General features: G+C 71.8%; 49 protein-coding genes and 1 pseudogene (1 of these 50 only partly in view). 30 read left to right on the forward strand and 20 right to left on the reverse strand.

Features of this window, described 5'->3' with window-relative positions:
• The 9 genes from pafA to VHW64_RS13150 form a co-directional block, all read left to right on the forward strand.
• Positions 1-868: the 3' portion of a Pup--protein ligase gene (gene pafA, locus VHW64_RS13110; protein ID WP_329651007.1), read on the forward strand. The gene continues 494 nt to the left of window position 1, outside the view; the window shows 868 of its 1,362 coding nt (coding positions 495-1,362); its start codon lies off the left edge, out of view; its stop codon occupies positions 866-868.
• A gap of 124 nt (positions 869-992) precedes the next feature.
• On the forward strand, positions 993-2,012 hold the full coding sequence (locus tag VHW64_RS13115; protein WP_329651008.1) for an FKBP-type peptidyl-prolyl cis-trans isomerase: 1,020 nt from the start codon (positions 993-995) through the stop codon (positions 2,010-2,012).
• Positions 2,013-2,055: 43 nt separating this feature from the next.
• Positions 2,056-3,018 carry a helix-turn-helix transcriptional regulator gene (locus VHW64_RS13120; RefSeq protein ID WP_329651009.1) on the forward strand — a complete coding sequence of 321 codons (963 nt, stop codon included), beginning with the start codon at positions 2,056-2,058 and terminating at the stop codon, positions 3,016-3,018.
• Complete coding sequence (locus tag VHW64_RS13125; protein WP_329651010.1) at positions 3,015-3,992, forward strand: WYL domain-containing protein; 978 nt, start codon at positions 3,015-3,017, stop codon at positions 3,990-3,992. Before VHW64_RS13120 ends, VHW64_RS13125 begins: the two co-directional genes overlap by 4 nt.
• A 50-nt stretch (positions 3,993-4,042) precedes the next feature.
• Entirely contained in the window at positions 4,043-4,333 is a 291-nt protein-coding gene (tatA, locus tag VHW64_RS13130; protein ID WP_329651011.1) for a Sec-independent protein translocase subunit TatA, read from the forward strand.
• A gap of 29 nt (positions 4,334-4,362) precedes the next feature.
• Positions 4,363-5,214 carry a twin-arginine translocase subunit TatC gene (tatC, locus tag VHW64_RS13135; protein ID WP_329651012.1) on the forward strand — a complete coding sequence of 284 codons (852 nt, stop codon included), beginning with the start codon at positions 4,363-4,365 and terminating at the stop codon, positions 5,212-5,214.
• 2 nt (positions 5,215-5,216) lie between these two features.
• Entirely contained in the window at positions 5,217-5,621 is a 405-nt protein-coding gene (locus VHW64_RS13140) for a hypothetical protein (protein ID WP_329651013.1), read from the forward strand.
• A gap of 102 nt (positions 5,622-5,723) precedes the next feature.
• Positions 5,724-6,599, forward strand: a complete 876-nt coding sequence (locus VHW64_RS13145) for a diacylglycerol kinase (protein WP_329651014.1) — start codon at positions 5,724-5,726, stop codon at positions 6,597-6,599.
• The gene (locus VHW64_RS13150) at positions 6,596-9,328 is read left to right on the forward strand and encodes a DEAD/DEAH box helicase (protein WP_329651015.1); all 2,733 of its coding nucleotides are present in this window, start codon (positions 6,596-6,598) and stop codon (positions 9,326-9,328) included. Before VHW64_RS13145 ends, VHW64_RS13150 begins: the two co-directional genes overlap by 4 nt.
• Positions 9,329-9,453: 125 nt before the next feature.
• On the opposite strand, the gene VHW64_RS13155 is transcribed toward VHW64_RS13150, so the two are convergent.
• The gene (locus VHW64_RS13155; protein WP_329651016.1) at positions 9,454-10,380 is read right to left on the reverse strand and encodes a 5'-3' exonuclease; all 927 of its coding nucleotides are present in this window, start codon (positions 10,378-10,380) and stop codon (positions 9,454-9,456) included.
• Positions 10,381-10,429: 49 nt separating this feature from the next.
• Here VHW64_RS13155 and VHW64_RS13160 point away from each other — a divergent pair, with 49 nt between their 5' ends.
• The gene (locus VHW64_RS13160) at positions 10,430-10,867 is read left to right on the forward strand and encodes an Lrp/AsnC family transcriptional regulator (RefSeq protein WP_329651017.1); all 438 of its coding nucleotides are present in this window, start codon (positions 10,430-10,432) and stop codon (positions 10,865-10,867) included.
• Positions 10,868-10,877: 10 nt separating this feature from the next.
• Here VHW64_RS13160 and VHW64_RS13165 read toward each other — a convergent pair whose 3' ends face one another.
• The 3 genes from VHW64_RS13165 to VHW64_RS13175 form a co-directional block, all read right to left on the reverse strand.
• Entirely contained in the window at positions 10,878-11,762 is an 885-nt protein-coding gene (locus tag VHW64_RS13165) for a hypothetical protein (protein WP_329651018.1), read from the reverse strand.
• A gap of 104 nt (positions 11,763-11,866) precedes the next feature.
• Positions 11,867-12,808 (reverse strand): type IV toxin-antitoxin system AbiEi family antitoxin domain-containing protein, encoded by a 942-nt coding sequence (locus tag VHW64_RS13170; RefSeq protein WP_329651019.1) that lies wholly within the window; start codon positions 12,806-12,808, stop codon positions 11,867-11,869.
• Between the two features lie 203 nt (positions 12,809-13,011).
• Entirely contained in the window at positions 13,012-14,481 is a 1,470-nt protein-coding gene (locus VHW64_RS13175) for a lysine 2,3-aminomutase (RefSeq protein ID WP_329651020.1), read from the reverse strand.
• Positions 14,482-14,663: 182 nt separating this feature from the next.
• Between VHW64_RS13175 and VHW64_RS13180 the strand changes: the two genes are divergently transcribed.
• The 7 genes from VHW64_RS13180 (at position 14,664) to VHW64_RS13210 (ending at position 21,789) form a co-directional block, all read left to right on the forward strand.
• Positions 14,664-15,731: an L-erythro-3,5-diaminohexanoate dehydrogenase gene (locus VHW64_RS13180; protein WP_329651021.1), complete on the forward strand. Its 1,068-nt coding sequence runs from the start codon at positions 14,664-14,666 to the stop codon at positions 15,729-15,731.
• Positions 15,732-17,306 carry a lysine 5,6-aminomutase subunit alpha gene (locus VHW64_RS13185; RefSeq protein WP_329651022.1) on the forward strand — a complete coding sequence of 525 codons (1,575 nt, stop codon included), beginning with the start codon at positions 15,732-15,734 and terminating at the stop codon, positions 17,304-17,306.
• Positions 17,303-18,082 carry an OAM dimerization domain-containing protein gene (locus VHW64_RS13190; protein ID WP_329651023.1) on the forward strand — a complete coding sequence of 260 codons (780 nt, stop codon included), beginning with the start codon at positions 17,303-17,305 and terminating at the stop codon, positions 18,080-18,082. The genes VHW64_RS13185 and VHW64_RS13190 overlap by 4 nt, the downstream gene beginning before the upstream one ends.
• A gap of 2 nt (positions 18,083-18,084) precedes the next feature.
• Positions 18,085-18,483, forward strand: coding sequence for a hotdog domain-containing protein (locus VHW64_RS13195; RefSeq protein ID WP_329651024.1), 399 nt, complete (start codon positions 18,085-18,087; stop codon positions 18,481-18,483).
• A gap of 437 nt (positions 18,484-18,920) precedes the next feature.
• Positions 18,921-20,528, forward strand: a complete 1,608-nt coding sequence (gene lnt / locus VHW64_RS13200) for an apolipoprotein N-acyltransferase (RefSeq protein ID WP_329651025.1) — start codon at positions 18,921-18,923, stop codon at positions 20,526-20,528.
• The gene (locus VHW64_RS13205; RefSeq protein ID WP_329651026.1) at positions 20,525-21,301 is read left to right on the forward strand and encodes a polyprenol monophosphomannose synthase; all 777 of its coding nucleotides are present in this window, start codon (positions 20,525-20,527) and stop codon (positions 21,299-21,301) included. The genes lnt and VHW64_RS13205 overlap by 4 nt, the downstream gene beginning before the upstream one ends.
• The gene (locus tag VHW64_RS13210; RefSeq protein WP_329651027.1) at positions 21,298-21,789 is read left to right on the forward strand and encodes an FxsA family protein; all 492 of its coding nucleotides are present in this window, start codon (positions 21,298-21,300) and stop codon (positions 21,787-21,789) included. The genes VHW64_RS13205 and VHW64_RS13210 overlap by 4 nt, the downstream gene beginning before the upstream one ends.
• A 12-nt stretch (positions 21,790-21,801) precedes the next feature.
• Here VHW64_RS13210 and VHW64_RS13215 read toward each other — a convergent pair whose 3' ends face one another.
• The 9 genes from VHW64_RS13215 to crcB (VHW64_RS13255) form a co-directional block, all read right to left on the reverse strand.
• Positions 21,802-22,185, reverse strand: coding sequence for an RNA polymerase-binding protein RbpA (locus VHW64_RS13215; protein WP_329651028.1), 384 nt, complete (start codon positions 22,183-22,185; stop codon positions 21,802-21,804).
• Positions 22,186-22,404: 219 nt separating this feature from the next.
• Positions 22,405-23,799, reverse strand: a complete 1,395-nt coding sequence (locus VHW64_RS13220; RefSeq protein WP_329651029.1) for an MFS transporter — start codon at positions 23,797-23,799, stop codon at positions 22,405-22,407.
• A gap of 13 nt (positions 23,800-23,812) precedes the next feature.
• A complete protein-coding gene (locus tag VHW64_RS13225; RefSeq protein WP_329651030.1) occupies positions 23,813-24,634 on the reverse strand; it encodes a glycerophosphodiester phosphodiesterase family protein in 822 nt (273 codons plus the stop codon).
• The gene (locus VHW64_RS13230; RefSeq protein WP_329651031.1) at positions 24,631-25,242 is read right to left on the reverse strand and encodes a hypothetical protein; all 612 of its coding nucleotides are present in this window, start codon (positions 25,240-25,242) and stop codon (positions 24,631-24,633) included. The genes VHW64_RS13225 and VHW64_RS13230 overlap by 4 nt, the downstream gene beginning before the upstream one ends.
• A 21-nt stretch (positions 25,243-25,263) precedes the next feature.
• Positions 25,264-26,790, reverse strand: a complete 1,527-nt coding sequence (locus VHW64_RS13235) for a UDP-N-acetylglucosamine 1-carboxyvinyltransferase (RefSeq protein WP_329651032.1) — start codon at positions 26,788-26,790, stop codon at positions 25,264-25,266.
• 631 nt (positions 26,791-27,421) lie between these two features.
• Positions 27,422-28,654 carry an MFS transporter gene (locus tag VHW64_RS13240; protein WP_329651033.1) on the reverse strand — a complete coding sequence of 411 codons (1,233 nt, stop codon included), beginning with the start codon at positions 28,652-28,654 and terminating at the stop codon, positions 27,422-27,424.
• The gene (locus VHW64_RS13245; protein WP_329651034.1) at positions 28,651-29,295 is read right to left on the reverse strand and encodes an ArsR/SmtB family transcription factor; all 645 of its coding nucleotides are present in this window, start codon (positions 29,293-29,295) and stop codon (positions 28,651-28,653) included. The genes VHW64_RS13240 and VHW64_RS13245 overlap by 4 nt, the downstream gene beginning before the upstream one ends.
• A 129-nt stretch (positions 29,296-29,424) precedes the next feature.
• Positions 29,425-29,778, reverse strand: a complete 354-nt coding sequence (gene crcB / locus VHW64_RS13250) for a fluoride efflux transporter CrcB (RefSeq protein ID WP_329651035.1) — start codon at positions 29,776-29,778, stop codon at positions 29,425-29,427.
• Positions 29,775-30,275 carry a fluoride efflux transporter CrcB gene (gene crcB, locus VHW64_RS13255; protein WP_329651036.1) on the reverse strand — a complete coding sequence of 167 codons (501 nt, stop codon included), beginning with the start codon at positions 30,273-30,275 and terminating at the stop codon, positions 29,775-29,777. Before crcB (VHW64_RS13255) ends, crcB (VHW64_RS13250) begins: the two co-directional genes overlap by 4 nt.
• Positions 30,276-30,450: 175 nt before the next feature.
• Here crcB (VHW64_RS13255) and VHW64_RS13260 point away from each other — a divergent pair, with 175 nt between their 5' ends.
• Positions 30,451-31,125, forward strand: coding sequence for a DUF899 family protein (locus VHW64_RS13260; protein WP_329651037.1), 675 nt, complete (start codon positions 30,451-30,453; stop codon positions 31,123-31,125).
• Positions 31,126-31,155: 30 nt separating this feature from the next.
• Here the strand turns inward: VHW64_RS13260 and VHW64_RS13265 are convergent, their stop codons facing one another.
• Positions 31,156-31,719, reverse strand: coding sequence for a DUF664 domain-containing protein (locus tag VHW64_RS13265; RefSeq protein ID WP_329651038.1), 564 nt, complete (start codon positions 31,717-31,719; stop codon positions 31,156-31,158).
• A gap of 11 nt (positions 31,720-31,730) precedes the next feature.
• On the reverse strand, positions 31,731-32,306 hold the full coding sequence (locus tag VHW64_RS13270) for a DUF664 domain-containing protein (RefSeq protein ID WP_329651039.1): 576 nt from the start codon (positions 32,304-32,306) through the stop codon (positions 31,731-31,733).
• 62 nt (positions 32,307-32,368) lie between these two features.
• Between VHW64_RS13270 and VHW64_RS13275 the strand changes: the two genes are divergently transcribed.
• The 5 genes from VHW64_RS13275 (at position 32,369) to VHW64_RS13295 (ending at position 38,914) form a co-directional block, all read left to right on the forward strand.
• Positions 32,369-33,367, forward strand: coding sequence for a helix-turn-helix transcriptional regulator (locus tag VHW64_RS13275; RefSeq protein WP_329651040.1), 999 nt, complete (start codon positions 32,369-32,371; stop codon positions 33,365-33,367).
• A gap of 176 nt (positions 33,368-33,543) precedes the next feature.
• A complete protein-coding gene (locus tag VHW64_RS13280) occupies positions 33,544-35,466 on the forward strand; it encodes a Vps62-related protein (protein WP_329651041.1) in 1,923 nt (640 codons plus the stop codon).
• 4 nt (positions 35,467-35,470) lie between these two features.
• Entirely contained in the window at positions 35,471-35,938 is a 468-nt protein-coding gene (locus VHW64_RS13285; protein ID WP_329651042.1) for a helix-turn-helix transcriptional regulator, read from the forward strand.
• Between the two features lie 10 nt (positions 35,939-35,948).
• Positions 35,949-36,359 (forward strand): VOC family protein, encoded by a 411-nt coding sequence (locus VHW64_RS13290; RefSeq protein WP_329651043.1) that lies wholly within the window; start codon positions 35,949-35,951, stop codon positions 36,357-36,359.
• Between the two features lie 179 nt (positions 36,360-36,538).
• On the forward strand, positions 36,539-38,914 hold the full coding sequence (locus tag VHW64_RS13295) for an excinuclease ABC subunit UvrA (RefSeq protein ID WP_329651044.1): 2,376 nt from the start codon (positions 36,539-36,541) through the stop codon (positions 38,912-38,914).
• Between the two features lie 24 nt (positions 38,915-38,938).
• On the opposite strand, the gene VHW64_RS13300 is transcribed toward VHW64_RS13295, so the two are convergent.
• The gene (locus VHW64_RS13300) at positions 38,939-39,085 is read right to left on the reverse strand and encodes a hypothetical protein (RefSeq protein ID WP_329651045.1); all 147 of its coding nucleotides are present in this window, start codon (positions 39,083-39,085) and stop codon (positions 38,939-38,941) included.
• A gap of 296 nt (positions 39,086-39,381) precedes the next feature.
• Here VHW64_RS13300 and VHW64_RS13305 point away from each other — a divergent pair, with 296 nt between their 5' ends.
• A complete protein-coding gene (locus VHW64_RS13305; RefSeq protein ID WP_329651046.1) occupies positions 39,382-39,798 on the forward strand; it encodes a hypothetical protein in 417 nt (138 codons plus the stop codon).
• A gap of 4 nt (positions 39,799-39,802) precedes the next feature.
• On the opposite strand, the gene VHW64_RS13310 is transcribed toward VHW64_RS13305, so the two are convergent.
• Positions 39,803-40,132 (reverse strand): PGPGW domain-containing protein, encoded by a 330-nt coding sequence (locus tag VHW64_RS13310; protein ID WP_329651047.1) that lies wholly within the window; start codon positions 40,130-40,132, stop codon positions 39,803-39,805.
• Between the two features lie 63 nt (positions 40,133-40,195).
• On the opposite strand from VHW64_RS13310, the gene VHW64_RS13315 reads away from it, so the two are divergent.
• The 6 genes from VHW64_RS13315 to VHW64_RS13340 all read left to right on the forward strand — a co-directional run bounded on the left by VHW64_RS13315 (position 40,196) and on the right by VHW64_RS13340 (position 48,995).
• Entirely contained in the window at positions 40,196-40,969 is a 774-nt protein-coding gene (locus tag VHW64_RS13315) for a peptidylprolyl isomerase (protein WP_329651048.1), read from the forward strand.
• A gap of 17 nt (positions 40,970-40,986) precedes the next feature.
• Entirely contained in the window at positions 40,987-41,811 is an 825-nt protein-coding gene (locus VHW64_RS13320; RefSeq protein WP_329651049.1) for a formate dehydrogenase accessory sulfurtransferase FdhD, read from the forward strand.
• 56 nt (positions 41,812-41,867) lie between these two features.
• Positions 41,868-43,031, forward strand: a complete 1,164-nt coding sequence (locus tag VHW64_RS13325) for an exonuclease SbcCD subunit D (protein ID WP_329651050.1) — start codon at positions 41,868-41,870, stop codon at positions 43,029-43,031.
• Positions 43,031-46,003, forward strand: coding sequence for an SMC family ATPase (locus VHW64_RS13330; RefSeq protein ID WP_329651051.1), 2,973 nt, complete (start codon positions 43,031-43,033; stop codon positions 46,001-46,003). Before VHW64_RS13325 ends, VHW64_RS13330 begins: the two co-directional genes overlap by 1 nt.
• A 68-nt stretch (positions 46,004-46,071) precedes the next feature.
• Positions 46,072-47,598, forward strand: a complete 1,527-nt coding sequence (locus VHW64_RS13335; protein WP_329651052.1) for a TldD/PmbA family protein — start codon at positions 46,072-46,074, stop codon at positions 47,596-47,598.
• Positions 47,598-48,995, forward strand: coding sequence for a metallopeptidase TldD-related protein (locus tag VHW64_RS13340; protein ID WP_329651053.1), 1,398 nt, complete (start codon positions 47,598-47,600; stop codon positions 48,993-48,995). The genes VHW64_RS13335 and VHW64_RS13340 overlap by 1 nt, the downstream gene beginning before the upstream one ends.
• Positions 48,996-49,061: 66 nt before the next feature.
• On the opposite strand, the gene VHW64_RS13345 is transcribed toward VHW64_RS13340, so the two are convergent.
• The 3 genes and pseudogenes from VHW64_RS13345 to VHW64_RS13355 all read right to left on the reverse strand — a co-directional run.
• Positions 49,062-50,648, reverse strand: a complete 1,587-nt coding sequence (locus VHW64_RS13345; protein WP_329651054.1) for an endonuclease/exonuclease/phosphatase family protein — start codon at positions 50,646-50,648, stop codon at positions 49,062-49,064.
• A gap of 39 nt (positions 50,649-50,687) precedes the next feature.
• Positions 50,688-52,028, reverse strand: a complete 1,341-nt coding sequence (locus VHW64_RS13350) for a serine hydrolase domain-containing protein (protein ID WP_329651055.1) — start codon at positions 52,026-52,028, stop codon at positions 50,688-50,690.
• A gap of 13 nt (positions 52,029-52,041) precedes the next feature.
• Positions 52,042-52,928 (reverse strand): annotated as a pseudogene (locus tag VHW64_RS13355) (glycine dehydrogenase (aminomethyl-transferring)); the annotation flags it as partial.

Consider the following 52,928-nt stretch of genomic DNA (forward strand, 5'->3'; position numbering starts at 1 on the left):
GTACGCCGTCAGCCAGCGCGCCGAGCACATCTGGGAGGGCGTCAGCAGCGCGACCACCCGCTCCCGCCCGATCATCAACACCCGAGACGAGCCGCATGCGGACGCCGAGCGGTTCCGGCGGCTCCACGTCATCGTGGGCGACTCCAACATGAGCGAGACCACGACGATGCTGAAGGTCGCCAGCTGCGACCTCGTGCTGCGGATGATCGAGGAGGGCGTGGTGATGCGCGACCTCACGATGGAGAACCCGATCCGGGCGATCCGGGAGATCAGCCACGACGTCACCGGTCAGCGCAAGGTCCGGCTCGCCAACGGCCGCGAGGCCAGCGCGCTCGACATCCAGCACGAGTACCTCTCCAAGGCGCGCAACTTCGTCGACCGCCGCGAGATCTCCACCCCGGTGATCGAGCGGGCCCTCGACCTGTGGGAGCGCGGTCTGAAGGCCGTGGAGTCCGACGACCTGGGGCTCGTCGACCGGGAGCTCGACTGGGTGATCAAGTGGAAGCTCATCGACCGCTACCGCGCGACGCACGGGCTGCCGCTGGGGCACCCGCGGATCGCGCAGCTCGACCTCGCCTACCACGACATCCGGCGCGACCGCGGGCTCTACTACCTGCTCGAGCGCCGGGGTGCGGTCAGCCGGGTGACCACCGACCTGAAGATCTTCGAGGCCAAGTCCGTCCCTCCCCAGACCACCCGGGCACGCCTGCGGGGCGAGTTCATCCGCAAGGCACAGGAGCGTCGGCGCGACTTCACCGTCGACTGGGTGCACCTCAAGCTCAACGACCAGGCGCAGCGCACGGTCCTGTGCAAAGACCCGTTCCGGGCCTACGACGAACGGGTCCAGCGGCTCATCGACGGAATGTGAGGCGCTCAGCGCCTCGCTGACCGCGATTGCGGCGGTGTCCACGTGCGTCCCCGGATTCCGGTCGGCAACCGGTGGGCGGCTAGGGTGGCCGTTCCCGAGCCGTCGTATCCCGAAGGGCCTTCGCGTGCACACCCGTTCTCAGCTCCGCCTCCTCTCCGCTGCCCTCGTGGCGGCGGCCGTGATGCTCGCCGGCTGCGGCAGCAGCAACAGCAGCACGCCGTCGGCCGACAGCAGCACGGCGAGCGGGAGCCCGAGCGGCAGCCCGACCGCCACCCCGACCGGTGACGGCAGCAAGGCCTTCGACGACGTCAAGGTCAGCGGCGCCGTCGGCACCGGCGCGACCGTGACCTTCACCCAGGGCGTCTCGGGCGTGGCCGACGCGACCAAGGTCCTCGCCGTCGGCAAGGGCGACAAGGTCTCGACCGGCGACTCGCTGATCGTGCAGACCGTGATCGCGGACGCGACGACCAAGACGACCGCGGCCAGCTCGTATGCCGACAAGCAGCCCCAGGTGGTCAGCCTGACCTCCCAGGTGCAGGCGCTCTTCCTCAACGCCCTCAAGGACAAGAGCGTCGGGTCGCGGGTCGGCGTAGTCGCGCCCGCGGCGGAGATCTTCGGCCCCAGCGGCAACGCCAACCTCAAGATCGCGGCGTCCGACACCGTCTTCATCATCTTCGACATCATCGGCAAGCCGCTGGACAAGCCGGACGGCAAGAAGCTCGCCGCACCGTCGTGGTTCCCCGCGATCAAGAGCACCAAGGGCGTGATCTCCGGTCTCGACTTCGCCAAGACCCCCAAGCCGGACGGCAAGCTCAGGTCCGCGGTGGTCTCCGACGGCACCGGCCCGGTGGTGAAGAAGGGCCAGACGATCTTCGCCCGGTACCTCGGTGAGGTCTACCAGGGCACCAAGCCCTTCGACCAGAACTTCAGCGGCACCAACGCCGCCACCCCGGCGTCGTTCCAGATCGGTACCGGGCACGTGATCCCGGGCTGGGACAAGACCCTGGTGGGCAAGCACGTCGGCAGCGAGGTGCTGCTGGCGATCCCGCCGGTCGACGGCTACGGCAAGAAGGGCCAGCCGCAGGCCGGCATCAAGGGCACCGACACGCTGTACTTCGTGGTCGACATCGTCGGGGCCGCCTGAGCAAGATGGGTGGCATGTCCCTCCGGAGCTCCAGGGTGAGTCGGTGAGCGCCTCCAAGACCGAGCGCCTGCTCAACCTGCTGATCATGCTGCTCGTCCAGCGGCACTACGTCTCCAAGGGACGGATCCGGGAGATCCTCTACGCCGACGCGCCGACCACGGAGGCCTTCGAGAAGACCTTCGAGCGCGACAAGGAGGAGCTGCGCAGCCTCGGGGTGCCGATCGAGGTCGGCCAGATGGACGCCTACTTCGACGACGAGCCGGGGTACCGCGTGCGCGCGGACGAGTTCGCCCTGCCCGAGATCAGCCTCGAGCCCGACGAGGCCTCGGTCGTCGCCCTGGCGACTCGGGTGTGGGAGCACGCACGGCTCGCCGAGGCCACGACCGACGCGGTCGGGAAGCTGACGGCCGCCGGCCTCGAGCTCGACCTGGAGGCGCTGGAGATCGCCCAGCCGCGGCTGACCGCGGACGAGCCGTCCTTCGACGTCTTCTGGGAGGCGACGCTCACCCGCCGCCCGGTCACCTTCGACTACCGCAGACCGGGGTACCCCGCACCGCTGACCCGACACCTCGAGCCCTGGGGTGTCGTCCGCTTCTCGGGCCGCTGGTACGTCGTGGGGGAGGACACCGACCGGGGCGAGGAGCGGGTCTTCCGCCTGTCGCGCGTGGTCGGCCCCGCGAAGATGACCGGCCCGGCGGGCGCCTTCGTCGTCCCGCCAGGCACCGACGTGCGCGAGGCCGCCCGACGGCTCGGGCCGGGAGTGCCGGCCGAGGAGGCGGTCGTGCTGGTGCGGCCGGGTGCCGCCGCGGTGCTCCGCCGCACGGCCACCAGCATCGACCCCGACGTGTCCGGCCCCGACGACCAGACGCCCTGGGACCGGCTGCGACTCTCCGGGGCGCAGGCCGACGAGCTCCTGGCCTTCGGTCCGGACCTCTACGTCGAGAGCCCCGTGGGGCTCCGCGACGAGGTGGTCTCGCGACTGCGCACCGCGGCGGGGACACCATGAGCGCCGCGACCGCGGGCGCGGCCAAGGAGCAGGTCGGCCGCCTGCTGCGGCTGGTTCCCTACCTCCACGCCCACGACCAGGTCTCGCTGGAGGAGGCCGCGCGGGTCATCGGCGTACCCCCGGACCAGCTCGACCGCGACCTGCGCGTGCTGTTCCTGTGCGGCCTGCCCGGCGGGTACCCCGACGACCTGATCGACGTCGACCTCGACGCCCTCGAGGGCGAGGGCGTCATCCGGGTCTCCAACGCCGACTACCTCGCCCGGCCCCTGCGGCTGACCCCGACCGAGGCGGGGGCCATCGTGGTCGCCCTGCGTGCCCTGCGCTCCGGGGCCGGGCGTGAGACCCGCCAGGTCGTCGACCGCGCCCTGGACAAGCTGGAGCAGGCCGCGGCCGGCAGCACCCCCCTGGTCGACCCCGGCGACGACGACCCGATACCCCTCGCGCTGCGCACCCAGCTCGAGGACGCGGTGAGCAGGCACCGGCAGGTGCGGCTGACCTACTACGTCCCGGCGCGCGACGAGGAGTCCGAGCGGGTCGTCGACCCGCATGCCATCGTCTTCCACCACGGCGTCGCCTACCTCGACGCGTACTGCCACAGTGCCCGTGCCCCGCGGCTGTTCCGGCTCGACCGGATCCACGAGGCGACGGTCCTCGACTCCGAGACGGTCACCGAGCCGGCCGAGCCCCGTGACCTCTCCGAGGGCGTCTTCGGGGGCGAGGAGGCCACCCGCGTCACGCTCCGGCTGCGACCCGAGGCCCGGTGGGTCGAGGAGTACTACGCCGTGCAGGAGGTCCGCCCCGACTCCGAGGGCGGCTCCGAGGTCGACCTCCTCGTGGGCGACGAGCGGTGGCTCCAGCGGCTCCTGCTGCGCCTCACGCCGTACGCCGAGGTCCTCTCGCCGGCCCATTTCGGCGACGGCGCCGCCGACGCCATCCGGCGGGCTTTGGCCCTCTACGACCACCCCGCGGGCTAGACTGACCGGGCAGTCCCACACCATCGACGCCTCACGTCAGGACCACTCTCATGTCTCCCCTGTTGATCGGTGACCTCGGTACGCCTGAGCTCCTCATCATCTTGGTGATCGTCATCTTGGTGTTCGGCGCGTCCAAGCTCCCCGAGCTCGCCCGCGGCAGCGGCCGGGCCCTGCGCATCTTCAAGGCCGAGACCCAGGGCCTGGGTGACGACGACGCCGACAAGGATGTCAAGACCGAGTCCCAGCGCGAGCTCGAGTCGCGTCAGGCCGCCGAGCGGGCGGCGTTCGAGGCCAAGCAGGCATCCGAGCGCGAGGCGACGCGGCGCGACGACTCGGCCTGACCGGCGCCTGAGCGAGAGCGGCCGGTCCGGTGTCGATCGTCGGTGTCGTCGACGTACTCCGCGGAAAGCCGCGCAACCCGGTCGGTGAGGACGGCCGGATGGCCCTGTCCGACCACTTCCGGGAGCTCCGCGCGCGCCTGATGCGCAGTGCGCTGATGCTGGTCATCGCCTTCTGCGTGGCGATCTTCTTCTACCGCGAGCTCCTCGAGCTCGTCCAGCATCCCTACAACGAGGCCCGCACCGCGCTGGCCCACCACGACCCGCCGATCAAGACCGAGCCGGTGGTCAACGGCACCGGTGGTGGCCTCCTGCTCCAGTTCAAGCTGTGCGGGGTCGTGTCGCTGATCGTGGCCGCGCCGTACTGGCTCTACCAGATCTGGGCGTTCGTGCTGCCCGGTCTGCACGAGAAGGAGCGACGCTACTCCCGGATGTTCGCCGCGGTGGCCGGGCCGCTCTTCCTGGGCGGCGTGGCGCTGGGCTACTACGTGCTCCCCAAGGGTCTGACGGTGCTCGGGACGTTCGTCCCGCAGGGCGTGACCAACCTGGTCGACTTCACCAGCTACTTCTCCTTCGAGATGCGGATGCTGCTGATCTTCGGCATCGCGATGGAGATCCCCTTGTTCGTGGTGCTGCTGAACCTCGCAGGCGTCATCAGCGGGCGTGCGCTGGCCAAGCACAGACCCTGGATCATCATCGGCACCATGGTCTTCGCCGCCGTCGCGACGCCGTCCACGGACCCCTTCTCGATGCTGATGCTCGCGATCCCGATGCTGATCCTCTTCGTCATCTCCGAGATCATCGCCAGGGTCTCCGACAAGGTCCGCGGCCGGGGCGCCCACAGCACCGAGCAGTGGGCCGACGACGAGATCTCGCCCATCTGACCGTGACGCCTCCCACGCTCCCGTCGTACGTCGAGCAGGACCCGTTCGACCTGCCTGAGTGGCTCGGGTCCGCGGAGGTCGCCTGGCGCAGCGAGGGCGCCCTCGGCGCGGGCCACCGTGTCGCCGGCACCCTGACCTCGGCGGGTCACCAGGCCGTGCCGTGCGACCTGCTGGCCGTCGACGACGCCTATCCCGAGCCGGTGGCCGCCGACACCCTGCGGGTCCGGGCGCACCAGGTGTGGCAGCACGGCGAGGTGCTGGTCGTGTCCGCCGGCGGGCGCGTGCTGCTGGCGCTGCCGGGGTCGCGGGTCGGGCTCGACGACGCGGTGGACGCGCTCCGCCGCCTGGCCAAGGCCGTGGGAGCACGGCCGGACGCCTGGTCGGTCCTGCTGCGGGTCGGTCGCTAGGTGACCACATCCCCGCCGATCGACGCGAGACTGCACCGGCGGGCCCGAGACAGTGGTCGATCGGCACCGAACGACACCAGCGTGCACAGGTAGTCTGCGCGCGTGGAGAGCCGCGAGATCGCCCTCCTGACCAACCCGACCGCGGGCAAGGGCAGGGGCGTCAAGGTGCGACGACGCGCCCTCGAGCGGCTCCGCGGGGCCGGCCTGACAGTCCGCGACCTCCAGGGCCGCGATGCGAACGAGGCCCTCGACCTGGCGCGGCAGTGCGTCGCGGGCGGCGTCGACGCGCTCGTCGTCTGCGGTGGCGACGGCATGGTGCACATCGCGGTGCAGGCCGTGGCCGAGAGCGGTACGCCGCTGGGGATCGTGCCGGCGGGCACCGGCAACGACGTCGCCCGGTACTTCGACCTGCCCCGCAAGGACCCCGATGCCGCCGTCGACCGGGTGCTGGCCTGGCAGACCCGCACCGTCGACCTCGCGCGCAGCGGCTCGCAGTACTTCGTCACGGTGCTCGCGGCCGGCTTCGACGCCGTCGTCAACGAGCGCGCCAACCGGATGACCTGGCCCAAGGGGCAGATGCGCTACAACATCGCCACCCTGGCCGAGCTGCGGGTCTTCGAACCGCTGCCCTACACCCTCCAGCTCGACGACTACCGCGTGTCGCTGGAGGCGATGCTCGTCGCGGTGGGCAACGGGCCGTCGTTCGGGGGCGGTCTGCGGATCACCGAGGGAGCGGTGCTCGACGACGGCCTGCTCGACGTGGTCATCATCAAGCCGATCTCCAAGCCCGACCTGATCCGGACCTACCCCAAGCTGTTCAAGGGCACCCACGTGCACCACCCGCAGTACCTGCACCACCGCGTGCGCTCCGTGACGGTGGCGGCCCCCGGGATCGTGTCCTACGCCGACGGGGAGCGCTTCGGGCCGCTGCCCCTGACCGTCGAGTGCGCACCGGGGGCGCTTACGGTTCTGGCATGAGCCAGACACCGGTCCTCGACGCGTTCGCGGGCCTCTACGAGTTCGGCCTGGACGACTTCCAGCGGCGCGCCTGCCGGTTCGTCGAGCAGGGCAAGGGGGTTCTGGTGGCGGCCCCCACGGGCTCGGGCAAGACCGTCGTCGGCGAGTTCGCCGTCCATCTGGCGCTCCGGACGGGGCGCAAGGCGTTCTACACCACGCCCATCAAGGCCCTGTCGAACCAGAAGTACCACGACCTCGTCGCCCGCTACGGCTCCGAGCGGGTCGGGCTGCTCACCGGCGACAACACGGTCAACGGCGAGGCGCCGATCGTCGTGATGACCACCGAGGTGCTGCGCAACATGCTCTACGCCGGCTCCGCCACGCTGACCGGACTGAGCCACGTCGTGATGGACGAGGTGCACTACCTGGCCGACCGCTCCCGCGGCGCTGTGTGGGAAGAGGTGATCATCCACCTGCCTGAGTCGGTCGCGCTGGTCTCGCTCTCCGCGACGGTCTCCAACGCCGAGGAGTTCGGCGAGTGGCTCCAGACCGTCCGGGGTGACACGGTCACGATCGTGGAGGAGCGCCGACCGGTCCCGCTCTACCAGCACGTCCTGGTCGGACGACGGATGCTCGACCTCTTCGCCACCTCGGACGTCGATGCCTCGGCGGGCTTCGTCAAGGAGGGCGCACCGGTGAACGCCGAGCTCCTGCGGATCGCCCGCGACGACTTCGCAAGCACCCGGCTCCGCGACCGTCGTACCCCCAAGGGGCGGCCCCAGCGGGGCGGGCGCCGCCCGGTCGGCAACGGACGTCGCGTGTGGATCCCGAGCCGGGTCGAGGTCCTGGAGCGGCTCGACGGCGCGGGACTGCTGCCCGCGATCGTGTTCGTGTTCAGCCGGGCGGGGTGCGACGCGGCGGTGGAGCAGTGCCTGCGCTCGGGCCTGCGGCTGACCACGCCGGAGGAGCGCGACGAGATCCGCGAGTTCGTCGAGGAGGCGTGCGCCGACCTACCCGACGAGGACCGCGCCGTGCTCGGCTACCTCGACTTCCTCGAGGGGCTGACCCGCGGCATCGCCTCTCACCACGCGGGCATGCTGCCGGCGTTCAAGCAGTGTGTGGAGCAGCTGTTCGTGCGGGGGCTCTGCAAGGCGGTGTTCGCCACCGAGACGCTCGCGCTCGGCATCAACATGCCCGCGCGCACGGTCGTCTTGGAGAAGCTCTCGAAGTGGAACGGCGAGACGCACGCCGACATCACGCCGGGGGAGTACACCCAGCTCACCGGGCGGGCCGGTCGCCGGGGCCTGGACGTGGAGGGGCACGCCGTCGTCCTGTGGCAGCCGGGCAGCAACCCCGCCGAGGTGGCCGGGCTGGCCTCGACCCGAACCTACCCGCTGCGGTCGAGCTTCCGACCGTCGTACAACATGGCGGTCAACCTCGTGCACCAGGTGGGTCGCGAGCGCGCTCGCGAGCTGCTGGAGATGTCCTTCGCGCAGTTCCAGGCCGACAAGGCGGTGGTCGGGCTGGCCCGGCAGCTGACCAAGAGCCAGGACTCGCTCGCGGGCTATGCCGAGGCCGCGGCCTGTGACCGCGGCGACTTCATGGAGTACGCCGCGCTCCGGCAGCGGGTCTCCGAGCTGGAGAAGAACGCCGCGCGGTCGCGACGCGCCGACCGCCGGCAGGAGGTGATCGACTCGCTGGGCGAGCTCCATCGCGGCGACGTGATCGAGATCCCGGGGGGCAGGTTCGCGGGGTACGCCGTGGTCCTTGACCGGGGCACCTCCGCCGACGGACCGCACCCGCAGGTGCTCACGGCCGAGCGCCAGGCCCGCCGGCTCAGCGTGGTCGACTTCCCGACGCCGGTGACCGCGGTGTCGCGGCTGCGGATCCCTCGGCAGTTCAACCCCCGCAACCCCCAGAGCCGCCGCGACCTCGCGTCGTCCCTGCGCACGCTCACCCACGGCCTCGCGCCGCCGCCGCCGGGTCGAGGTGCCCCCGCGGAGCGCCCGTCTCGCGCCGACCGCGAGATCGACGCGCTCCGCGAGCAGCTGCGCGCCCATCCGTGCCATGACTGCCCCGATCGCGAGGACCACGCGCGCTGGGCGGAGCGCTGGATCAAGCTCGACCGCGACGCCGCGACGCTCCAGCGCCGCGTCGAGCAGCGGACCAACACCGTCGCCCGACAGTTCGACCGGGTCTGCGAGGTGCTCGACGCGTTGGGCTACCTCGCCGGCGACGACGTCACCGAGCTGGGCCGGCCGCTGCGGCGCATCTACTCCGACCTCGACCTGGTGGTCGCCGAGGCACTGCGGCTCGGCGTCCTGGGCCGGCTCGGCCCGGCCGGGCTCGCCGCGGCCCTGTCGACGCTGGTCTACGAGGCTCGGCGCCCCGAGGACGTCGTCTCCGCGCGGGTGCCGGGCGGGGAGACCCAGCGCGCGGTCGACGACCTCGAGCGCCTGTGGCGCGAGCTCGCCGAGGTGGAGCGGGCGCACCGGCTGGACTTCCTGCGGCGACCGGACGCCGGCCTGGCCTGGGCGGCGTACCGCTGGGCCGAGGGCGACGAGCTCAGCGAGGTGCTCGGCGAGAGCGACCTGACCGCCGGTGACTTCGTGCGCTGGGTCAAGCAGCTGATCGACCTGTGCGGGCAGGTCGCCGACGCCGCCGGTCCCGGACCCCTCCGCGACACCGCCCGCGAGGTCGTCCGTCGCATCCGCCGCGGCGTCGTCGCCGTCGCCCCCCTCGACGACTGACCCCCCGCGTGCCCCCGCGTGCCAAATCCCCCGCTGAAGCGGGGGACTTGGCACTTATTGGCCGCTGCAACGCCCAAGAAGTGCCAAGAAGGGCCAGGAAGTCCTCGCGGGAAGTACGCCGCAGCTCAGCCAGCGAGAGTCGCCAGCAGGCGGCTGACCGGGGAACTGAGGTTGTAGCGCTCGGCCAGCTCGTCGAGGCGCGCCGGGTCGGCCGGCTCGGCCGGCAGTCGGGCGTCGTACGGCGTGAGGTCGATGTCGCGCGCCACAGCCACCACGGTGGGCGCGACCTCGAGGTAGTCGGCGGCGTCGAGAATCCTGCGCCGTGGGCCTGGCGACATCTCCGAGTCGGCGTCGGCCGCCGCGGCGACGATGCCCTTCAGGTCGCCGAACTTGAGCAGGAGCGACGAGGCGGTCTTCTCACCGATTCCCGGCACGCCCGGCAACCCGTCCGAGGCGTCGCCGCGCATCGTGGCGAAGTCGGCGTACTGAGAGGGGAGCACGCGGTACTTCTCGACCACCACGTGGTCGGTGACGCGCTCGTGGTTGCCGACGCCGCGCGCGATGTACAGCACGCGCACCCCCTCGGCGTCATCGACCAGCTGGAACAGGTCGCGGTCGCCGGTCACCACGTCGACCGGCATGGCGGCCCCGGTCGCCACCGTGCCGATCACGTCGTCGGCCTCGTAGCCGTCGGCGCCCACGACACAAAGTCCGGCTGCCGCGAGCACCTCGACGATGATCGGCACCTGCACCTCCAGCGGGTCGGGCACCTCCTCGATGTCAGGCTGCGGCCCCGGGCGAGCGACCACCACGCGATGGGACTTGTACGACGGGATGAGGTCGACGCGCCATCGCGGTCGCCAGTCGTTGTCCCACGCACACACCAGGTGCGTGGGCCGGTAGTCGCCGACGAGCCGGCTGATGAAGTCCAAGAACCCGCGCACCGCGTTGACCGGGGTCCCGTCGGCGGCCGTCACCTCGGGGACGCCGAAGAACGCTCGGAAGTACATCGACGCGGAGTCCAGCACCATGAGCCGATCGTCGTTCGCCACGGGCCGCAGCCTACGCACCGACCGCGGTGCTTCTACTAGTGTCGTCGGCGTGGAGGACACCGACCGGGCCATCGTGCAGCTGCTGGCCGCCGACGGCCGCATGTCGTTCACCGACCTGGGCAAGGCAACCGGGCTGTCGACGTCCGCGGTCCATCAGCGGGTCAAGCGCCTCGAGCAGCGAGGCGTCATCTCCGGGTACGGCGCGTCGGTCAACCACGAGGAGCTCGGGCTCACCCTTACCGCGTTCGTCTCCATCACCCCGATCGACCCCAGTCAGCCCGACGACTACCCCGAGCGCCTCCTCGGGATCGACGCCATCGAGGCCTGCTGGTCGGTCGCGGGGGAGGAGTCCTACATCCTCAAGGTCCGCGTCGAGACCCCGCACGCGCTGGAGGACCTGCTGGCGCGGATCCGGTCGAGGGCCAACGTCTCCACCCGCACCACGATCGTTCTCAGCACGCCGTTCGAGAACCGCACCGTCAGCTGAGGCCACCGCCTCAGGTGAGGAAGCCGGCGTGGACGTGGTCGTGGTGGGTGTCGTCGGTGAACCACTGAGGCGCGGCGCCGAGTAGGTAGGGCCCACCGACGTTGTAGGAGCCTGCGGCGGCCGCGGCTCGCATGTAGTCCTCGACCAGGGCGCGCGGAGTTGCCGGGTCGACGACCGAGCGCCCGTCGATCGCCCAGGTGTCGAAGGCCCGACCCTGTGGGTGGTCGCTGAGACGGTCGGTGCCGAAGACGTAGATCGGGTGCCCGGAGCGGACGACGCTGACGTGGATCCGGTAGGTCCGGCCCAGGGTCAGCATGGCGCCGAGCACCGAGTCGTGGACCCGGCCGGACTTCACGTCGTAGCGCGCGGCGGGTGGCAGGAGGATGCGGTTGCTGATGAGGACGCCGCGGGCCGCCTTGCTGTGCGTGCGCGCGAAGGGGCCTGGGTGCGACGGGTGCACGGCGGTGACCTGCCATCCGGACGCCGTACGCACGAGGCGGACGTCGAAGGTGTGACCGCCGGTCACCGTCTCCTCGACCCGACCGCGCCAGGAGCGGGTGACGACCAGGACGCTGGCCGAGTCGGCGAGCAGGCCGCCGTACTGCGCGTCGATGACCTGGACGGCGCGGTTGCGCCCGTTGCCGGACGCCTCGATGTGCCTGACGGCCGTGAGCTTGGCCAGCGGCGAGAGGTCGCCGGCGTCCGGGTGCCAGGCAGTTACCTCGGGGAGGGCCGGAATGTCGGAGCCCGGCGAGCTGCCGCCGGACGTCCGGGACGGGACGGGAGTCGTGCCCAGTCTCGGCGCGCCGGGCGACGAGCTCGTGGAGTCGCCGCAGGCCGACAGCACCCCGGCTGCCGCTACTGCGAGCATCGCTCGACGTCCGACCGCTGCCACCCCTCCAGTGTTGCTCGTGGGTTGCCAAATCCCCCACTGAAGCGGGGGATTTGGCACTTCCTGGCCGCTGCAACCCACGGGATGTGTCAAAGCAGGCCAGGAAGTCAGCGAGCGGCAACACGCGAGAGAAGAGCCCGGATACGGCGGGCAGTGATCGCCGGGCGTGCCAGGTCGTCCCACGTGAGACGGATGCAGACCCAACCCGTCAGCAGGCACACCAGCTCCTCACGGCGCTTCTCGCGCAGGAGGAACTCCTCGAGGCTCTCGCCGGGCCGCCGGAAGTAGAGGTACTTGATCCGGCCGTCCATCTCGATGAAGCAGTGGTGCTTCGGGAACGCGAAGTCCAGGATCGCCACGACGTTTCCCAGCTCGTCGCGCACCTCGAACTGGGGCACCGGCCGCGGCAGGCCCTGGCGCCAGAGCAGGTAGCCCATCCGTGACTCGATCGGCCACTTGTTGCGGTGGTCCGACAGCCGGATCACGAGGTCCGAGCGGAGGGAGTTCGGCCAGTGCTTGAAACTGTCGAGGTAGCGCTCCAGCTCCGGCTTCGAGGCGAGGCTCTCGGCGAGCATCCAGTTGATCGAGACCAGTGCGGCCTCCACGTCGGCGTGGGTCGTGAGCTCGATGGCGGCCCGAGCCGGGCAGGAGACCGAGAGTCGGTTGCGGATCACGACGTCGTGCGACGGCAGCTCGCCGCAGTGATGCACGATGCCTGCTTCGCGCCGGCCCGCAAGTCCGTCGGGACGGGTGAGATGAACCTCGGTGAGGTCGACGCCCCAGATCGGCAGGTCGTACTCAGCCACGGCGGAGACGTGGGTCAGCACGGCGCCCGGGTGAGCGGTGAGGATGACGGCGCGCGCGGTGAGCCGGTGCCGATCCACCGGGCCGGCCTCAGCCCAGGTCGGGCCTGGCACGTAGGCGCCGCGCCGGATGCGGTGCAACTCGCCCGAGCTCACCATGCGACGTAGCGTGCGGTCGTCGTATCCCTGTGCGATCGCGTGTCGGCGCAGAAGCACCCCGCAGTCGCCTTCCCAGTCGATGTCCATGTGGCGACTGTGTCGACATTGCGACTGTCGCCGCCGAGCGCCGCCACTGGGTTGTGGAGGCCGGGTACTGCGCGGTGGTCAGTGGGGACTTCCTGGCCTCTCCTGGCACTTCCTGGCCGCTGCAACCCCCGGGAAGTGCCAAATCCCCCGCTTCAGCGGGGGATTTGGCGACAGCTTGCGCAACGGAGGGGTTGGGGGAGGGATCAGTGGGCTTGGAGGGCGGCGGTACGCCGGGAGGCCTCGGCGACCTCGGCGGCCTTGAGCGCCGACTCGTCCAGCCGGCCGTGCTCGGCCCACCACTGCTGACCCTCGACGGGGAGGGTGTGGATCGGGTCGTAGTACTCGTAGTGCCGGGTCAGGGCGTCGGGGTCGGCGGCCTCGATGGACGTCCGGTAGTTCTTGGTCCAGTACGAGACGCCGCGCACGGCGTCGTAGTCGGAGAGCTGGTGGATCCAGCGCTTCCCGACGAACGGCACGTCACAGACGATCCGCGGCGTTGCGAAGCCGGGGAGGTAGCCCATGATCGCGTGCTGGAGGCGCTGCGCCTCGGCGACCGAGATCCGCCAGTGCTCCGAGAACGGGATCATGTCGCACATGTAGAAGTAGTACGGCATGATCTGGGCGCCGTCGAGCAGGGCGAAGCAGAGGTCGAGCAGATCGTGCGGGTCGGCGTTGACGCCGCCCAGGATCACGCCCTGGTTGCGCACGTCGCGGATGCCGGTGTCGAGCATCGTGCGCGTGGCCTTGGCCACCAGCGGGGTCACGGAGTTCGCGTGGTTGACGTGGGTGTGGATCGCCACCGAGACGCCGCGCGAGCGCGACAGCGAGCCGATCCGGGTCATCCCCTCGACGACCTCGGGCTGGAGCCAGTGCTGAGGCAGGCCCATCAGCGCCTTGGTGGCCAGCCGGATGTCGCGGACGTTCTCGATCGCCAGCACCTCGGTCAGGAACGACTCGAGCCGCGGCCAGGGCATGTTGGCCACGTCGCCGCCGGACACGACCACGTCGCGCACCCCCGGGGTACGGCGCAGGTAGTCGAGCATGTCCCCGAGCCGGTCGTTGGGCTTGCCGACGAACTTCAGCTTGTCGATGATCGCGGTCGAGTTGCCGACCAGGTCCATCCGGGTGCAGTGCCCGCAGTACTGCGGACACGTCGGCAGCAGCTCGGCCAGCACCTTGGTGGGGTAGCGGTGGGTCAGCCCCTCGGTGGCCCACATGTCGTGCTCGTGCAGCGAGTCGCGGGTGGCGTGCGGGTGCGAGGGCCAGTCGGTACGCCGGTCGCTGAAGACCGGGAGCATGTAGCGGCGCACGGGGTCGGCGTAGAACGCCTCGGTCAGCGAGCCCGCTCCACCGCCCGTCGCCGTGGGCGCCATCGTGTTCATCATCTGGGGCGGGACCAGCATCGACATCGTGGCCCGCTCGGCCTGGTCGCGCTCGAGGTCGGCGTAGAACGACTCGTCGAGCAGGTCGCCCATCAGCTCGCGCAGCTGCTTGAGGTTCTTCACGCAGTGGGCCCGCTGCCATTGCACGGACTCCCACTCGTCGGCGGTGACGAGCCTCCATCCGGGGAACCTCGTCCAGTCCGGCTCCACCAGCTCGGTACGGCGGTACGGATAGGGCTGGCCGGTCTCCTCCCAGGCACGGGCGGAGTCGGTGGCGGTCTCGATGCTCATCGCGGGCGCTCCTTGTCGAACGTCGAGGGGTGCGGGCATGGACGAGTGGGCGCGGCGGTTGTGACGTGCGCCTCTCTCGTGTCAGAGTAGGTGGAGAACCTGCGGTCAGTCCAATGCCGCGCCGCAGATTCTCTCGTACATCGGACGATTCAGCGGAGGATACCCCGAAAATGTCGTTGCCCGTGACCGAATCGCACCCCCGGACGGGCAGCGACCCGACCGGCCTGCACCGGGTCCTGGACGACGGTCCCGGCGGGCAGCGGGTCCTGCCTCAGGCCGCCCGCCGCCTCGACACCCGGCGCGAGCTGTGGCCGGACGAGGTCCGGGTCCGCGTCGAGACCCTCAACCTCGACGCCGCGTCGTTCCGCCAGCTCGAGGGCAAGCACACCGTCGACGGCCGCCCCGACGGCGCGGCGGTACGCCGTGAGGTGCTCGCGATCGTGGCCGAGCGCGGCAAGATGCAGAACCCCGTCACCGGCTCCGGCGGCATGCTGATCGGCACCGTGGAGGAAGTCGGCCCCGAGTCGTCACTGGGCCTCGAGGTCGGCGACCACGTGGCCACCCTGGTCTCCCTGAGCCTCACCCCGCTGATGATCGAGGACGGCCTCGAGCGCTGGGACGGCTTGGCGGAGCGGGTCCCCGCGGACGGGTACGCCATCTTGTTCGGCCGTTCCATCGCCGCCCGCATCCCCGACGACCTGGCGCCCGCGCTGAGCCTGTCGGTCATGGACGTGTGCGGCGCACCGGCGCTGACCCACCGCGTCGTCGCGCAGTACGAGCAACCCGTGGTCGCGGTGATCGGAGGAGCCGGCAAGTCCGGCTCCCTGAGCCTCGCCGCGGCCGCGCGCGCCGGCGCCCAGCGCACCGTCGGCGTCGTGCCGGGCGACGAGGAGGCCGCGCTGCTGCGGGAGAGCGGGGTGGCCGACGACGTCGTCGTGGCCGATGCCCGCGACCCGATCGCGCTGCGTGACGCGGTGGCCGCGACCGGAGCGCTCGCCGACATCACCGTCGTCTGCGTCGACGTCCCGGGCTGCGAGGGTGGGGCGATCCTGACCACCGCCGAGCGCGGCACCGTCATCTTCTTCTCCATGGCGACCTCCTTCTCCGCCGCGGCCCTGGGCGCCGAGGGCCTGGCCGCCGACGTCACCATGCTGGTCGGCAACGGCTACGCGCCCGGTCACGCGGCGTACGCCATGGATCTCCTGCGGTCCAACGAGGGCGTGCGCCGACTCTTCGAGCGGAGGCTGTAGATGGCACGCGGCAAGCTCGATCTCGACCCCGCCACCGTCCGGACGGCGCGCTCCCTGGCGCGCAAGGTGGGCCGGCCGATCGTGCGGATCGCCCAGCAGCACACCACCGTGTCGGTCGAGCGGGCGACGCTCCGGCTGGCCGGGCTCGTCGGCGCCGACACGGAGGGCACGCCGTGGGTGAACCGCCTCGTCGACGTCGTCCGGGCCGACGTCGGCCTCGAGCACGGCGTGGCCCTCCCGGTCTGGGACGCACTACGGCGAGCCGAGGGCACCGACCTCCAGGAGCTCGCCGAGAAGGCCTCGGCCGGCTCGGTGACCTTCCGCCTGCCCGAGGGAGCCGACGCCACGCGTGCGCGAACGGCCGCCACGAAGGCCGTCGGCGCCGGCGTCCGTCGGATCGACGCGCGGCGCCGCGAGCGCGAGCGGATGGTCAAGCGGATCGGCGACGCGCCAGCCAAGCCGTGGATCTACCTGATCGTCGCCACCGGCGACATCTACGAGGACATCCCCCAGGCACAGGCCGCGGCTCGCGAGGGAGCCGACATCATCGCCGTCATCCGCTCCACCGGGCAGAGCCTGCTGGACTTCGTGCCCGAGGGGGCGACCCGCGAGGGCTTCGCCGGCACGTACGCGACCCAGGAGAACTTCCGCCTGATGCGAGCCGCGCTCGACGAGACCTCGCGGGAGCTCGGCCGCTACGTCCGGCTGACCAACTACGCCAGCGGCCTGTGCATGCCGGAGATCGCGACGCTCGCGGGTCTCGAGCGCCTGGACATGATGCTCAACGACTCGATGTACGGCATCCTCTTCCGCGACATCAACCCCATCCGCACCTTCGTGGACCAGCGCTTCAGCCGCCAGATCCATGCCCGCGCCGGCATCATCATCAACACCGGCGAGGACAACTACCTCACCACCGCGGACGCCGTCGAGGCCGCACACACCGTCACCACCAGCCAGCTGCTGAACGAGTACTTCGCCAAGGAGGCCGGTCTCGAGGACTGGCAGCTCGGGCTCGGCCACGCCTTCGAGATCGACCCCGAGCTCCCCGACTCGTTCCGCCTCGAGCTGGCCCACGCGATGCTCGCGCGCGACCTGTTCCCCCAGGCGCCGCTGAAGTGGATGCCGCCGACCCGGCACATGACCGGCGACGTCTTCCGCGGCTACCTCCTCGACGGCTTCTTCAACCTCGTCGGCGCCCTGACGGGGCAGGGGATCCTCCTGGTCGGGATGATGACCGAGGCCGTGGTCACGCCGTGGCTCTCCGACCGAGACCTGGCCCTCCAGAACGTCCGCTACGTCATGAACGCCGCCGGTAACCTCCGGGAGGACTTCCGTCCAGAGCCCGACGGGTTCATCGCCCAGCGGGCCCGGCAGGTGCTGGCCGAGACGATCGAGCTCCTGGAGCGGATCGCCGACGAGCCCGGCAAGGCCCCGCTGCTCGAGGCGATCGCTGACGGCACCTTCGGGCTGATGAAGCGACCGGCCGACAAGGGCAGGGGGCTGGAGGGCGTGGCCACGAAGGACCGCGACTACGTCAACCCCGCCAGCGAGATGTTGGAGGCGACGCCATGAGCTCCCCGATCCGGCCGTACGGCGACACCACCGGCGACGGGATGGTGCAGCTCAGCTTCACGCTGCCGATGCCGCACTCCAAGGTCGCCGAGGGCGCCGCGGTGCAGCTGGCCAACACGATGGGCATGGATCCCGCGCTGGTCGTCCACGCCAAGCAGATGGGGGAGGAGTACACGTTCTTCGTCGTCTACGGCCGCGTCAACCACCTCGTCGACCCCAGCACGGTCCAGGTCGTCGAGCGCGACTACCCGCTGCTCTCCCCGAAGGAGGCGAACGCCGCCATCAAGCGCAGCCTGCGCCGGCGCCTGGTCGTCGTCGGGGGGTGCATCGGCACCGACGCGCACACCGTGGGCATCGACGCCATCTTGAACATCAAGGGCTTCGCGGGGGAGAAGGGCCTGGAGTACTACCGCGAGCTGAAGGTGGTCAACCTCGGGGCGCAGGTCAGCGTCCCGCAGCTGGTCGAGAGCGCGCGCGAGGAGAGGGCCGACGCCGTCCTGGTCTCCCAGGTCGTCACCCAGCGTGACGCCCACCTGCTCAACACCCGCGAGATGTCGGCGGCGTTCCGCGAGTCCTACCCACCCGACCGGCGGCCACTGCTGATCGTGGGCGGACCCCGCTTCGACGAGACGATGGCCGCCGACCTCGGCGTCGACCGCGTGTTCACGCGGGGTACGACGCCCGGCGAGGTCGCGTCGTACCTCGTCCACCGCCTCACCACCCCGTCGTCCCCGACCACCCAGGACCGGACCCCCCAGGCCCAGAAGGCGAGCTGACCGTGCCCACCAAGACCGGGAAGGACGCCGGCACCCGCGTGGTGCACCGACGCTACGTGCCCTACTCCCACGCCCACTACGCCGGCAACCTCGTCGACGGTGCCTACAGTCTGGCGTTGTTCGGCGACGTCGCGACCGAGATGTGCATCCTCACCGACGGCGACGAAGGTCTGTTCGCGTCGTACTCCGACGTGCAGTTCCGCGAGCCGGTGCGCGCCGGCGACGTCCTGGAGGTCGTGTGCGACCTGGTCAAGGTGGGCACCCGGAGCCGGGTTCTGGAGCTGTCGGTCGCGGTCGTCGCCCGGGGGAACGCCTCGGTCGAGCGACCTGGAGCGGCCGAGATGCTCGACCCTCCGATCGTCGCCACGACAGCGACCGGCACCGTCGTCGTCCCCACCTGACGACGAGGTTAGCGAGCGTTCACCAGCACGGCGTGTCGGTGCCTGACACGCCGTGTTTCTGGGCAAATTCGCGATGAACTTCGGGCGACAACGTCGGGCCCTGACCTGCGGATTCCCGTGTCCTCGCAGGTCAGCGGGCGGTTGACAAGGAGGCGGCCGATGACCAAAAGTGGCGAAGTTCGCTCAAGCATCGTGAGAGCAAGACCGGCGTCCCGGTGGTCGGCCAGCCTCGGTGGGAGTCCGCCCCCCGAGAGGCCGGTTCGACGGCGACGGCGCTCATCTCGCGAGAGCGAGACCGGAGAGGAATGCGGTTCCCCCTAGACAACTTCTGGGCGTGCGACAGCCAGTCGTGGTCCGGTCGGCCCGAAGGGCCGCATTCCTCTCCGGTCGTTGCAAGCCCCGCGGGCCGGCCATCGCCGCGCCGGTAGTTTCTCCTCATGCGGAGCCGGTGTCTGATCGCCCTCGTGGCAGGTCTCGCGCTGGCCGCGTCGTTCCCGCCCACGAACGCGTTCTGGCTCCTGCCGGGTGCGGTCGCCGCCTTCTTCAGGGTCACCGGCGGGCTCCCGGTGCGCAGGGCCTGGCTGCCCGGCCTCGTCTTCGGCGGTGCCTTCCAGATCACCCTGCTGTCGTGGCTCCACGTCGTCGGCATCGTGCCGTGGATCGGCCTGGCCCTCACCCAGACCGTCTGGTACGGCGTGCTGGGCGCGGCGACGGTGCCGCTGCGCCGCCTGCGGCTCGCGCCGGCCTGGCTCGCGGTCGCCTGGGTCGCGACGGAGGCGATCCGCACGACCTGGCCGGCCAGCGGGATGCCCTGGGGCCGGCTGTCCTACGCCGTGGTCGGCAGCCCCGTCGAGGGCGCCCTGCCCTACGTCGGGGCGACCGGGGTGAGCCTGCTGCTGGCCCTGACCGGGGCACTGCTCGCGGCAGCCGTCCCGAACGCCGACAGCACCGCGCCCGCGAGCGCCGGCGGGGCGCTGGATCGGCTCCGCCGGGTCCGCATCGGGCCGCTGGCCGGGGCCGTCGGCGTGCTCGCCCTGGGCTCGCTCCCGCTGCTCGCGCCGTACTCCAGCCGGCTGGCCGGTCACGTCGAGGTGGCTGCCGTGCAGGGCAACGTGCCCGGGAACGGCACCCAGGTGCTCGCGCACTTCCGGCAGATCACCGCCCAGCACGAGGAGGAGACGAGCCGGCTGGCCGCCGACGTCGGCGCCGGCCGGACCCCGAAGCCCGACTTCGTGGTCTGGCCGGAGAACTCCACGGCGCTGGACCCGTTCGAGGACCCCCAGATGCGCACCGACATCCAGGAGGCGCTCGGCGCCGTCGACGTGCCGATCCTCGTGGGCGTGGTCGTCGACGGCGGCGTCCACCACGTGCTCAACCAGGGGATCGTCTTCGACCCGGTGACCGGCGCGGGCGACCGCTACACCAAGTGGCATCCCGTGCCGTTCGGGGAGTACATCCCCTGGCGCTGGCTGTTCGGCTCCCACCTCACCGAGCTGAACGAGGTGCCTCGCGACATGGTCCGCGGCACGCGGGCCGAGCCGCTCGAGATCGCCGGCACCCGGGTCGCCGACGCCATCTGCTTCGACGTCGCCTACGACGACGGCCTGTACGCCCAGCTCTCCCGAGGCGCCCAGCTCGTGGTGGTGCAGACCAGCAACGCGATGTTCATCCACACCGCTCAGATCGACCAGCAGTTCGCGATCAGCAGACTGCGCGCGATCGAGTCGCATCGCTACGTCGTCGTCGCGGCGATCAACGGCGTCACCGGCGTCATCGCGCCCGACGGCTCGGTGGTCACGAGCGTCCCGAGCCGCACCATGTCCTACGCCGAGGCGCGGGTCGGGCTGTACGACGCGGTGACGCCCGCGGTGCGGATCGGCCCCTGGCTGGGACGCGGCTGTGTGGTCGCGGTGCTTGCCGGCTGGCTCGTGAGCCTCACGCAGCGCCGGAGTCGGTATCCTCGGGGCCGCGGTTCCGCCGAGGCGGACCCCGCTGGCGCGACGACCTCGCCCACTCCCACCTCCGGCGACAGGATCAGCGCATGAGCGGCCCGGGCTCGACGGCTGGCGGCCTCGGTCGTGTCGTGATGGTGATGCCGACCTACAACGAGGTCGACAACCTCGCGTGGGTCGTCGGCCGGCTGCGGGCCGCCCAACCCGACCTTGACGTCCTGGTCGTCGACGACAGCTCACCCGACGGCACGGGCGAGCTGGCCGAGGAGCTCGCGGCCGGCGACTCGGCCTTGCGGGTGCTGCATCGCACCGAGAAGGGCGGCCTGGGCGCGGCGTACAAGCACGGCTTCCGGGTCGCCCTCGACTCCGGCTACGACGTCGTGGGGGAGATGGACGCCGACGGCTCCCACCAGCCCGAGCAGCTCCACCTGCTGCTCGACGCGCTCGCCGACGCCGACCTCGTCATCGGCTCGCGCTGGGTGCCCGGGGGGAGTGTGGTCAACTGGCCGCTGCGCCGCGAGCTGCTCTCGCGCGGCGGCAACCTCTACGTCCGGCTGCTGCTCGGGGTGTCCGTCCGCGACGCGACCGCCGGGTACCGCCTGTTCCGCGCGTCGGCTCTGCACGCGATCGACCTGGACACCGTCGAGAGCACGGGCTACGTCTTCCAGACCGACCTGGTGACCCGGTGCCTGCGGCTCGGGCTGCGGGTGCGTGAGGTGCCCATCGAGTTCGTGGAGCGGGTCCGGGGCGACTCCAAGATGAGCGGGCAGATCGCGGTCGAGTCGCTGCGCCGGGTCACGAGCTGGGGCCTGCGCGAGCGCCGCGACCAGGTCTCCGCAGGCCTGGCCCGCCGGAGGCGGCGATGAGCGCGGGCCCGTTCCGGGCACGACGGCTGCGACGCCGCAGCGGATGGGGCTGGCTGCTGCTCGCGGCCTTCGTGATCGTGCCGATCCTGGAGATCTACGTCATCATCCGCGTCGGGCAGGTGATCGGAGCCTGGTGGACGATCCTGCTGCTGATCGCCGACAGCATCTTCGGCGCGTGGCTGGTCAAGCGTGAGGGACGCCGCGCCTGGCGTGCCCTCACCTCGACGATCCAGTCCGGTCGGATGCCCTCGACCGAGCTCGCGGACGCCGCGCTGATCCTGGTGGGCGGCACGCTGATGATGAGCCCGGGCTTCGTGACCGACGTCTTCGGGATCGTGCTGATCCTGCCGTTCACACGCCCGCTGGCGCGCGTCGTGCTCACCCGCTACCTCGCCCGACGCCTGCTCGTCGTGCGAGCTGCGGGCACCGGAAGCCAGGGCAGCGAGGGCCCCGTCGTCCGCGGCGAGGTCGTCGACGACGACCGCTGACCGCCTCGGCGGTCAGGCCTTGACGCGACGCTTGGCGTTGGCGCGGTGCAGGTGAGCGGGGCCGATCTCACCCTCGCGCAGCAGCTCGAGCCGCTCCTTGAGGATGTCTTCCAGCTCCTTCTCGGACCGCCGCTCCAGCAGCATGTCCCAGTGGGTGCGCGCCGGCTTCTCTGCCTTCGCCTCCGGGCGGATGCCGGAGGTGCTGAGCGCCTCGGCCCCGCACCGTGGACATTCCCACATCGCGGGGACATCGGCTTCGACGGACATCGTGACCTCGAACTCGTGGCCGTTGACGCAGCGGTATCCACACTGCTGCCGAGCCGCGAACTCGATGCCGCGCTCGTCCTCGAAACTCTGTCCTCCCAGCCGTGCGCCACGAAGTGTGCGCTCTGCCATGAGGTTCACCTCCAGCGTTCTGTAGCCCCCGGGTACGCGCCCGAGGCGTACATAGACAAGACGGTCGTACCCCGTGTTCGTGATGAGCACACGTCACGGACTTCCTGCCCTTGTCAACGTACGCCGATCGCGCGGTGTTCCTCCAGAAGGACGCGTGGCGCGTCACCATGGTTCGCTCACCGAAGGAGCTCACATGGTCACACACGCCGACCGGGCTCGTCACATCACGGCGGGGGCGGTGTTGCCCGCCTCCTCGACACCCCGGCGCGCGTCAAGACGGAGCAGGAACACCGCTCCGAGCACGAAGAAGACGATCAGGGCCACGATCGCCGGTCGGTAGGAGCCGGTGACCTGGAACACGATGCCGAACAGGAAGGTCCCGAACCACGACGTTCCGCGCTCGCAGGCGTTGTAGAGCCCGAAGTACTCGCCCTCCCGCCCGCGGGGGATCAGAAGGCTGAAGAAGGACCGGGACAGGGCCTGGGTGCCGCCGAGGACGACCGCGATCGCCACGCCCAGGAGCAGGAAGGCGACGATGTTCTTGCGGGGCAGGAACATCGCCAGGACGACGATCACCATCCAGGCGTAGGTGCCCCACAGGATGCAGCGGTAGGCGCCGTAGGTCGCCGCGAGGCGCCCGAACAGCAGAGCCCCGCCGTAGGCGACGAACTGGATCATCAGGATCGTCGCGATGAGCACGCCGTCGCCGAACCCCAGCTGCTTGGAGCCGTACGTCGAGGCGACGCCGATCACGGTCTGGATCCCGTCGTTGTAGAACAGGAACGCCACCAGGAAGGTCAGAGTCATCGGGAAGGCGCGCATCTCGCGCAGGGTGGTGAACAGCTGCCCGAAGGAGCGACTCAGCAGGCGGCCCGACCCGGCCACGACGTCTCGTGGCGGGTGGTCGCGCAGCCGGAGCACGGGGACCAGGGTGAAGCCCGCCCACCACACCGCGGCCGACAGCAGGGAGATGCGGACCGCGAGCTCCTTGTCGAGCCCGAGAGAGCCGTGAGCCAGGACCATCACCAGGTTGAGGGCCAGCAGCAGCCCGCCGCCGAGGTAGCCCCACGCCCACCCCCGCGAGGACACCCGGTCGCGCTCGTCCTCGGTGGAGATGTCGACCAGGATCGCGTAGTAGCTCACCAGCGAGCACCCGCCCAGGATGCTGCTGACGACGACCGCGAACGCGCCCAGCTGCCAGTGGTCGCCGCGCATCAGGAACAGGAGCGCGGCGAACAACGACCCCGACCACGCGAACGCTGCCATGTGCAGCCGCTTGCGCGAGGATCGGTCGACCAGTGCGCCGACGACCGGCAGCACGAAAGCGCTCGCGATCGTGGCGAAGCTGGTGAGGTAGAAGGGCAGCGAGCCCGCGGCCAGGTGGAGACCCAGGAGGTCGACGGTCTTGTCGCAGGTGTCGTCGGCCGAGCTCCCGCAGCCGGCGGCCTTGCCGGCGACCGTGATCATGTACGGCGCGAACAGGACGCTCAGCACCGTCGTGTAGTAGGCGGAGTTGGCCCAGTCGTACCAGTTCCAGGCGCGCTGCTCCCGCGACCTCCACAGTGGCTCGAGGTCGGCGACACCGCCCGCGCCGGGTGGGGTCGGCCCGGTCACCGGACGCTCCCCATCAGCCCGCCTCGGGTGGGTCGTCGGGCCACAGCCCCCGCTCGTGAAGCACGTCTCGGAGTATGTCCGTGCGGTCGGTCATCAGCCCGTCGACACCTCGGTCGAGCAGCAGGCGCATCTCGTCGGGTTCGTCGACCGTCCACACGTGCACGTGGAGCCCGGCGCGATGCGCGCGCCGCACGAGGCGCGGCGAGGCCACCACCACCGGCCCCACCCGATGGGGCACCTGGAGGGCGTCGGGCGGGCGGCCGCCGAGGACCCGGGCGAGGAGGCGAGTCACCAGCATCGCGGCGCCTCCGGGCAGCGCGACGTACGCCGCCACCTCGCCGGGCGAGGCCGAGGTGGCGACCGATGGGCCGGCGAGCCGGCGGAATCGCCGCAGGCGTCGTCCGGAGAACGACCCCACGAGCACGCGGTCGGCCAACGGCCCGCGGACGAGCTCGGCGAGTGGCGCGACCGCAGCGTCGGTCTTGAGGTCGACGTTGAAGCGCGCTCCGGCGAAGTCGGTCAGCAGCGACGTCAGGGTGGGCACCCGCTCCCGACCGCCCACGCGCAGCGCCGCCACCGCGGTCGCGTCGAGCTGCTCGATGCCTCCGGCACCGTCGGTGACCCGCTCCAGGAGCTGGTCGTGGAACGCGACGAGGACTCCGTCGCGGGTCAGGTGGGCGTCGGTCTCGAGGTAGCGGTACCCGAGCCCGACCGCGTGGGCGAAGGCCGCCGAGGTGTTCTCCAGGCCCTCCAGCCCGGGATGGCGCGCGCCGCCACGGTGCGCGAAGGCCAGCACCGGCGTCCCGTCGTCCAGGAACGGAAGCCCGGTCCTCACGCCGTCACGCGGCGTTCGATGTCCGCCACGAGGGCGGCCAGGGGACGAGGGACGGGGGAGGGCGTGGGACACGGCACGGGAGACGTCAGGGGAGACCGATCGGTGAGCTCCTCGGCCAGCCGTCGGGCGAGGAGCAGCTTGCGACCCGAGGCGGTGCCGGCGAACCGGTGCAGCTGGTCGCCGACGTCGCGCCCGCGCCACTGGGGCTGCCGCTGGAAGGCCCGGAAGCGCTCGAGCTCGCCGAGCTCCTCGAGGACCACTTGCACGCGGTCGGGGCCCAGGGCGCGGATCAGCTCGTCCTCCAGGTCGCGGTCGCAGACGTGGAAGCCCAGCCGCGCCAGGTCGGCGCGGTCGGCCACGGCGTATCCCTGTCGTCGCAGGCCGCGCAGCACGAACCGCTCCTCGGGTGCGTCGCACAGCCCCAGCACGGTCGCGCGCCCGGCTAGCTCGTCGAGCTGGCGCCCGACGTTGGTGATGCCGCGCATGTCGCGCAGCTCGACCTCGTGCGCCGCAGCGGGGTCACGCGTGCGCCTACCGCGGGCCGCCCACAAGACCTCCACGACCGCGGCGTCGCTCGCGCCCTCGAGCAGGACGACGACCGGGGGCATGGTGACGCGTGGCCGTGGCGGTCAGAAGTCGCGGAAGGTCTCGATCTGGGCGCCGAGCTGGTTGAGCCGCTCGGCGAGGTCCTCGTAGCCGCGGTGGATCACGTAGGTGGACCGCAGCACCGAGGTGCCCTTGGAGGCGAGCATGGCCAGCAGGACGACGACGGCGGGCCGCAGGGCCGGCGGGCAGACGATCTCGGTGCCGGTCCAGCGGGTCGGACCCTCGACCATCACCCGGTGGGGGTCCAGCAGCTTGACCTGGGCCCCGAGCTTGTTGAGCTCGACGAGGTAGATGGCGCGGTTCTCATAGACCCAGTCGTGGATCAGGGTCTGCCCCTCGGCGACCGCCGCGATCAGGGCGAAGAACGGCAGGTTGTCGATGTTGAGACCCGGGAAGGGCATCGGGTGGATCTTGTCCAGAGGCGCTGCCAGCAACGACGGGTGGGTGGTCAGGTCGACGAGCCGGGTGAGGCCGTTGCTCGCGACGTACTCCGCGGACCGGTCGTAGCGGAAGCCCATGTCCTCCAGCACGGCGAGCTCGATCTCGAGGAACTCGATCGGGACCCGGCGGATCGTGATCGAGGACTCGGTGACGATGGCGGCCGCGAGCAGCGACATCGCCTCGATCGGGTCCTCGGCGGGGGCATAGTCGACGTCGACCTCGATCTCCGCCTGGCCGGTCACGGTGAGCGTCGTGGTGCCGATGCCCTCGACGACGACGCCGAGCCGCTGGAGGAAGAAGCACAGGTCTTGGACCATGTAGTTGGACGACGCGTTGCGGATCACCGTCGTGCCGGGGTGGAGGGCCGCCGCCATCAGGGCGTTCTCGGTCGTGGTGTCGCTGCGCTCGGTGAGGACGATGGGCCGGGACGGCTCGACGACGCGGTTGACGGTCGCGTGGTAGAAGCCCTCGGTGGCCTTCACCTCGAGGCCGAAGGGCCGCAGGGCCGCCATGTGCGGCTCGATCGTGCGGGTGCCGAGCTGGCAGCCGCCGGCGTAGGGCAGCTCGAAGGTGTCCGCCCGGTGCAGGAGCGGCCCGAAGAACATCAGCACCGACCGGGTACGCCGGGCCGCGGCCTCGTCGATCGAGCTCAGGTCGAGCTCCTTGGGCGGGATGATCTCGAGGTCGCCCTCGTCGCCGATCCACCGGGTCTGGACACCGAGGCTGCCGAGCACCTCCAGGAGGCGGTTGACCTCCTCGATCCGGGCGACCTTGCGCAGCGTGGTCCGGCCGCGGTTCAGCAGCGACGCGCACAGCAGCGCGACCCCGGCGTTCTTGGAGGTCTTGACGTCGATCTGACCCGACAGCGTCGTCGGGCCGGTGACGCGCAGGTGGGTCGGCCCGGCACCGAGGGCCACGATCTCGGAGTCGAGCGCGGAGCCGATCCGGGCCACCATCTCCAACGAGAGGTTCTGATGGCCCTTCTCGATGCGGTTGACCGCGCTCTGGCTGGTCTGGAGGCGCTCGGCCAGCTGTTGCTGGGTGAGCCCGCGGTGGATGCGTGCATCACGGATCAGGTTGCCGATGCGGCCCTTGAAGTCCTCCGTCATGAGGCCACGGTATCTCATCTGTGAGATAATTCCACCCTCCCTCAGGCGTGTCCGGATCGGGTCGCGCTGTCGGCACGACCGTACCCACCTGGGCCACGGGATCGCCGACGACCCCTAGGGAAGCGCTGATCAATCCCGCCTGCTGCGCGCCAGGGATCAGCACTTCCCTAGGACGTCGCCACCCGCCGTTGGGTTGTCGCCGTGTCCCAGGTGTCGAGGAGACGGGTCGGCCCCCGCGACGACGTCGCGGGGGCCGGGGGTCCCGAGTGACCGGGGGAGCCTCGATGTTCCGGGTGGCCGCTAGCGGCCACGCGCACTCAGCAGGTGACTGCCCGGCATCTCGCACGGAGTGCAGTCGCACAGCTCGTCGCACACCAAGAAGGTGTGCATCGCGTGGCCACACCGGGAACAGGGGAGGTCGTGTGAGAGATGCAGGTCGTTGTCGCTGACCGTGTCCCACATGGCGAACCCCCCTTTCCCGGTTGCGGTTTCACCCGGAATGCGCACATCGTGTCGCGGCCTCGCGTCGCTGACTGTCAGAAACCCGACAAATGGTCACAACGTGCTACTTGCTCAGGACCATCGGCCCGTCGGCCTGATACGGATGACTCAGTCCCGTCCCTCGATCGGCTCAGGCCTCCAGGGACCGGATCGCCCCCCGGGTCGCAAACCAGGCGCACAGCAATGACATCGCCAGACCGAACGCCATCGTGGCGGTGAGGACGCTCGTCGCCCGCACCACGGCACCGAGCGCGGGGACCGAGAGCGGCATCAGCGTCATGTCTCCCAGGCTGGTCACCGACGAGACGCGCCCGAGGTGAGAGGCGTCGATCGCTCGCATGAACGCCGCGCTCAGCCAGACCGAGGCAGCCCCGGCCGTGAACCCCAGCACCACCATCGCGACGACCAGGGCGGGCCGCCACCCGATGCCGACGGCGGCGATGGCCAGTCCCTGGACGACGAGCACCCGGAAGCCGGCCGCCGCGCCGTACGCCGGCTGCCAGCGGATGGCCACGACACTGCCGAGGATGGCGCCGGCGGCGAGGGAGGCGTCGGCGATGCCGAGCCAGTGCGCCCCCCACCCCGAGCCGCTCACGCGGAGCGCGACTCCGAGTCCCGCGACGGGGGTGACGAAGACGTTGAGCGCGGTCAGGCCGATCACGAACAGCTTGGCGGTCTCGTGCTCGCGCAGGTAGTGCATCCCGTCGCCGAAGGACTCGCGCCAGCGCTCGCGGGAGGCGCGGGGGAGGCGGTAGCGCGGACGAACCACGGCGGTGAGCACGCCCGCGATCGCCAGGAACGTCACGGCGTCGACGAGCATCACGCCCACCGGTCCCCGCCAGGCGACGAGCACGCCACCGACCGGCGCGCCCAGAAGCCTCATCGCCCGGTTGCTGATCTGGTTCCAGCCCTGCACGGTGCCGAGGTCGGCGCGGGAGACCAGCTGCCTCAGCAGCGTCGCGCCCGAGGGCAGGGTCAGGCCGCTGGCGATGCCGAACGCGACCGCGATCGCCAGCAGCACGGGCGCGCCGTGGGTCCCGGAGTGCCAGGCCACGGCGCCGGCACCCAGGACGGCGGCCTGACCGACCTGGCCCGCGACCAGCATCCGCCGAGGGTCGTAGCGGTCGGCCAGGACGCCGCCGACCAGCACCAGCACCGCCTGGGGGAGCATCTCGCCGCCCAGGACGACGCCGGCCAGCACGGGGCTCAGGGTGTGGGCCGCCGTCCACGAGAGCGCCACGACCCACGCGGAGTCGCCGAACCACGAGATGGCGACGCCCGCCATCCAGGTGAGCACCATCGGGTCACGACGCACCGGCGGCGGGAGAGCGCCGACCAGGTCCGGTGAGGTGGCGGCGCTCACGGCCGGACCGGCTCGCTGGGGAAGACCCGGGCGACGGCGCGCACCGGACGCCGGACGTCGTCAGGATGCTCCTCGGCGGCCGCCATGCACTCCTCGGACCAGTCCTTGACCAGCCTGCTCAGGCGCCGGGCGAGGTCACGGACCTGCTCCTCGGTGGCGGCGACGTAGGTGTCGACGGAGTTGGCCGCGGTGCGCCAGGCGGCGGTCTCGCCGGGTGCCCGGCGCAGCCAGTCCTGCATGGCTCGCACCTGGTACCGGAGGTTCTCGGCCTCCGCGGTCTGGGCCACGCGCCGGCCGAGCGTGCCCTCGTCGAAGTCCTCGACGCTCCACGTCATCGTCCGGGGCTTGAGCCGCCACCAGCTCTCCCGGGTGTCACGGGCGAGCTCGGGGGCCGGCTCGATGAGGTCCTGCTGGTGCAGCACCTTGAGGTGGTGGCTGACCGAGCCCACCGCGAGCCCGGTCGCGGCCGCCAGGTGCCCGACGTTCGCGGGCCCCTGGACGCCGAGGAGCTCGGTGAGCCAGCGCCGGATCGGGTGGTGGAAGGCCACGAGCAGCTCGGCCAGCTCGTCGGACGGGTCGCGCTCGGCGGGCGGCCGGGGCGCCGAGGTCAGGTGCCGCTCGGCGGCGGTGCGACGGGTCATGACCTGAGCCTGGCCCGGGGGAGGGCGATCGTACAAGACCGCTTGTATAACTCCTCGAGCTCCTCGAGCTCCTCGGCCGCCTCCGGTTCCGTGACCGACGGCCAGCACCCGCGCCTCAGGGTGGGTGGGTCACCCGAGCGAGCCGAGCCACCAGCCGAGCGAGGCGGCGGCGAGACCCGCCGCCAGGCTGCCGACGACGTTCCAGGTGGCGGCCGGCAGCTCGCCCTCCTCCGCGAGGCGCACCGTCTCGTAGCCGAAGGTCGAGAAGGTGGTCAGTGCTCCGCAGAACCCGGTGCCGGCGAGGGTGACCAGCCAGGGCGGGCCGGCCGCGACGACCAGGCCGAGCACGAACGAGCCCGCGACGTTGACGGTCCAGGTGCCCCACGGATGGTCCGTGCCGTGGCGGCGCTGCACCGCCTGGTCGGTCAGGTAGCGCGCGGGCGCGCCCACGGCCCCGCCGAGGAGCACCAGCAGCACCGTCACCGCAGCACCTGCCTGGCCAGGCGCAGTCCCGCGACGACGGCGAGCAGCCCGCCGCCCAGCGTGGCGGCGAGGTAGAGCGCGGCGAGGCCGGGCCGGCCGGCAGCGAGCAGGGTGCGCGTGTCGAGGACGTAGGTCGAGAACGTCGTGAAACCGCCGAGCACGCCGGTCCCGAAGAACGGGCGGACCAGCCGGCGCCCGGGAAGGCGCTCGACCACGACCACCATCAGCGCCCCGATCAGGAAGCAGCCGGAGATGTTGGTGAGCAGGGTGTCCCAGGGGAGCCGGTCGCTCGCGTGCGGCAGCGCCTGCGCGAGCGCCCAGCGACCGAGGGCGCCGAGCGCGCCGCCGACGGCGATGGCTGCCAGGGCGTCGGCGTGGATGAGCGGGGGAGCGAGGTCGGCCTCACGGGTGACGTCGGGGTCGACCGGGAAGCCCGGGAACGGGTCGCGACCGTCTCGGGCGCTGATCGCGTCGGGGGCGTCGTCGGGCTGGGGCATGCGGGCTCCTACCGGGTCAAGGTAGGGACTGTTGGCGGACTCTGCCGCGGTTCACACCCGGACGCCTCCGGTGTGTCGGCGAGCCCCACCGCCGATGGCGAAACGGTAACACCGCGCTGTCGGTGGCGGGGCGTAGCGTCGAGGGCATGACTCCGACCAGTGATGGGAGCACGCGATGACGACATCGGTCTCGGACGGCGGGCCACCGAGCAGCGACGGCCAGACCCCGGTGCTGCCGCCCGTGGTGAGCGCGCAGGAGTGGCAGCAGGCCCGGGCCGACCTGCTCGTCGAGGAGAAGGAGCTGACCCGGTCGCTCGATCGGCTGGCAGCGCGACGGCGACGGCTTCCGGCGGTCCGCGTCGAGACGTCGTACGCGTTCCAGGGGCCCGACGGGCCCAGCACGCTGCTGGACCTGTTCGGCGAGCGGCGCCAGCTCGCGGTCTACCAGTTCATGGACGTCGGCCCCGACGGCTTCTGCCCCGGGTGCACCCACCTGACCCGCAACGTCACCGACCTGGCGACGCTGGCCGAGGAGGGGGTGGCGTGGGCCACCGTCTCGGAGATGCCGCTGGAGCAGATGCGGGGATACTGGCGCGAGCAGGGCTGGCAGGTGCCGTTCTACTCCTCGCGGGGCACGTCGTTCGCGGCGGACTGCGGGGTCGAGGGAGGCTTCCTGCTCAGCCTCTTCCTGCGCGACGGCGACGACATCTACCGCACCTACAGCACGACCCAGCGCGGCGTCGACAGGCTGTTGTTCGTCAACAACGTGCTGGACCTCGCCCCCTACGGCCGGCAGGAGGACTGGGAGGACTCTCCCGAGGGATGGCCGCAGCGGCCGACCTACGGCTGAGCCGGCCCACGAGTAGCCCAGGTGTGCCGCTCAGGGGCACCACCCCGGCGGCGGGTCCTCGCCGACCCGGCCGTCGACCGCCTCGCGGAGGAGGTCTGCATGCCCGGTGTGCCGGCCGTACTCCTCGACCATGTCGCACAGCAGGCGTCGCAGGGTGGCGTGCTCGCCGGCGTCGTTGTGGGCGGCGACCTCCATGTCCATCCCGTGCTCGGTCACGGCCGTCTCGATGGCCGCCCGCGCGCGAGCCACCGCCGCGTCGTACGTCGCGTACAGCGCCTCGGGGGAGTCCTGTGATGCCGAGGAGAACTCCCAGTCCTCGTCGGCGTCCCAGCCGTTGGCGGCCCACGGCTCGGGCATGGGGGAGCCGTGCAGCTTCACAGTGGTCAGGTAGTCCTCGGCTGTCGCCAGATGCTTGAGCAGGCCGCCCAGGGTCAGGCTCGAGGCACCGATCCTGGTGTCGAGCCCGGCCGCGTCCAGCCCGGCGGCCTTCCAGCGGAAGGTCCAGCGCATCCGGTCCAGCGACCCGAGGATCTGGCTGGCGTCGGTGCCGGCCAGGGGCGGCTCCCAGGGGGTCGTGTCCTCCACGTCGGTCATCGCAGTGCTCCTCACGTCGTGGGCTCGTCGAGGGGTGCGCCCTCGCCGACCAGGCCGTCGACGGACTCGCGAAGCAGGTCGGCGTGGCCGGTGTGCCGGGCGTACTCCTCGACCAGGTCGACGACCAGCCGTCGTACGCGGGGCGGGTGGCCGTCCGACCAGGCCGTGCGGGAGTGCGCGTCCGGGCCGGCGGCGTAGGCCCCGTCGAGGTTGCGGCGCGAGCGGGCGACGCAGGCCTCCCAGAGCGCGACCAGCTCCTCCGGGGAGTCGTCGGAGGCGGTCCGCCACTCCCAGTCCGGGTCGGCGTCGAAGTCGACGTCGTCGAAGGGCGCGCTCAGCCCGGGCGCGTCGGTGAGCTGCCGGGTGAGGTACTCGTCCTCGACCAGCGCGAGGTGCTTGAGCAGGCCGCCCAGCGTCATCGTGCTCGCGCCGAGGGTCTGCCGCATCGCCGCGGCGTCCAGCCCACCGCACTTCCACGCGAAGGTGCGGCGGTTGCGCTCGAGGGCTCCCACCAGGGTCTCGATCTCCGAGCCGTCCTGTGGCGGTCCGGTGAGGACGGCTGTCAGGTCACGGGACGCTGCGGTCATGGCTGCCAGGCTAGTGTCCGTTGCGGACGTTTCTCTTCCGGATAGTGAGGCAGTCTGTGGTTGTGCACGACGCGAGCCCGGCCGCCCGGGCGCTGCTGGTCCTGGAGATGGTCCAGAACGCTCCGGGCATCAGCGCCGAGCGGCTGGCGGACCGGCTGGGGCTCTCCGACCGCGCCGTCCGCCGCCACGTCGCCGTCCTGCGCGAGGCGGGGATCCCGGTCGAGTCCACCCGGGGTCGGTACGGCGGGTACCGGATCGGCCGCGGCCTCCGGCTGCCGCCGCTGATGTTCACCGCCGACGAGGCGCTCGGGCTGGTGATGGCGGTGCTCGAGGGACACCCAGCCGGAGAGGACGACCCGGTCGGCCAGGCGCTCGGCAAGATCGTCCGCGCCCTTCCCGAGCAGCTCGCGCGCCCGGCCGACGCCGTACGCCGGCTGCCCGCTCGCGGCTGGCACGTCGTCGTCCCGGACGTCGAGGTGACGCTGCGGCTGGTCGAGGCGTCGGACTCGGGTCGTCGCGTCAGGCTCCGCTACGGCCACGACGCCGGTCGCGAGTGGGACGTCGAGCTCGACCCATGGGCGGTGGTCGTCCGGCATCGCCGCTGGTACCTCCTGGGGTGGTCGCACGACCGGCAGGCGCGACGGGTGCTGCGGGTCGACCGGGTGCGCAGTGTGACGGTCCTGCCCGAGACGTTCGCGGCCCCGAGCGGCCTCGACGCCCTCAACGCCGTCGAGGAGCAGCTCTCGATGGGCTGGAAGCACGCCGTCGAGGTCATCATCGACGCACCGCTTGCCGACTGCCGGCACTGGCTGGCCCGCAGCCTGGGCCGACTCGAGGAGATCGACGAGCGCAGCACCCGGTTGGTGGCGACCACCGACGAGCCGGCGTGGTACGCCGCCCAGCTGGCCAACCTGCCGATGCCGTTCCGGCTGGTCGGCTCGCCCGAGGTCCGGGCGGCGATGGCCGAGCTCGGTCGTCGCCTCGTCGCCGCGAGCGACCCGGCCACCGCTGGTCCCCACCCCTCAGGTGGGGTTCGCGCGTGTCGTCAAATCCCCCGCTGAAGCGGGGGATTTGGCACTTCCTGGCCTCTGCAACCCCCAAGAAGTGACAGGAGAGGCCAGGAAGTCGGCGCCGGAGTCCGGTGCGGACCACGGGCGCGGACCACTAGCCTGACGCCCGAACGGGAAGGGAGCCCGGGGTGGGGACCGGTCGTGGCAGGGTTCGTCGCCTGGCGGCGGTGTCTGCCGCGCTCGGCATGGTGACCACCGCCGTGACCGTGGTGGCCGCGCTCGGACCCACTGCTCCGGCGTACGCCGACTCGAGCCCGGCCGCGCACGAGCTGGCCCAGCGCTACAGCCCGATCGTGATGCTGCGCGAGTTCACCAAGCCGTGCGGCCCGGGTGAGCCGTTCGTCCCGATGCGCGTCAACGCCGTCCTGGACAACCCCGAGGTGGCACTGCGGCAGGTCGGCAACCACGACGCCGTCATCCAGTGGGCCCCCACCGCCAAGGCCCTCTACGGCCGGGGGACAGGCACCTACCTCGACCTGCCGGGCGACGCGCTCTCGCCGGGCTGCATCTACGCCCGTGACAGCGCGAGGTACACGCCGCTGTCGCAGGCCGCGGTCTACGCCCACGTCACGACGCAGGCCGACAAGCCGGGGTACGTCGCGGTGCAGTACTGGCTGTACTGGTACTACAACGACTGGAACGACCTCCACGAGAGCGACTGGGAGTTCGTCCAGGTCCTGATCAAGGCGCCCAGTGTCGAGGCGGCGCTGACCACCCAGCCGTTCCAGCTCGGCTATGCCCAGCACACCGGCGGCGAGACGGCCGACTGGGACTCCGACAAGCTCCAGAAGGACGGCGACCACCCGGTCGTCTACTCCTCCGAAGGCTCGCACGCCAGCTACTTCGAGCCGGCGCTCTACCTCGGCCGCAGCGCCGACGAGGGCTTCGGCTGCGACAACACCCAGACGCCCAACACCCGCGTCGTCCCGAAGGAGATCCTGCTCCCCGACCGGCCCTCGGGGCCGGACAGCAGGTTCGCCTGGCTGGCCTTCCACGGCCGTTGGGGAGAGCGGCATGCAGGACCCAACAACGGCCCGGACGGTCCGATGGGCAAGCCCCGCTGGCGCAGCCCGGTCACCTGGCAGGAGAACCTCCGCCCCTCGTCGTTCGTGATCCCCGGCGGCAGCTCGACACCGCCGTCCCTGGTCGGCACCTTCTGCAACGTGGTCGGCAAGGGCTCGGTGCTCTACGTGCGCTACGCCGCCCAGCCGGGGGCGGTGCTGGGGATCCTGGCTGCGCTCGCCCTGGGAGTGGCCTTCCTGCTGCGACGGACCCGCTGGGACAAGGTGCCGCCGTACCCCGTGGTGACGCGGCGCCGTTCGGGAGAGATCGTGCGAGCCGCGGTCGACCTCTACCGGCGCCACATCCCGGCGTTCGTGGTGGCGGGCATGCTCGCCGTGCCGGTCGGGGTGCTGGCGATGATCGACCTCCTGGTGCTCCAGCACCTGCCCTACGTCGGCACCATCGTCCGCGTCTCGACCCAGCAGGCCCCGGCCGGCAACAACCTGCTGTTCTCCTCCTGGGTGGCGACCAGCTTCTGGCCGCTGACGGTGCTCCTGGTCTCCGCCGCCGTCGCGCACGCGATGGACGACGGGGCCTCGCGCACGACCCTGGGCCGGGGCTGGCTCGCGGTGCGCGCCGTGGGTGCGCGGTGGCGCCCGCTGGCCGTGTCGTACCTCCCGGCCGCCGTGGCGATCGGGCTGCTGTCGTGGACCGGGATCGGCGTCCCCGTCGCGGCCTGGCTCACCGTGCGGTACCAGTACCTCGGGCAGATCGTGATGCGCGAGGACCTCGCTGGCACGGCCGCCCGCAAGCGCGCCGGTGACCTCGTGCGCCACCGGTGGCTGCACACCGCGGCGGTCGTGGCCCTGGTGTGGGCAGGGATCCACGGCCTGGGCATCCTGCTCGGGCTGATCCTGCTGATCTTCTTCACCTCGCTGCCGCTGTGGTCGCTGACTCTGATCGTGCTGGTCGTCGAGGTGGCGCTCACCCCGCTCGGCACGCTTGCGCTGACCCTGCTCTACGGCGACGCCGCCGCCCAGCACGACCAGGCTGAGGAGCTGCCGGAGCCTGCCGGCGTGGCACGATGACCGGGTGACGAGCCCGGCCGAACAGCAGCGCCTCCGCGACCTCGCCCTGCTGCGATCGGTGCGCGACCGGATCGACCGCGAGTACGCCCGCCCGCTCGACGTGGAGGCACTCGCCCGGGGCGTCCACATGTCGGCGGGGCACCTCAGCCGGGAGTTCAAGAAGGCGTACGGCGAGCCGCCGTACTCCTACCTGATGACGCGACGCATCGAGCGAGCCATGGCGCTGCTCCGCCGGGGAGACCTCAGCGTCACCGCGGTCTGCTTCGAGGTCGGCTGCTCATCCCTGGGGACGTTCAGCACGCGCTTCACCGAACTCGTGGGTCTCTCGCCCAGCGGCTACCGCGCGCAGGTGGCCGCGGTCGTCGAGGAGAACGACGCGGAGACGCCGTCCTGCATCACCAAGCAGGTCACCCGTCCGATCAGGGTCCGATCGGTCAGGAACCAAGAAGCACCCGCACCCGGCCGGTCCTAGCGTGGGCGGCATGGACATCACCATTCACTCCAGCTTCCTGCCCGCCACAGACCCCGAGGCCTCGCTGGCGTTCTACCGCGACGCTCTCGGCTTCGAGGTGCGGCTCGACGTCGGCCAGGGAGCCATGCGGTGGCTGACGATCGGTCCAACGGGACAGCCGGACGTCAACGTCGTGCTCCACCCGCCGGCCGTCGACCCTGGCATCACCGACGACGAGCGCCGTGTCATCGGCGAGATGATGGCCAAGGGTACCTATGCCGTCCTGCTGCTCGCCTCCGGTGACGTCGACCGGGCGTTCGAGCAGGTCACGGCGCACGATGTCGACGTCGTCCAGGAGCCGACCGACCAGCCCTACGGCATCCGCGACTGCGCCTTCCGCGACCCGGCGGGCAACCTGGTCCGCATCCAGCAGCGACCCTGAGCTCTCAGGTCCTGCCATGTGCTACCCGGGCCTTGACCCCGACAAGCGCGCGGCGTCCCTTCTGCGTCCTCCCGGGGATAGTACGGATCAGGAGACTGGTGGTCTGGCCCCAGGCGCCAGCGCAGTGATCCGTACTATCCGGGAATGGCGACCCGACCGACCGCACGAGCGCAGGAGCGATGAGCCCGAGCAAACCCGTCACGACCCACCCGGCCGACAGCCATGACCTGATCCGGGTCACCGGCGCGCGGGTCAACAACCTGCGAGACATCAGCCTGGAGCTGCCCAAGCGCCGTCTCACGGCGTTCACCGGCGTCTCCGGGTCGGGCAAGAGCTCGCTGGTCTTCGAGACGATCGCCGCGGAGTCCCAGCGGCTGATCAACCAGACCTACAGCGCGTTCGTGCAGGGGTTCATGGCGTCCCGGGCCCGCCCCGACGTCGACGTCCTGGAGGGCCTGACCACCGCGATCATCGTCGACCAGGAGCGACTGGGCAGCGACCCGCGCTCGACCGTCGGTACGGCGACCGATACCCACGCGATGCTGCGGATCCTGTTCAGCCGGCTCGGCGACCCGCACGTCGGCCCGCCCACGGCGTACTCCTTCAACGTGCCGACCCGGGTCGCGAGCGGATCGATGGACGTCCAGAAGGGCCGCGGCGAGCGCCTGACCGTGCGCAAGCAGGTCTACCTCGGCGGGATGTGCCCGCGCTGCGAGGGGAGGGGGTCGGTCAACGACCTCGACCTCACCGCGGTCTACGACGCGACGAAGTCGCTGCGCGACGGAGCCCTCACCGTGCCGGGCTACAGCATGGACGGGTGGTACGGCCGGATCTTCGCCGGCAGCGGCTACTTCGACATGGACAAGCCGGTGGGCAGGTTCACCAGGCGCGAGCTGGAGGACCTGCTCTACAGGTTGCCCACCAAGATCAAGGTGGAGGGCATCAACCTGACCTACGAGGGCGTGATCACCAAGATCTCCAAGTCGATGCTGTCGCGAGACCTCGACTCGCTCCAGCCTCACGTGCGGGCCTTCGTCGAGCGGGCCGCGACCTTCGCGACGTGTCCGGACTGCGACGGCACCCGGCTCACCGAGGCCGTGCGGTCGTCGAAGGTCGCCGGCCAGAGCATCGCCGACCTCTGCCGGATGGAGATCCGCGACCTCGCGACCTGGCTCCGGGCGCTCGACGAGCCGGGCATGGCTCCGCTGCTCGAGGCACTGGGGGAGACCCTCGACTCCTTCGTCCGGATCGGGCTCGGCTACCTCTCGCTCGAGCGGCCGTCCGGGACGCTGTCGGGGGGCGAGGCGCAGCGGGTGAAGATGATCCGTCAGCTCGGGTCGTCGCTGACCGATGTCACCTACGTCTTCGACGAGCCGACGATCGGCCTGCACCCGCACGACGTCGACCGGATGAACCAGCTGCTGCTCCAGCTCCGCGACAAGGGCAACACCGTGCTCGTGGTCGAGCACAAGCCGGAGACGATCCTGATCGCCGACCACGTCGTCGACCTCGGGCCGAAGGCGGGCAGCGAGGGTGGCCTGGTGGTCTTCGAGGGGACGGTGGCCGGGCTCCGCGCCAGCGACACCGTGACCGGGCGGCATCTCGAGGACCGCGCCGCCCTCAAGGAGGTGACGCGCGAGCCGACCGGCGTGCTCGAGGTGCGCGGGGCGACCACCCACAACCTCAAGGACGTCGACGTCGACATCCCGCTCGGGGTGCTCACGGTGGTCACCGGGGTCGCCGGCTCCGGCAAGAGCTCGCTCGTCCACGGGTCGGTGGCCGGGCTGGACGGTGTCGTGGCGGTCGACCAGACCGCGATCCGCGGGTCTCGGCGCAGCAACCCCGCGACGTACACCGGGCTGTTGGACCCGATCCGCAAGGCATTCGCCAGGGCCACCGGGACCAAGCCCGCCCTGTTCAGTGCGAACTCCGAGGGTGCCTGCCCGGCGTGCAACGGTGCCGGCGTCGTCTACAGCGACCTGGCGATGATGGCCGGGGTCGCCACGCCGTGCGAGGTCTGCGAGGGCCGGCGGTTCCAGGCCTCGGTGCTCGAGCACACCTACGGCGGCCAGAACATCGCCGAGGTGCTCGCGATGCCCGTCAGCGAGGCGCTCGGGTTCTTCGGGGAGGGCGAGACCCGGGCCCCGGCGGCGTACGCGATCCTCGAGCGGCTCGGCGACGTGGGGCTCGGTTATGTCAGCCTGGGCCAACCCCTGACGACGTTGTCGGGAGGGGAGCGGCAGCGGCTCAAGCTGGCCACCCACCTCGGCGACAAGGGCGGGGTCTTCGTCCTGGACGAGCCGACCGCCGGTCTGCACCTGGCCGACATCGAGCAGCTGCTCGGTCTGCTGGACCGGATCGTCGACTCCGGCAGGTCGGTGATCGTCATCGAGCACCATCAGGCCGTGATGGCCCACGCCGACTGGGTCATCGACCTCGGACCCGGTGCCGGTCACGACGGCGGCGAGCTGGTCTTCGAGGGCACGCCCGCCGCGCTGGTCGCCGACCGGTCGACCCTGACCGGTCAGCACCTCGCGGCGTACGTCGCCGGCTGAGCGGCCGCGACGCCGGGTCAGGCCTCAGCCGCAGAGGTCGACCAGGGCGTCGGCGAGGTCGTTGATCGACGTCTGCGGGTTGCTGCTGTCGCCGACCCAGTTGTTCCGGATCCGGATCAGGATGGCGTGGGCGCCGGCGATGGTCACCGTGTTGCCGCCCCAGCCGTCCATCTGGGGCACGTAGCCACCGAGGTGAACGGTGCCAGCGCGACTGCGGGGTCGAGAGGGGTGGATCCCTTCTGGTAGCCACGACGACGGCCGGACATCGCCGATAACTGACATTATGTCAACTGCTGTGGACGGCACCGCCCCCTCCGCCGAGTCGGCACATGCCGACTCGGCGCGTTTTCGGTGCACACATGTGCCGGGTCGGCGCGTTTTCGGTGCACACATGTGCCGGGTCGGCGTGACTTGGGTGCGTATATAGTGGACCGGGTCAACTAACTTCTGCGGGCTGGGGAGTCTTCTTGAAGCTGCGCAACGTTCCGACCAGGGCCGTGACCGGTGTCTACATCCTGCACACCGGCTGGGAGAAGTGGCACGGTGACGACGAGCGGGCGGCCGGGGTCCACGCCATGGCCGCCAACGCGTTCCCGGTCTTCTCGTCGATGACGGCCCCAGCCTTCCTCAGGACACTCTCGGTCGGCGAGCTGGCGGTCGGGGCCGCGCTGCTGGCGCCGTTCGTGCCGACCGCGGTGGCCGGGGCCGCGCTCACGGGCTTCTCGGGCGCGCTGGTGGCGATGTACCTGCGCACCGATGCCCTGCACAGGCCGGGGAGCCTATGGCCGACTCCGCAGGGCATCGCGGTCTCGAAGGACTCCTGGTTGCTCGCGATCGGGCTCGGCCTCATCGCCGACGGGCTCGCCAGTCGGCGTACGCCCTGACGTCTCAGCCGAGACCGACGAGCTGGCGGCCCCGGTCGATCAGGTCGAAGCGGAACACCGCCCAGATCACCGCGACGGCACCGACCAGCCCGACCACCGTGACCAGGGTGGTGCGCGCCGGCGCGCGCTTGGCCTGGTCCCACGCGGCTGCCGCGCGAGCCTGGATCGGCCGGAGCCAGCGCCGGGCGAACTCGAACTCTCGCGACCACAGCCACACGCCCAGCAGGATCGGCGGGATCGTGAGTGGACCGGGCAGGACGATCAGGACCAGGCCGACGACGATCAGCGCCAGCCCCGCCACGAAGACCACGACGCGGCGCAGCGTGCGGGGCATGGTGACTGTCTAGCAGGTGCCCGGGCGGCGCAGACTCACCGGTCGCCTCCTATTCTCGACGCCGTGCCCACACCGTTGCCCACACCGCTGCCCGCGACGTTGCCCGCGACGCTGCCCCCGCCGCTCCTCCCCCGCACCCCGCGGCGCCGTTGGGCGATGACCGTCGCCGGAGCCCTGCTGCTCCCGGTCCTGGCCGCGTGCGGGAGCGGGTCCTCGAGCACCGTCGCCCACGACGGGTCGGCGTCTGCCCCGGGCTCGGCGCAGACCGGGGTCACGTGCAGCTACCCCGACGCCCCGCAGGGCAAGACCGGGGATGCCGCCAAGCCCCCCGCGACCCCCGACGTCTCGGGTCGGGTGAAGGTGACGATGACCACCACGATCGGCTCGCTGAAGGCCACCCTCGACGCCGCCAAGGCCCCCTGCACCGTCAACTCCTTCGTGTCCCTGGCCAAGCAGGGGTACTTCGACAAGTCGCCCTGCCATCGCCTGACGACCGCCCCGAGCGGCATCTACGTGCTTCAGTGCGGCGACCCCACCGGCACCGGCACTGGTGGCCCGGGCTACACCATCCCCGACGAGCTGTCCGGCAACGAGACCTACGGGCCGGGCACCCTCGCGATGGCGAACACCGGCCATCCCGACACCGGCGGCTCGCAGTTCTTCCTGGTCTACAGGCAGACGCCGCTGCCCGCGCAGTACACCGTGTTCGGCCAGCTCGACCCGGCGTCGCTCAAGGCTGTGCAGAAGGTGGCCAAGCAGGGTTCGGACAACGCCTACGGCTCCGGTGACGGGCACCCGAGGGTCACGGTGACGATCCGGAGCGTCAGCATCGGCTGACGGCCTACCCTGGTGTCGTGACCGACCTCGCACGCCGCATCGGGCCGACCGCACGCATCCGGGTCACCGAGTCGCGCGGCGAGCTGGAGCAGGAGCGCGAGGACCACGTCGTCGCCGAGGAGCCGCTCGAGATCAGGATGACCTGGCCCGGTGGCCCGCCCCAGCGCGCCTGGGTGACGATGCGGACGCCGGGCAACGACTTCGACCTTGCCGCCGGGTGGGCGTTCCACGAGGGGCTCGTGACTCGCGGTGACATCTCCGAGGTGGCGTACTGCACCGACGAGGACCTCTCTCCCGAGCAGGAGTTCAACGTCGTGACGCTGCGCGCCTCGCGACCCGTCGACCTCGGTCACCGGCACGACACGATGGCCAGCGGGTCGTCCGCCTGCGGGGTGTGCGGCAAGGACAGCATCGAGGCGGCCCTCGAGACCGTCCGCGGCATCCGCTGGGCCGGTCCCCCTCCCGACGCCGGCGTCGTCCGCGCGCTGCCGGCGATGCTGCGCGAGCAGCAGTCGGTCTTCGCGCGCACTGGCGGTGTCCACGCTGCCGGGCTGTTCGGGGTCGACGGCGAGCGGCACGTCGTGCGGGAGGACGTCGGACGCCACAACGCCGTCGACAAGGTGACCGGGGCGCGCCTGCTGAGCGGTCAGGCGGTCGCCGACGCCTACCTGGTGGTCAGCGGCCGGGCGGGCTTCGAGCTGGTGCAGAAGGCGGTCGCCTCGGGAGTCGGGTCGCTGGTGGCCGTGGGCGCACCCACCTCCCTGTCGGTGCATCTGGCCCGCCAGGCCGGGCTCGGGCTGTTCGGCTTCACCCGGCCCGAGCGCACCGTGCGCTACGCCTGAGGTCCGCAACGGCGTGGGAACGCCGCTCTGTCGGCGCTCGAACATAGGTTCGCGCTGTGCGGATCCTCCACACCTCCGACTGGCACCTGGGACGCTCGTTCCATCGGGTCGGCATGCTCGGGCACCAGGCGGAGTTCGTCGACCACCTGCTCGAGGTCGTGGCCTCCGAGCGGGTCGACCTGGTCGTGGTGGCCGGTGACGTCTATGACCGTGCGCTCCCCCACGTCGACGCCGTCCGCCTCGCCGACGAGACGCTGGCTCGCCTGGCGGTCTCCCGGGCTCGCGTCGTCATCTCCTCGGGCAACCACGACTCGGCGCAGCGGCTCGGGTTCGGCTCCCGCCTGATCGACGCCGCCGGGGTCCACCTGCGCACCGACGCGGCCGGCGTCGGCACCCCGATCCTGATCGACGACGAGCACGGTCAGGTCGCGGTCCACGCGCTGCCCTACCTCGACCCGCTGGCTCTGCACGAGCCGTGGCAGCTCCCCGCGCGCACCCACGAGGCCGCCGTCGCCGAGGCCATGCGACGGGTCCGCGCCGACCTGCGCACCCGGTCCGCCAGGTCAGTGGTGGCGGCCCATGCGTTCGTGGCGGGCGGCCTGCCCAGCGAGTCCGAGCGTGACATCAGCGTCGGCGGGGTCTCGGTGGTGCCGAGCGCACTGTTCGACGGCATCTCCTACACCGCGCTGGGGCATCTCCACGGCCGCGCGACGCTCGGCGAGGGTCTGCGCTACAGCGGCTCTCCGCTGGCGTACTCCTTCTCCGAGGCCACCCACACCAAGGGCAGCTGGCTGGTCGAGCTCGGGCGCGACGGCGTGGCCGATGCGTCGTTCGTCGAGGCGCCTGTGCCGCGCCCACTGAGCACCCTGACCGGCGAGCTGAAGACCCTGCTCACCGACCCGGGTCTGGCGCACGCCGAGCAGCACTGGGTCCAGGTCACCGTGACCGACGCCGTCCGCCCGGAGCGGCCGATGGAGCTCCTCCGAGCCCGGTTCCCGCATGCGCTGGTCCTCGTCTTCGCCCCCGACGGCGAGCCGCTGCCGTCTGTCGTGGCGGCGACGCCTCGCGGGCGCAGCGACCACGAGGTGGCGCTCGACTTCGTGGAGGCGATGCGAGGTGCGCCCGCGACGGCCGGCGAGTCGCGCCTGCTCCAGGAGGCCTGCGACTCCTGCGCCGACGACCCCGAGGCCGACGTCCTGGTCGGCGTCCGGAGCGGCTGATGCGCCTGCACCAGCTCTCGGTGACCGCCTTCGGACCCTTCGTCGACCCGGCGGAGGTCGACTTCGACGCGCTCTCCGACGCCGGGCTGTTCCTCCTGTCGGGGCCGACCGGCGCGGGCAAGTCCAGCGTGCTCGACGCGGTCTGCTTCGCGCTGTACGGCGCGGTGCCCGGCGATCGCCAGCACGCCGGCCGGCTCCGCTCCGACCAGGCCGCGCCCGACCTCGCGCCGTCGGTCACGCTCGAGCTGAGCGTGGCAGGACGCCGCCTGCGGGTGACCCGCTCCCCCGTCTGGGACCGTCCGAAGAGGCGCGGCACCGGCACCACGCGCGAGCAGGCTCGGGTGAGCGTGAGTGAGCGGGAGGCCGATGGCTGGGTGCCCCTGACCGGCCGGCTCGACGAGGCGGGCGACCTGTTGGGCGGGCTGCTCGGGATGAGCCTGGACCAGTTCTGCCAGGTGGCGCTCCTGCCCCAAGGGCACTTCCAGGCGTTCCTCCGGGCTGACTCCGCCGCACGTCACCAGCTGCTGTCGCGGCTGTTCCGCACCGGGCGCTTCGAGCGGGTCGAGGGCTGGCTGCGCGACCACCGGCTGGCCCTGCGTCGCGCCTCCGAGCAGCACGCGCACCTCGTCGCCGACCTCGTCAGCCGACTCTCGGAGGCCGCGTCCACGGCGGTCCCCGACGGCGTCGGCGAACTCGCCGTCTCGGCGGCAGACGGCTCCCTCGTGACCTGGGCGCGCTCGGTGGGCGCCGACGCGGACGCGCGTCGTACCTCCACGGATGAGGCGCTGACCGAGGCCGAGCAGACGGCACTCCGTGCCCGCGCGGCCTGGGAGTCCGCCCGGGCGCTGGCCGCGGCCCGAGGCCGTGTCGTCGAGGCGGCGGAGGTCGCGCAGGCCATGAAGGCCCAGGCGTCGGTCCAGGCCGATGACGAGCTGCGGATCAGCCTGGCCCGGCGCGCCCTGGCGGTTCGACCGCTGGTGCGGCTGGCCGACGAGCGTCGCAAGGCGCTGGACGACGTGCTCACCGACTGTGCCACGACCCGGTCCGAGGTCGGGCGGGCCGGCCTCGACCCGGACGACCTGGCGGCCGAGCTCGAGCGCACCGGTGAGGACCTCGCCACGGTCGCGGCTCTCAGGCCGTTCGAGGAGCACCTCTCCTCCTCCCGCAAGCGGAAGGAGGAGGTCGAGGTCAAGGTGGGGGCCCTCGACGACGAGGAGCAGGTCGCCCTCGCCGAGTCCGAGGCCGTCGCCGCGCTGGTCGCGCAGGCCGAGCAGGGCGCGGCGGGCACGCTCGTGACCCCGGAGGCGATGGCGGCTGCCCAGCAGACGGTCGAGGAGGCCGAGCGCGTGGTGGCAGCGCACCTCGCCCTCGCGCGGCTGGCGCCCCAGCACGACGCGGTCGGCGTCGAGCACGACCTCGCCGTCCTCCGCGTGCTCGACGCGCGCGGACACGAGCTCGACGTCCGGGAGCGACGCATCGCAGGCATGGCCGGCGAGCTCGCCGGGGCGCTGGCCGTCGGCGACGACTGCCCCGTCTGCGGCTCCCTCGACCATCCTCGGCCGGCCCAGGTCCTCACCGGTCATCCCGATGTGGCGGCCGAGCGCGCCGCGTCCCGCGCCGTGGTCGACGCCCAGGCCCTCGAGCACGCAGTCGCGGAGCGGCTGCGTGAGCTCGACGCCGCCGTGACCAGGGCCCGCGCGGACGTGGGCGACGCTGGCGACGCGGAGTCGGACCGGATGCGCGACGTTGCGCGCGCGTCGTACGACGCGCTTCGGGAAGGCTCCGAGCGGCACGCCGAGCACGTCGTCCAGCTGGATGCCGCGCGGGCCCGGGCCGTCCGGCTGCGACACGACTCCGAGGTTCGCGGTGCCCGTCGACGTGAGCTGACCACGGCCCTGTGCGACCTCACCGCGGAGGTCGAGCGGCTCGCGACCGCCGTCGACGAGGCGCGCGGAGGCCACGTCGGGCTCGACGCCGCCGTGGTGGAGCTGGAGGCGCGCCGCGACCTCCTGCGCCGGGCCCACGCCGACGCCTCCCGCCGCGACGCTGCCGTGGCCGCTCTGGAGGATGCCGAGCTGGCCCTCGCCCGGGCGGCGTCCGACGCCGGTTTCGCGGATGTGGCGGACGCCCGCTCGGCCGAGCTGCCCGCCGACGAGCTGGCCGACCTCGAGCTGCGAGTGCGCGAGCGGCTGTCCGCGCTGGAGACCGCGCGTGGCGTGCTCGACGAGCCGGGGGCGGGCGAGCTGCTCGCCATGGCCGACCCCGACGTCCCCGCGCGTGAGGAGGACGGCCGGCTTGCCGAGCAGGCCGTCGAGCAGCTCCGCGCTGCCGCCGAGCACGCGGTCCGCACCCACCGCCGGGTCCACCGGCTGGACGCCGAGCTGTCGGCGGCGCTCACGACCTGGGCCCCGGTGCGCGACGAGCTCGCCCTCGCGACAGCGGTCTCGTCGTTCGCCGACGGCAAGGCGCCCGACAACCGGCTCCAGATGCGGCTCTCGGCCTACGTCTTGGCCCACCGGCTGTCCCAGGTGGTGGCGGCGGCCAATGCCCGCCTGGCCCAGATGAGCGACCGCCGCTACACCCTGGAGCACGTCGCGCAGCGCGGGGCAGGCGAACGACGCGGCGGCCTCAGCCTGGTCGTCCGCGACGACTGGTCGGGCGAGTCGCGTGACCCGGCGACCCTGTCGGGCGGCGAGTCGTTCGTGGTCTCGCTGGCCCTGGCGCTCGGACTGGCCGACGTGGTGGCCCACGAGGCGGGCGGCGCCGACCTCCAGACGCTGTTCGTCGACGAGGGTTTCGGCGCCCTCGACGCAGAGACTCTCGACGACGTCCTGGACATCCTCGACACGTTGCGCGAGAACGGCCGCGCGGTGGGCGTGGTGAGTCACGTCGCCGAGATGCGCGACCGGATCCCGACCCAGCTCGTGGTCGACAAGGCCCGCTCGGGGTCGACGGTGCGGGTCGTCGGCTGACGCGACGGCGGCGTCATTGTGAGCTGTCGCGTGCCGGCACGCCATCGCGCGTGTCCTAGGGTCGGACCATGCCTGCCCTCGACCCCGGCTTCACCGCGCTCCCCTACCGAGCGCTGGGCGACGCGGCGCTCCAACGCGCCCGCGAGCTCGGTGCGGCGCACGCGGACTTCCGGTTCGAGCGGGTTCGCTGGCAGGACATCCGGGTCCGCGACGCGGCCCTCCAGGGCACTGCGGACGACCAGGACCTCGGGTTCGCCGTCCGGGTGATCCACGGCGGGGCCTGGGGGTTCGCCGCGGGGGTCCACCTGACCCTCGACGAGGCGATCCGGGTCGCCGAGACCGCGGTCGAGGTCGCGAAGGTGTCCTCGGCGCTGACCACCGTCCCGGTGGAGATCGCCGACGAGCCGGTGTACGACGACGTGGTCTGGGTCTCGTCGTACGTCCAGGACCCCTTCGCGGTGTCCCTGGCCGACAAGACCGCCGTCCTCCTCGACTGGACCAACCGGCTGCGCCGTCACTCCGCCGTCCAGCACGCCACCGCCGAGGTCCTCCAGGTCCACGAGAACAAGTACTACGCCGACCTCGCCGGCACCCGCACGACTCAACAGCGGGTCCGGCTCCAGCCTCGCTTCACCGCCATGGGCGCCGACGACGAGCGCGGAGTCTTCGACGACATGTCCTCGATCGCACCACCCGCGGGCCGTGGCTGGGAGTACGTCGCCGGCTCGCCGGCCGACGGCGCCTGGGACTGGGACGCCGAGCTGGCCGAGGCGCCGGACCTGCTCGCCGAGAAGCTCGCGGCTCCGAGCGTCCACGGCGGCACCTACGACCTGGTCGTCGACCCGACCAACCTGTGGCTCACGATCCACGAGTCCATCGGCCACGCCACCGAGCTCGACCGGGCGCTCGGCTACGAGGCCAACTACGCAGGGACGTCGTTCGCCACGATCGACAAGCTCGGGACGCTGCGCTACGGGTCGGAGGTCATGCACGTCACCGGCGACCGCACCGTCGAGCACGGGCTGGCCACGATCGGCTACGACGACGAGGGCGTCGCGACCCAGCGCTGGGACATCGTCAAGGACGGCATTCTCGTGGGATACCAGCTGGACCGCCCGATGGCCCACCTGCACCCCGAGCTGAACGCCGCCCGGTCCAACGGCTGCGCCTATGCCGACTCGCCGGGTCACATCCCGATCCAGCGGATGGCCAACGTCTCGCTCCAGCCGGCCGCCGACGAGGTCTCCACCGACGACCTGGTGGCCCGCGTGGAGCGCGGCCTCTACGTCGTGGGCGACAAGTCGTGGTCGATCGACATGCAGCGGTTCAACTTCCAGTTCACCGGGCAGCGGTTCTACGCCATCCGCGACGGCCGGCTCGAGGGCCAGGTCCGCAACGCGGCGTACCAGGCCACGACCACCGACTTCTGGGGCTCGATGGAGGCGGTCGGCGGTCCCGGGACCTGGGTGCTCAACGGCGCCTTCAACTGCGGCAAGGCCCAGCCCGGACAGGTGGCCGCGGTCAGCCACGGCTGTCCGTCGGCGCTGTTTCGCGACGTCCGGATCCTCAACACCGACGACGAGGGGGCCCACTGATGGCCGGCACGACCACCCCGGTCCAGGCGCTGGTCGAGCATGCGCTGGCGGCCTCGACGGCCGACGACTGCGTCGTGATCGCGCACCATCGCACCGCCGCCAACCTGCGCTGGGCCAACAACACGCTCACCACCAACGGCGCGATGCGCCGGGTCGACGTGGCGGTGGTGTCCTTCGTGCGCGGCACCGGCCGCATCTCCGTCGGCTCCAGGTCCGGCAGCGCGACGACCCTGGACCAGGTCGACGCCCTGGTCGCCGCCGCGGATGCCGCGGCCCGGGCGGCCGACCCGGCCGGTGACGCGCAGGAGCTGGTGGCGGGCGCGGCGGCCGACGACTGGGACCGCCCTCCGGTCGAGACCGACATCCACGTGTTCGACGCGGTCGCGCCGGCGCTCGGCGAGGCGTTCGACCGGGCCAGGGCCGGGCGCCGGGTGCTCTATGGCTTCGCCGACCACCAGGTGACCACGACGTACCTCGCCTCGACGACGGGGCTGCGGCTGCGGCACGTCCAGCCCACGGGTCACTACGCCTGCACCGGCAAGACGGCCGACCTGACCAACAGCGCGTGGGTGGGCGACGCGACCCGCGACTTCGCCGGCGTCGACCCGCTGGCGGTGGAGGCCGAGCTCGAGCGGCGGCTCGGCTGGGGCGCACGCCAGGTCGCCCTGCCCGCGGGCCGTTACGACACGATCCTGCCGCCGACCGCGGTGGCCGACCTGATGATCGACGCCTACTGGTACGCCGGGGCACGCGACGCACACGACGGCCAGTCCGTCTACAGCCATCGTGGCGGCGGCACGCGACTGGGTGAGCAGGTCGCGCGACCCGACGTGACGCTGTTCTCCGACCCGGCCTACCCCGGGCTGGAGTGCGCGCCCCACGTCACCGAGACGTCGTCGAGCAGCGACCGGTCCGTCTTCGACAACGGTCTGCCGCTGACGCGCAGCGACTGGATCCGCCTGGGCACCCTGGCCGCTCTGCGCCAGACCCGCGAGACCGCCGCACTCACGGCTCAGGAGGTGACCCCTCCGATCGACAACCTGATCCTCGAGGTCGACGGAGCCGACGGCACCCTCGACGACCTGGTCGCCGGCACGGGACGCGGGCTGCTGCTCACCTGCCTGTGGTACATCCGCGCGGTCGACCCGCAGACGCTCCTGCTCACCGGCCTGACCCGGGACGGCGTCTACCTCGTGGAGAACGGCGAGATCACCGGCGCGGTCAACAACTTCCGCTTCAACGAGAGCCCGGTCGACCTGCTGCGGCGCTTCACCCATGCCTCGGCGACGGTGCCGGGTTTCAGTCGCGAGTGGGGCGACGACTACTTCTCGCGCACAGCCATGCCGGCCCTGCGGATCCCCGACTTCACCATGTCGAGCGTCTCCCAGGCCCGCTAGCGATAGTACGGATCACCAGGCTGCTCCGTCGCGGCCCTCGGCAAGCCTGGTGATCCGTACTATCCCCTAGCGGCGGATGCGGAAGCGGGCAGAGGTGCCGACCGAGTGGTAGCCGTCGTCGAGCAGGAGCCGCGCGACGTACTGCCCGGGCGGCAGCGGCCACGGCTTCTCGCCCTCGCCGAGGTAGGCGCCGCGCCGGAAGGTCACCGAGCCGACCACATCGGTGTGGGTGTAGAGGTAGTCGAGGTAGGTGCTCACTCCCCCGCACCGCCGGTGACAGGGGAACAGTCCGATCCAGTCCAGGTTGTTGCCCGGCGCGCGGGTCCAGTGGATCCGCACCGGCGCTCCGTACCGGTAGCTGCGCCGGTCGGTCCAGACGTGGGACCTCGACCCGGGTCGGTAGACCCAGACGGGTGCCCTGGCCTCGATCCGGCCCGTGGCACTGTCGCGCAGCGCTACGGCGTAGCGGCCGGGGCGCAGGCCGGTCGTGCGCAGGTCCACGACGCCGTTCTGGCGTCCCCGGGCGTTGGCCTGGCGCAGCAGCCGGTGCGATCCCGGTCGGAGCAGCCCGACGACCTCCCCCGGCAGACCGTGCGCGTGGAAGCGCACGTGCAGGCCGCGCGAGCCGGTGATGACGCGCCGGTTGCCCGGAGAGACCATGATCGGGGCCGGCGCCGGTGTCACCTCGAACGTCGAGACCACCCCGCGGTGGTCGGTCGGGTACGGCGGGTGGACGGTGATGTCGGCCTGCGGGTCGCCCCGCTCCCCCACCAGCTTGGTCGCGATCACGGTCGAGGGGCCGGCGTGCAGGACCCAGTCGATCCGGTCGGGGAAGTCGTGCTTCTTGGTCTCCGGACCGCCGGGTGACCAGGTGTAGCCCGGGTAGGCGATCGGGTCGGGGTGGATCTCGCGGTAGGAGTCGTGGAAGCCGGCGTCGGCCAGCGCCTTGCTGGCCGGCCAGCGAACGGCGTAGGGCACCATCGCCCGGGCCTTGGCCACGGCCGGCGTCCAGTCGAGGTACGACGGGCTGTTGAAGTCACCGGTCAGGAAGACCGGGACGCCCCGGGCCGCCAGCCGCGGCAGCCGACGCAGGACCGGCTTGAGCGCGGGGACACGCAGTGTGCGCTCCAGGTGCAGCACCCGGTGCCGCGACCAGCCGTGGCGCACCCGATAGGGGCCGTACGGCGTGGACGGCAGGTGGGTGTTCGCGACGGCGACCACGCGGCCGGGGACCGGCTCGACGTAGGTGTAGACGCCGCGGCCGTGCGGCGGGTCCAGGATCGGGAACCGGGAGATCACGTGGGCTCGCGGGCTGGCGTACCAGCCGAGCATCCGCGCGAGGCGGCGGGTGTTGCGCTCCGCCTCCTGTACCCCCACGACGTCGGCACCGCTGATGGAGATGACGTGGGCGAGCCGGTGCAGCGCCTTCGGGCAGCCGTTGGCCACCGGGCAGAACCCGCCCGTGGCGAGGTCGTAGTCGTCTCCCCCGTAGAAGATGTTCTGGGTCATCACCGACAGTCGGACGCCGGCCGGCGCCCGGCTCGCGGCGCGCGAGTCGGCGGCGCCCGTGGTCGTGGCGAGGATCGTCACCAGGCTCGACGCGGTCAGGCCGAGGACGGTCAGGGAGGCGGTGACGAGTCGGCGTAGGGTCACGCGCCTGAGTATGGACCGAATTCTTGAATGACGGAACAGTCAGCCCTGCGGCAGCCCGCCCGGGATCGGCGCCTCGGGGTCGTACGGCGTGCGGGTGAGCACGAAGGTCGCGCACACGAGGTGTCCGACCGAGCCGTCCTCGCGGCGTACGACGTGGAGGGTCTCGCCGGCGAGGTAGCCCGAGGTCCCCACGATCTGGTCGCCCCGCACCTCGAAGCGGCACCACACCTGGCCGGCCTCGCGGAGCGCGAGGGTGCCGCCGTCCAGCGAGAGCACGAGGGGCAGGGCACCCCAGTGCCAGACACCGAGGGCGTCGCCGACCGGCGGCGGCACCGCCGCCGTGGGCGTCCATGGCTCGGGCAGGGTCGGCTCGCTGCGCTCCAGCGCCTCCACGAGGTCCTGGGCCAGGTCGCCGGGCCCCAGACCGCTGGTGGCGTTGCAGAGCACCACCGCGCCGCTGCGACGCGGGCGGTCGACCAGGCAAGCGGCCAGGAAGCCGGGCATCGAGCCCGTGTGGCCCACCAGGGTGCCCGATCCTCCACGCTGGAGCTGGAAGCCGAGGCCGTAGGCGTGGGCCAGGTCGTCGTCGCGGTCTCCCGACTGGGGCTGCGAGGCCAGCTCGAGCCACCGCGGCTCCAGGACGTCGGGGTGGCCGGCGGCGAGGAAGGCGTTGTAGCGGGCCAGGTCGCCCACGGTCGACCACAGCTGCCCGGCAGGGGCCATCGCCCGGGTGTCGGTGGCCGGCTCGGCGCTCAGCGTGCCGGCATAGGGGTCGACGCTCCAACCGCTCGCCGCGTCGCCCTCCGGGAGGTACGTCGTGCGGCGCAGCCCGAGCGGCTCGAGAATGTGCTGGCGGACCGCCTCGAACCACGTCGTCCCGTGCGTTCGCGCGGCGACCTCGCCGAGCAGGGCGAAGCCGAGGTTGGAGTAGTGGTACTGCTGGCCGGCCGGGAAGACCTGGCCCGAGCCGTCGTTCGCGGCCACCAGCGTCTCCCAGTCGACGCCGTCGGAGCGCTCCCACCACGACCCGGTCGGCTCGGCCTGCATCCCGGTCGCGTGGGAGAGCAGCGAGCGCAGCGACCGGTCGGCGTACCCCACGTCGCCGAGCACGTCCGAGGCCGGCCTCGCGAGGTCCAGCCGGCCGTCTCGGACCAGCTGGAGCACGAGCACGGCGGTGAACGTCTTGGTGATCGAGCCGATGCGGTACTGCACGTCCGTCGGCGTGCCGCCGGGCACGGCGCCGTACGCGCCCGACCACACGAGGTCTCCGTCGCGCACGACGCCGGCGACCAGTGACGGCAGCCGGCCCTTGGCCTGGCGTCCGCCGACCACGGCCAGGAGCCGGCGGGCGGTGAGCTCCTCCACCGGCGACGCACTCATCGCGCTCACCGGCTCACCGGTCGCCCTCGGAGGTCTCGGCGAACGCCTCGGGCGGCGGACACGAGCAGACCAGGTGGCGGTCGCCGTAGGCCTGGTCGACCCTGGCCACCGGCGGCCAGTACTTGTCGGGGTCCGGCCCGGTCGGGAACGCCGCGATCTCACGCGGGTAGGCGCGGTCCCAGTCGCCGACGATGGCGCGGCTGGTGTGCGGTGCCCCGCGCAGCGGCGACTTGTCGGCGCTCCACTCGCCCCGCTCGACCTGGTCGATCTCGGCCCGGATCGCCAGCATCGCGTCGCAGAACCGGTCGATCTCCTCCAGGTCCTCGGACTCGGTGGGCTCGACCATCAGGGTCCCGGCCACCGGGAAGGACATGGTCGGGGCATGGAAGCCGTAGTCGATGAGGCGCTTGGCGACGTCGTCGACCGTCACCGCCGAGGCCTTGGTCAGGCCGCGCAGGTCGAGGATGCACTCGTGCGCGACCAGGTCGTGCGCACCCGTGTAGAGCACCGGGTAGTGCTCCCCGAGCCGGCGCGCGACGTAGTTCGCGGCGAGGATCGCGGCACCGGTCGCCGCCGTCAGCCCGTCCGCGCCCATCAGCCGGATGTAGGCCCAGGTGATCGGCAGGATCGACGCCGACCCCCACGGTGCGCCCGCGATTGCTCCGCTTCCTCCGACCGGTCCGGCGCCGGCCTGTAGCGGGTGATTGGGCAGGTACGGTGCGAGGTGCGCCCGCACCCCGATCGGCCCGACGCCGGGTCCACCGCCGCCATGCGGAATGCAGAACGTCTTGTGCAGATTCAGGTGCGACACATCCGCGCCGAAGTGACCCGGCCGGGCCATCCCGACCATCGCGTTGAGGTTCGCCCCGTCGATGTAGACCTGCCCGCCGGCTTCGTGGA

Origin of the sequence: Nocardioides sp. (assembly GCF_036267815.1) — a bacterium.
GTDB lineage: Bacteria > Actinomycetota > Actinomycetes > Propionibacteriales > Nocardioidaceae > Nocardioides.

Excerpts from the sequence above, each read along its gene's own strand:
- VHW64_RS13215 (WP_329651028.1), bottom strand. The coding sequence starts at position 22,185 with ATGGCAGAGCGCACACTTCGTGGCGCACGGCTGGGAGGACAGAGTTTC.
- VHW64_RS13175 (WP_329651020.1), bottom strand. The coding sequence starts at position 14,481 with ATGAGCATCGAGACCGCCACCGACTCCGCCCGTGCCTGGGAGGAGACC.
- VHW64_RS13335 (WP_329651052.1), top strand. The coding sequence starts at position 46,072 with ATGCCTGCCCTCGACCCCGGCTTCACCGCGCTCCCCTACCGAGCGCTG.
- crcB (WP_329651036.1), bottom strand. The coding sequence starts at position 30,275 with ATGCCCCAGCCCGACGACGCCCCCGACGCGATCAGCGCCCGAGACGGT.
- VHW64_RS13170 (WP_329651019.1), bottom strand. The coding sequence starts at position 12,808 with ATGGACATCGACTGGGAAGGCGACTGCGGGGTGCTTCTGCGCCGACAC.
- VHW64_RS13330 (WP_329651051.1), top strand. The coding sequence starts at position 43,031 with ATGCGCCTGCACCAGCTCTCGGTGACCGCCTTCGGACCCTTCGTCGAC.
- VHW64_RS13125 (WP_329651010.1), top strand. The coding sequence starts at position 3,015 with ATGAGCGCCGCGACCGCGGGCGCGGCCAAGGAGCAGGTCGGCCGCCTG.
- VHW64_RS13260 (WP_329651037.1), top strand. The coding sequence starts at position 30,451 with ATGACGACATCGGTCTCGGACGGCGGGCCACCGAGCAGCGACGGCCAG.
- VHW64_RS13205 (WP_329651026.1), top strand. The coding sequence starts at position 20,525 with ATGAGCGGCCCGGGCTCGACGGCTGGCGGCCTCGGTCGTGTCGTGATG.
- VHW64_RS13350 (WP_329651055.1), bottom strand. The coding sequence starts at position 52,028 with ATGAGTGCGTCGCCGGTGGAGGAGCTCACCGCCCGCCGGCTCCTGGCC.
- VHW64_RS13265 (WP_329651038.1), bottom strand. The coding sequence starts at position 31,719 with ATGACCGACGTGGAGGACACGACCCCCTGGGAGCCGCCCCTGGCCGGC.
- VHW64_RS13235 (WP_329651032.1), bottom strand. The coding sequence starts at position 26,790 with ATGACGGAGGACTTCAAGGGCCGCATCGGCAACCTGATCCGTGATGCA.
- VHW64_RS13245 (WP_329651034.1), bottom strand. The coding sequence starts at position 29,295 with ATGACCCGTCGCACCGCCGCCGAGCGGCACCTGACCTCGGCGCCCCGG.
- VHW64_RS13150 (WP_329651015.1), top strand. The coding sequence starts at position 6,596 with ATGAGCCAGACACCGGTCCTCGACGCGTTCGCGGGCCTCTACGAGTTC.
- VHW64_RS13295 (WP_329651044.1), top strand. The coding sequence starts at position 36,539 with ATGAGCCCGAGCAAACCCGTCACGACCCACCCGGCCGACAGCCATGAC.
- VHW64_RS13185 (WP_329651022.1), top strand. The coding sequence starts at position 15,732 with ATGGCACGCGGCAAGCTCGATCTCGACCCCGCCACCGTCCGGACGGCG.
- VHW64_RS13310 (WP_329651047.1), bottom strand. The coding sequence starts at position 40,132 with ATGCCCCGCACGCTGCGCCGCGTCGTGGTCTTCGTGGCGGGGCTGGCG.
- VHW64_RS13340 (WP_329651053.1), top strand. The coding sequence starts at position 47,598 with ATGGCCGGCACGACCACCCCGGTCCAGGCGCTGGTCGAGCATGCGCTG.
- VHW64_RS13290 (WP_329651043.1), top strand. The coding sequence starts at position 35,949 with ATGGACATCACCATTCACTCCAGCTTCCTGCCCGCCACAGACCCCGAG.
- tatA (WP_329651011.1), top strand. The coding sequence starts at position 4,043 with ATGTCTCCCCTGTTGATCGGTGACCTCGGTACGCCTGAGCTCCTCATC.
- VHW64_RS13300 (WP_329651045.1), bottom strand. The coding sequence starts at position 39,085 with ATGGACGGCTGGGGCGGCAACACGGTGACCATCGCCGGCGCCCACGCC.
- VHW64_RS13230 (WP_329651031.1), bottom strand. The coding sequence starts at position 25,242 with ATGCCCCCGGTCGTCGTCCTGCTCGAGGGCGCGAGCGACGCCGCGGTC.
- VHW64_RS13210 (WP_329651027.1), top strand. The coding sequence starts at position 21,298 with ATGAGCGCGGGCCCGTTCCGGGCACGACGGCTGCGACGCCGCAGCGGA.
- VHW64_RS13270 (WP_329651039.1), bottom strand. The coding sequence starts at position 32,306 with ATGACCGCAGCGTCCCGTGACCTGACAGCCGTCCTCACCGGACCGCCA.
- VHW64_RS13190 (WP_329651023.1), top strand. The coding sequence starts at position 17,303 with ATGAGCTCCCCGATCCGGCCGTACGGCGACACCACCGGCGACGGGATG.
- lnt (WP_329651025.1), top strand. The coding sequence starts at position 18,921 with ATGCGGAGCCGGTGTCTGATCGCCCTCGTGGCAGGTCTCGCGCTGGCC.